The following is a 57,671-nucleotide window of genomic DNA, read 5'->3' on the forward strand; positions in this document are numbered from 1 at the left end:
CACCGCAAGCATCGCTTCCTCGATGGCGGCAAACAGCTGCTCGCCATCGCCGCGTTCTTCCACCATGTGGTTCCACCAGGCTTCGCCGTCGGCATACCCGGCAGCGCGTGCCAGCCAGTCCAGCGGGTCGCCGCGGCGTTGAGCGTCGGAGGCATGGGGGGGCGCCTCGGGGTTCGTGTCCACCTCGGTCTGCAAGGCCAGGCCATGCGACACCGGCAGATCGATGAACCGCACAACGGCGCCGGCCGCCACCGCCCAGCGCAGCGCTTGCCATTCCGGCGAGAACTCGGCAAACGGGTGGTACACCGCCCGCCCAGGTTCATCGACGCCATGGGTCAGAAGCGCCACTGGCGGCCGCATGTCCTCGGCCTGCACATCGGCCACGAGACCATCGGCCTCGGGCGGCCCCTCAATCAGCACACAGTCCGGCTGCAGACGGCCCAGCGCCTGCAGCAGGCTGCGGGCGCAGCCCGGACCATGGTGTCGGACGCCAAAGAAATGCAAGGCCGATTCCTGGGCCGGCCGGCGGCGCAGGGAGGCAGCCGCGCCAGCGCTCACAACCGCCCCGGTCGTGTCCTGCAGTGCCTCAGGATCTTCGGGTTGGTCGCTCTGCACGTTGCTCTGCATGCTGCTCACCACCATCACACCTGTTCGCGGCAAGCCCGATACAAATCCTTCCAGTCGGCCCGCTCCTTGACCACGGTCTCCAGATATTCGGTCCAGACCACCTGATCCTGCACCGGGTCCTTCACGACCGCACCCAGCAGACCCGCAGCCATGTCACGAGGGCTCAGCACCCCGTCGCCAAAGTGGCCCGCCAACGCCATGCCACTGTTGATGACCGAAATCGCCTCGGCGGTGGACAAGGTGCCACTGGGCGACTTCACCTGGGTCTTGCCGTCTTCGGTACGGCCCTGACGCAGTTCCCGGAAGATCTGCACCACACGGCGGACTTCCTTCAACGCGGGCGGCTCGGCCGGCAGTTGCAGCGCCGCGCCCATCTCGGTGACCCGCTTCATCACGATCGACACTTCCTCGTCCTCGGTGGCGGGCACCGGCAGCACCACCGTGTTGAAGCGCCGCTTCAGCGCGGCGGACAGCTCATTCACGCCCTTGTCCCGATTGTTGGCCGTGGCGATCACGCTGAAGCCGCGCACCGCCTGCACTTCGCTGCCCAGCTCCGGCACCGGCAGCGTCTTCTCGGACAGGACGGTGATCAGGCTGTCCTGCACATCCGCCGGGATACGGGTCAGTTCCTCCACCCGCGCGATCTTGCCGGCGCGCATGGCCTTCATCAGCGGGCTGGACACCAGCGCCGCCTCGGACGGGCCGTTGGCCAGCAGTTGCGCATAGTTCCAGCCATAACGCAGCTGCTCCTCGCCGGTACCCGCCGTCCCCTGGATCAGCAAGGTGGAATCGCCGCTCACCGCCGCAGCCAGATGCTCGGACACCCAGGACTTGGCCGTGCCCGGCACCCCATACAGCAGCAGCGCCCGATCCGTGGCCAGCGTGGCCACAGCAATCTCCATCAGCCGTTCGTTGCCGATGTATTTGGGGCTGATCTGGAAACCGTTGTCCAGGGTGCCCCCCATCAGGTAACACAGCACCGCCCAGGGCGACAGCAGCCAGTTCTCCGGGCGTGGGCGCTGGTCCTGGCGCTGCAGCTCGTGCAGCTCTTCGGCGAACTGCTGCTCGGCATGTCGGCGCAGCACGTGGGCGTTGGAAGTCGTCATGGGGTCCTCGATGTCAACCGGGGCAGATGAAGAAACGCGCGACGCAGGGCCACCACCTGGGTCACGGCGGTCATGGCGTCGGCATGGGAAGCCGTCTCGCCGTCCCGATGGAACTGGGTCAGGCCCTCGAATGCATCCAGGCAGTCCGCATGCAGGACGGCGCAGCACTCGGCCAGCAAGGGGCGGACGCCATAGTCGTCCTTGAGCTTGCCGTCGCGCGCATGGGCCAGCACCAGACGGGTGACGGCTTGCGAGAGTGGCAGGCCCAGCGTATGACCGTCCAGACAGGCGGACAGCAGCACCACCAGCGGCAACCGCGCCTCCTCGACGTGGCGCTGCCAGTGGCGTTCACGTCGGTCCTGCGGCAACCACTGCAGCAGTTGCGCCGAGCGCAGGGACTGGGGCTGGATCAGGAGCGCCTCGCACCAGTCCGGTTCCCGGGTGGCCGCCAGCGCATCCAGCCAGCCACGTGTCAGGGCTTCGGCCCAGTCGGTCCGGGCCGCCCATGCAATGAGTTGCTCCGGCGTCTGGCCGGTATGGGCCTTCCACCAGGCCACCGGGACCTGGCGCACCAGTTGGTACAGCCACCACGCCCGCTCGCCGAGGGTTTCCTGCTGAGGGCGGGTCGGGATGATCTGGTCTGCTTCCCAGTCCGGGGCCACCGCCGTGGGAGGCTCCAACGTCCAGGCTCGGCCCCACAGGCCCTTCGGCGCGTGGAGCAAGGCCGCCAGACGCGCTTGGGCACGGCGGGTATGGGCTGCCCCCGCAATCTGCATCAGCAGACGCACGGAAAGATCGCGCACCTCGCGGCTACGGTCGGTGCGGCAGCGCTCCAGCAGGGGTTCATCGTCCGGCCCGATGCCGATCTCCAGCACGGGCAACAACTCCAGCCGCTCTTTGGCCGGCAGGCCAGGCAGGGCCTGGGCCAGCCGCTCGCGGGCGGCTGCCGGCGCCGCCCGACGTTCGTGCTGGAGAAAGGCGCGCCGTTGTTCCAGCGTGCCTTCGGTCCAGTGGCTGTCCTGCGGCGCTTCACCGCTCACACCGGCGGCATACCGCCATTCATCACGTTGAGCCGCCAGCCACAGGCCGCGCTCGCCCAGCACGGGCAGCAGGTCCGGACGCAGCGCGGTGGCGCGTCGGCCGAGTTCCAAGGCTTGCGGCAGCAGGTGCGCGGGCAGGCGATAACCGGCATCGCCCAAGGTGCTGAAGACAAACGAATGCAGTCGGGCCGGCCCGTCCTGCAAGGCCCATTGCAGCAGCGGCTGCAGGGGTGCGGGTGCGCAGGGGCGATGGTCGGCTGCAGCAGGCGCGGGGGGAGGAACCATGGCGGCGGTGGGGCGGGCGCCGGCCAACTGGCAAGGGGCCAGGACGGCGGCCGCGCGAAGCACAGCGTCCGCCGGACTGCGCGTTGCCGCGCCGGTCTGAGCGATCAGCTCACCCATCTCGCCGGGCCATGCCGGCAGCGGCCCACTCTGGCGCTCGGTGCCCACCATCAGCGTGGGCAGCAAAGGAGTCCATGCACTCATGCCTGGCTCCTGATCCAGATCGGCCGGGGGTCGGCACCCGACCAGGCCGTCAACGGCAACAGGCGCTCGCCGTCCCATTCACCGGCCACGGTCATCGGATGCCCGCCCGAGGCGGCCATCAACAGCCAGCGTTCCTGCTCGCCCATGGACAGCGGCAAGGACTGGCCCCCGGCCTGAAGCTGCGCGCCGGCTTCGGTCACCACCGCCACGGCATCGGTGAGCACCATCGGATGCAGCAGCACGAAAGGGTGGGCGGCGATACGTTCGGCCACACGTTGCCATTCGGCGGCCCAGGGATCGGTGGGGAGGTCAATGGTGAGATCGGTGTTGAGGTCAGTGGTGGGATCGCTGGTGGAGGCGAGGCTGATACCGCTTGCGGAATCACGGCCCTTATCACTCGTGGATTCGCGGCGGGTGTTGCTGTTGATGGGCGTTGCGACGCCCACAGCCTTGCCGGCAGGTGCAGGCACGCGGGTCGGAAGGTGGGCCGACAGTTGCGGGGGCGCCACCGTCATGGGCTGCAGGTTCAAGGCATCCCCCTCCTCCTGCCGCTGCACGACCAGCGCTCGCATCGGGCTGGCCCCCGGAAACGTGGCCAGCGTGGCCGCGACGGCGGTGCCCGGCACCCATAGGCCGTTGAATCCCTTGCCGCCATGGGCATGTTCCAGCAGCCACGCCCGGCGCCCGGTCTGCTCGCCCTGCAGCCACACCCGTCGCTCCATCAGACGGCCTTCACGTTCTTCGATCACGGCAGCCAGCACCGCCCAGCGGTCGTCCACCCGTTCGCCGCTGGCCAGTACGTCGGCCTGGTCCACCGGCCAGCCGCACAGCGTACGCAAGTCCGCCTGGACCGGCGCTGGCAACTGCTCCCGACGGGTCAACGCCTCCGTCGCCAGTTGCAACAGGCCCAGCTGGACGATCATGCGCTCCGGCCAGTCCGCGCCCTGGCGCCATACGTCGGCGGCGGCCTGCAGCCGTTGGCCCAGGCCCGGTGCCTGCGCATCCACCATGCGGGCAGCCATGGTGCGCCAGCCCTGGATCGATGCCGCATCCAAGGCACCCAGGCCACGGGCGATCTGGTCGCCCAGCCAGCGCTGGAGTTCCTGGGCGGCGGCCTCGATGCGCTGCCAGCGCTGGGCCTCCCGCTTCAGCGAGGCATCGTCCGTCGCTCCATCCGCGTCGCCGGTCTCGCGCTGGGCCGCACGCGCCTCGGCGCGGTGGGTGGTGTCGCGGTCGCGTTCTTCCTTTTTCTCCGCACGTTCATGGCGGGACAACAGCCATTCGGCCACCCAGGCCGGCGGCTCGGTGGCGCTCAAGCTGGCGGCGGTCTGCACCCGCATCAACAGCAGGGCCAGGCCATGCTTGCAGGGAAACTTGCGGCTGGGACAGGAGCATTTGAAGGCGGGCCCACTCAGGTCCACCTGGGTTTGATACGGCTTGGAGCCGCTGCCTTGGCATTCACCCCAGAGCGCCGATTCATTGGCCCCCAGCAGCGGCCATTTGGCGGGTGAGGTCAGGCCCCTGGCCGCCTTCGCCGATGCATCGTCCGGCGCCAGCGCCAGGACGCCCTCCATGGTCAGCGACATGCTGGCCCGCTCCCGATTGGATTTTTGATGGTCGGCAGTCTAGCCACATTCGATGACGGCCACGAAACGTCCAAAGTCACATGCCACGTCCCGTTCGTTCGCGAGACACTGCATGGAGGCGACCCCCGATTCACGGGGGAAGCGTCTCGAACCCCGATCGCTTCGATGCATTCGGGCTTCCGGCTGTGGGGAAGTGTTGCTTGAATGCCCCTCGTCAACGTGGAGGGCCTCGCTGATCAAAGGCCACTTGCCGATACTTCGGGCAGTCGTCCTCGACAGCGACATGAATCGGGCCCCGCGCCGGAGCGCCCCCCTTCTCTATCGGACAGCCATGCGATATCAGAATCCCCTCGCCGCTTCTCCTGCTGTGGCCTCGACCGCTGTTGGTCAGGCCCCTCGGTTCAAACATCGTTCTGGCAGCGTCCTTGCGGGCGTGCTGGCCGCAGCTTCCACATTGTTAAGCGCCTGCGGCGGTGACAGCGACTCCAGCACTGACAGTGGCGTGACCGTCACGTATGCCACGCTGGTGCGTGTGGCCGCCGAGGCGGTGGGCAGTCATTGCACGGCAGGTGGCGCGCGAATTGAATCAGGCATGGACCTCGATTCGAATGGCGTGCTGGCCGACAGTGAAGTCACTTCGACGCAATATGTCTGCAATGGTACGCAGGGATCCACGGGGTCCACCGGCGCCGATGGCAGCTCGGGCAGCAATGGCTTGTCGACCCTGGTGCGTGTGCAGGCCGAAGCGGTGGGCAGCAACTGCGCGCAGGGCGGCTCGGCCGTGCTGGCCGGACTGGATACCAATGCCAATGGCGTGCTGGACAACAGCGAGGTCACCAGCACCAGCTACGTTTGCAGCGGAGCTACCGGCGCCACGGGCCCTACCGGCAGCACGGGCAGCGCCGGTAGCGATGGCTACAACAGCCTGGTGCTGCTCACCACCGAAGCGGCGGGGGCCAATTGCACTTACGGTGGGCAGCGTGTGCAGTCCGGGCTGGACACCAACCGCAATGGCGTTCTGGACAGCGGCGAAGTCACCACCACCACCTACCTCTGTAGCGCCGCCCCGGCCGATACGCAATGGGTCAACGTGACTGGCGGCAGTGTGCAGGCCGCCTCCAACACCGGCTACCTGGCCAACGCCAGCACATTGGTCACCATCACCCTGCCCGCCTCGCCCGCCATTGGCGACTGGATCAAGATCACCGGCGTCGGCACGGGTGGCTGGACGGTGGCGCAGAACGCGGGCCAGCGCATCAGCACCCGGGGCCTGCCCGGTGGCATGGCGCTGACCTGGGCATCCGAATCTCTTCCGGGCAGTTGGTCCGGCGTGGCCATGTCCAGCGATGCGACCCGGCAAGTGGCTGTATCCTCGGCCGGCAACGTGTATGTGTCCACCGACTCCGGGGGCAGCTGGATACTGCGAAAGACCGGACCGGCCCTGTCGGCCGTGGCCAGTTCCTCCGACGGCCTGAAGCTTGCGGCCTGTTCCAACGGCGGCCCCATCTACCTCTCGACGGACGGCGGCGTGAACTGGGTGGATGACGGCAGCGCCAGGGCCTGGGCCGCCATTGCGAGTTCGGCCGATGGCACGCGGCTGGTCGCCGCTGCGTATCTGGACGGCATCTATACCTCCTCGGACAGCGGCGCCAGCTGGACACTGCGCGAGAGTAGCCGCCCCTTCCGCGCGGTCAGCTCGTCCTCCGACGGTCGGGTGCTGGTGGCCGGTACCAATGGCGACCAGCTCTACGTCTCCACCGACTACGGCGTCACCTGGACCGCCCGGGCCACCAATGAGTATTGGTGGGGCGTGACGTCTTCGGCGGATGGCACCCGCCTCTATGCAAGCGTCGACACCGGCTATATCTGGACCTCGACCGACTACGGCACCACCTGGGAACGCCAAGACAGCACCCGCAACTGGCGAGGCATCACCACCTCCCAGGACGGCCGTTATGTCGTGGCGGTGACGGATGGCAGCCTCATCTATCAATCCACGGACTTCGGCAGCAGTTGGCAACCCACGGCCGACGCAGGCGCCTGGACCACCGTGGCCAGCAGCAGTGACGGGCTGACCCTGCTGGCAGGGAAAGTCAATGTCGATCTTTATGGCGGGGTGCGGCGTTCCTACACCACGCTCGGCGTCACCGGCTACATCTCGGGCGGGCAGGACGACGCGCTGCAGCTTCAGTATGTCGGTGGGGGGACCTTCATTCCCATCAGCTATGTATCGGCCAACCTGACCTTCACGGTGAATTAAAGCCAGCCGACACCTTTTCGTCTTGATTGTGTCCAACGGTGAAGAAATCCACTTTAGGACCAATTGCAGCGGCCCCCTGCGATCCCTGGGTTGAGCCCAGGGACTGAGAGGGCCCAGACGCTAGTCCTCATTACGGTTTTTCACGAAACCGTGGACGCTGACGCTGCCGCGTCAACGAACATGCAGCCGGCTCTCAACGCCCGCGCTCCCTCACCAGAACAACGCCATCGCCCCCGACGGGAAGCCAGGCGAAGCGACCGCTGACCTCGATCGCCCCACCGCACCTGACGTGCGGGCGGCGCATCCGGGCGGCGCTTATGCACCGGGGCGCGAGCGACCGAAGAGTCGTGTTCAACAGCGGAGGACGCATGTTCAAAAAGAAATCCCTGGTCGCCTGCCTGGGGCTGGCCGGCCTGTGTGCCAGTGCTGCCCATGCGGCATTGCCGGCCACCCTGAGTTACGCGGTCAACAACCGGTGGAGCGGCGGCTACTGCGCCACCGTGAAAGTGACCAATCCCAACACCACCTCGATGACCTGGAGCGGCACGCTGCGGATCGAGGGCTCGGTCAGCAATGTCTGGAATGCCGAATGGAAGGCCAGCGGCAACCTGCTGACGCTGCAGGGCATTGCCTGGAATCGCATCCTGGCGCCGCTGGGCAAGAACGAAACGGTGCGCTTCTGCGCGACCACCACGGCTGCGGCGCCGGCGCCCTCTCCGGCACCCGCTCCTTCTCCAGCTCCGGCACCGGCGCCCACCCCTGCACCTGCGCCGACGCCTGCACCGGCGCCCGCCCCTGCACCTGCGCCGACGCCTGCACCGGCGCCCGCCCCTGCAGCGCCCGTCGTGGACGCCGGCACCACCCTGACCAACTGGTACACCGGCACACCAACGGCCCCCACCGTCACGCCCGGCACCTGGCGCGCGGGTGGCCCCAATCCGGAACAAGCCGCTTTCAAGCTGGTGAAGGAAAGCGCGCACTTTGCGTTCTATTCGGACGAAGCCATTTCCGACGCCGACCTGACCCTGGCCGTCAACACACTGGAAACCACGGTGTGGAGTTCGCTGTTCGGGTCGGGGCTGTACATGCCGGAGCCCTTCTACAACAAGGCCGACAAGATCAAGCCGGCGATTCACATCCATTCCGGCTGGGGCCTGACCGGTGGCGCCTGGGTGGACAGCGCTCGCAATCTGCACATGGGCATGTGGATTGCGCCAGATGCCCTTCGCGACCACTGGGGTCTGACGCATGAGTTCACTCACGGATGGCAATCGTGGGCGGCGAACAACGGCGGCCTCGTCTGCAACGCGTCCAATACCTGCGGCTGGGTCTTCGAAAGCCATGCCAACTTCACCCCGCATCAATTGCCGGAATACAAGAGCGACGTGCATTGCTCCGAGATGCTGCCCAACGCGCCGCATCTCTACCTGGGGTCCACCCGCGACCGCTATTGCAACTGGCAGTTCATGGAATACCTCAAGGACCGTTATGGGCCCGAGGCGGTGACGCAGATCTGGACCACCTCCGGGGCGGATCCGTTCACCAACATCCAGAAGGCGCGGGGCTGGACGGTGTCGCAGCTGAATGACTTCTTCGGCGAATGGGCCATGCACAACGTGACCTGGGACTACAAGGCCACGCCGGATGCCTTCCGCAACAGCTACGGCAACATCGCGCTGACCGACAAGGCCGAGCGGATGCGCCGCCTGATGCCGCTGGAAGCGCTGGACACCAGTTGGGCCGCCAACCGCCGCTTTGTGTCGCCCTACTACGGCTCGCCGCAGCGCTTCGGCTACAACGTGGTGCGGCTGTATCCGGAAGCCGGTGCCACCACCGTGACGGTGAAGTTCCGCGGCATCGACCAGACCGGTGCCAATGCCGACTTCCGCTGGGGCCTGGTGGCCACCAACTCGCAGTTCACCTCGTCGCGTTACAGCGGCTTGCAGAAGGGGCTGGACGGTGAGCTGACCTTCAAGGTGAACACGGGCGAGCCCCTGTTCCTCGTGGTGACGGCGACGCCGACAGTCTTCAAGAGCATCACCTGGGACCAGGCCTATGGGTCGATCAACCGTTACCGCTACATGGTGGAACTGGCCGGCGCCTGGCCGCAAGGCTTCCAGGGCGGTCAACGGGATCTCTGCCCCACCGGCACCGTCCGCCACAGCAACGGCGGTGGCTGCGCACCGACCACCACACCGACCACGGTGTATGTCGGCCCTTACGCCACCATCCTGCCGAACGGACGCGCCAACGGCAACGCCCGCATCGAAGACCAGGCCATCGTGGTGAACGGAACGGTCTCGGACAGCGCCGTCGTGGGCGGCCTGAGCATCGTGGGCATGAGCGGCAGCCCCTGGGGGAACAACACCTTCAACGTGAGCGGGTCCGCGCAGGTGCGCACCACCTTCTACCCGCTGGGCTTCTTCGAGGCCAGCCAGGGAGCGTCCGGCACGCTCAACCTGCACGGGGATGTGGAATACCGCGGCGTGGGCTTGAACCTGAGCAGTGGTTATCGGTCCGGCTTTGTGGACGCGACCTCCACCGTAGGGCTCTCCACCGACGTGAATCCGAAAACGGCGCCCGTGTGGCGGCCGTGATCCACGGTTGAGCGACTGAAGGGGAGCAACGCTCCCCTTTTTTCATGGCGGCTCTCGCATCGCGGGTCCCAGGAAGCCGCGACAGCCCGGATGCAAGCTGTTTGTCGTGGCTGACACCCGCAGCAATCAAGAAGCAACACACCGTTAACAGCGTGTCGCACCCGCGCTGGAGGCACGGCGCCCCCGCCGATTCATCTCTAGTCGGCTGCGCCGCCCACGCCTCCCTGGAGCGCGGGGCCTTCAGCGCCCTGAACCACCAGCGGATCACCGCTGTTCAAGGGGATGAAACCGCTTTCCTGCGCTTACGAATCTGCAAGTCGTGTTGCACCGTTCTTGGGCGTCCGCTCCGAATAATCGCGCCTCGCCCGGCCATGGCGGCTGCCGCCCCTTGTGTTCGGACACGGCCTCGCCCACGCCTCTGGGGCGACACAACATTGCAAGGACTTTCCATGACTGTGTCTTCCACGCGCGCCTCCGGCGCGACCAGCACGCTGCGGCTGCATCCTCTCTCTCTGTCCCTGGCGGTTGCCGGCCTGCTGGTCGGTTGCGGCGGCGGCAGTGAACCGAATGCGCAGGAAGCCCGCCTGGGTGCTTCCGGCAGCACCGCCTCGGCCACGGCATCGCAGGTCTGCCTGTTCGAGCACGTGAACTATGTGGGCGCCAGCCTCTGCCTGACCAGCAGCTCCAGCTGGATCGGCCGCACCTGGAATGACCGGGCGTCCTCGCTGAAGGTGCCGACGGGCTACAAGGTGGAGCTGTTCTCCGACATCAACTATGGCGGCCGGGTGCTGACCGTGACGGCGAATACGCCGTCGCTGGTGCCGTCTCGTTTCAACGATGTGGTGTCGTCGGTCCGCATCACCGCACCGACCGCGCCCCCGCCCGCTCCGGCGCCTGCCCCGGCCCCCGCTCCTTCTCCGGCCCCTGCGCCTGCCCCGACCCCCAGCAACCTGACGCTGGCCTCGGTGCAGTTTGCCCAGTCCATGCTGTATGGCAGCAATGACGACCAGCTGGTCCTGGTGGCCGGCAAACCGGCGCTGCTGAAGGTGAATGTGACGACGCCGGCATCGCCCGCCACCATGCCCACCGCCACGGTGAAGGTGGAGAACACCGTGGACGGCACCAGCCGCGACCTGACGCTGGCCGCCCCGCGCCGGGGTCTGCCAACGACCGTCTCGGCCGTTCCGTCCTTTGACGATGCCTACACCGTGACGGTGCCGGCCGAGCTGGTCAAGGCCGGCCTGAAGGTGACGGTGAATGTGGCCGGTGTGGCGGCGCAAAGTTTCACGCCGCGTGTGGGCGGCGGCACCGCCATGCGCTTCATCCCGATCGCGGTGAAGATCGCCAGCACCACCGGCCAACTCCCGGCGGACCAGAGCGCTCACCTGCGCGCGCTGTTCCCGGTATCAACGGTCACGGCGCAGACGCATCCGACCTATGTGTCCACCCGTGTGACGACCCTGCCGACCACGGACGACCAATGGAGCGACGCCTTCGGCAAGATCCTGGGTGAACTCTCCGACCTGCATGCGCTGGAACGCGCAGCCCGCCAGGACTACTACTTCGGCTTCATCCCCAAACGCACCTGGGGCCTGGCCGGCCTGGGCTACATGCCGGGCAACTCGGCGGTGAGTTTTGACATGCCGAGTGCGCCGGACACGGTGCGCGACGTGGTGGCGCACGAGCTGGGCCACAACTTCTCGCTGCCGCATGCGGCCTGCGGCGGCGCTGGTGAACCGGACCCCAACTATCCGTACCCGGACGCCAACCTGGGCAAGCCGGGACGCTACATCTGGAGCTTCCTGTCCGACACCAACACCTTCTATGACCCGCGCCCGACGGACCGTCACGACATCATGAGCTACTGCGGTGGTGTGGTCTTCTCGGACTACAACTACCGCCTGATGCAGACCTTCCTGACGCCGGCCGACGGCCCCACCACCAAGGCGGCCTCGGTGAATGCAGCGCCGGACCAGGACGTGCTGCTGATCAGCGGCAGCATCCGCGGCAAGCAGATCGAGATCAATCCGGTGAAGACGCTGGTGTCCAAGCCTGAAACCAGCAGCGGCCCGTATGTGCTGCGCCTGCAGACCTCGGCCGGCCAGATCGTGGATTACGCCTTCACGCCGCAAGCGCTGGACCATGAGGGTGAACTGCTGCACTTCCGCGTGCTGGTGCCGAAGCTGGACAACATCGCCAGCATCAGTGTGCTGCGTGATGGCAGCACGCTCACGCAAGTGGCGGCCCGCGCCACCAATGCCCGTCAGCGCTCTCTGGCGGCAGGCACCAGCAAGGCGCTGGTGCAGGTGCAGGAGACCCGTGGCCAGGCGGTGTTCCGCTGGGATGCCGAAGCCACGCCTTTCCTGAGCGTGACCTGGACAGACGGCACCCGCCGGCTGAACCTGGCGCAGGACCTGAAGAATGGTCAGGCGACGCTGGACACGAGCGCCCTGCCGGCCGGCGGGAAGTTCGAGCTGGTGGTGTCGGACGGCCTGAATGCGCAGCGTGTGGAGCAGGCGCGTTGATGCGCGGCGGCTGAGCGCGCAAGCCGCCGGCTGAACGCTGGCGGCTGATGTGGCAACCGGAAGAAAGCCATCCCCAAGCAGCTCCGATCAGGGGCTGCGGGGATGGCTTCGGTGTTTTGGGGCCCGCCGGGGAATGACGGCGGCTGTGCGGATCAGTGGCCGGCCATCACCTTTTGGGACGGACGCCGGCGACGGATGCACAAGCCCAGAAGACCCAGGCCGGAGGCCATCATGGCGTAGGAGGCGGGTTCCGGTACAACACTGGCCGAGAACTGGGTGATGACACCTGAGTAGTCGACGGAGTGCGAGACGGCACCCGTGCTGGTCACCCACTGCAGGCTGACCGTATTCGTGCAGGCGGCACACCAAAAGTCGTCCCTCAGCAAGGCGGTAAACGACTGGGCGGACATGAGTGGGTTCTGATCGAGAGTGTTTGCCGCCACCTGTTCCGAGCGGGAGATGAGGAGCGATGCCCAATACTGTGAGCCGCCTTCCACCCAGCTCAGGCTCTGCTGAATCGAGAGCTGGCGGTAGCCTTGGCCCTGGCTGTCTGGGGCCGACCACCAAATGCCCCGATCCACGGTGGCGCCGACGGACCCGCTGACCGCAGCATCCACAGGTACCGTGATTCCGAACGGCTGAAGCATGCCCATGGCCTTCGTGAGATCGGCAGGGTGGCTCAGCGGCTGCGAGGCCATGGTCTGCAGCGTCCCCTGGTAACGCGACTGGTCGGCACCGCTGAAGTCGAATGCGAAGAGGTCCGGGCTCCCTCCGACGCCAAGGTCCACGGACAGAGACTGGCCCCATTGCTGCGGCGTCAAAGCCACGGTGGAGGTGGAAGGCACACACCCCGGCGCCTCCCACAGGCAACTCACCGTGTTGGTGGTCCCCGTCAGGGTCGCTGAAACATTCAGATCGAGTTGTTGTGCTTGCGCGCTCAGGCTCAAGCTTGCAATGAGCGCGCCAATCGCGGCGGCGCGGTGGTGGTCGGTCAAGCTCCGCTCCCGATGGAGGATATTCGCCGGGCACACCGGGCTGTTCTCGAAAACAGTCCGGCGTGTCGGCAATATTTCGTTTTGTTAAGGGCGCGGATGTTAACGGAGCCGACGGGGTGGAGACGCCGCAGGGGACGTCCGGATCGGGGGGATCACGCCATGCTCAGCCCTTGCTGAGCGATTCCACAACGGGGCGCAAGCGCTGGGAGAGGTGCCCACGGTCCCATCCCGCCATCTCTTGCAGGGGCGTCCGTTGGCCCAGTTGCTGCGCGGCCAGTAGGCCGACGTAGTAGCCAACGCGAGGGGGCCAGGCGCCGCGATAACCCGTGTCCAGAAAAGGTATCGATGCCGCCGGGTCCTGGCTCTCCCACACATCGAGCATGGCCCGCGCGGCCCGTTGCAACACGGCAGGAGGTGTGGCGGTTAGTGCCGCGTCGTCCAGCAGCACCTGCGTCAGGGTGGCATTTGGATGGAGTTGCTGGCTTGCGTAGGTGGCCAAGCCCTCGACCCACAAAGCCTCGTGCACACGCGGCGCCGGATCCAGGCTGATCAGCGGTGCGCGCTGCGCGTGATAGCAGTGGAACCACTCGTGGGCAAACAACACGGCAGGGTCCGCATCAACACCGTGAAAGCGCAGGATGCCATCCGGGGCGAAGAACAGCGGCAAGGGTTGACCGGGGCCCTGGGGCTCCAGATGCGCGTCGAACGTGAACAGAGACGGCATCAGCCAGACCGGGGAGACCTTGACTTGAAAGTCAGGCAAGGCCTGTGTGAAATGGGCCTGCTGGGTTTCGTACATGGCCGCAAAGGCACGATGCAAGCGTCGGGCGGCGTCGGCCATGCCGTCGAACTTGGGAAGCCAGGCCCGCACCCGCGGCGAGGTCACAGTGAGGCCTGCCAGCCGGTATGCGGCAGCGTTGGGCTCGAAAAACTCGGCCATCAGTCGTTCGACACGCCGGAGCGGGTCGAACGCCCGGCCTTGGTCATAAGGCTTCCAGAATGCTGGCATCAGATCCGTGAACCCCGCTGGCGGGCGCGTCGCCAGAGCCGCTGCGGGGCCCGCGAGACTGCTTGTGGGACCCAGCGTCCAGGCCGCAGTGAGCTGGAGCATGAATCGGCGGTGCATGGGGAGTGGTCGCATCGGGTGGATTGTGCAGTGGCACGAGGCAAGGAGAGGTATCCGCAAGAGCACGTTTGCCACGGGTGGGCGCTTGCCTCCGTAGTTGCGCCCCCCTAGCGCGTCGGCCTGGACAGAACCGAGAGATACCGCGAGGGGAGCGAGTCGAAGTCCACGGGACGGTGCCGTCCAGTCGCGCCCTGAAGAAGTCGTCCGTGGCCATCAACTCGCCTCCCAAAACTCCCAGCAATCGCTGCGGATTGAATAGCTTCCTAGGAGTTCTGACCATCGACATTCACCCCAAAAACCTAGTGTTCATGAGGGTTGGCGGGGTTCTGCAGGGCCGACCAATGAAGATCTTTGGAGTGAACAACAGCACTTCGCGCGGTAGCAGGCCTTGCTGCCGGGCAAGCCCGGGCGTGGCTCGGAGAACAAATCGCCGTTCGTGGCGGCCGTGTCGCTCAACGACAAGGGGCGTCCGCAATTCCTCAAGCTCAACCGCATCAGCGGCTTCACGGCCGAGGCGATCAAGGCCTGGCGCCAGGCTCGCTGATCGTCAGCGACGGGCTGGGCTGCTTCGCGGCAGTGACGACGGCGGGTTGCACGCACAAGCCCGTCGTCGTGGGCGACCGCAAGCCGCGCGACCTGCCGCAGTTCCAGTGGGTCAACACGATCCTGGGCAACCTTAAAACCACGCTGCACGGCGCATTCCACTCGTTGAGCTGGCCCCAGCACGCCGACAGCCATCTCGCCGCATTCGCCTATCGCTTCAATCACCGTTTCGATCTGCGCGACTTGCTCGCACGGCTGATCGTGGACGTCGCTCGCTGTCCGGCTCGCCCTATCCTGGCTATCAGAGGCGGGTCTGAGGCACATTACTAATCAGGTCGCGCTATGTGTGGTGAAGCCTCTGCGGCAAGGATTGAATCAGCCCCATGAGTTATCAATTTGAACTGCTTCCGCCGCCGCCTCGCAAAGAGCGCGGTTTGCGTACCTTGACGCTGTACTACCCGTGGTCGCAGACGACCGTGCTCTATAAGCTAGACGAGTTGGGCCTGCGCGCGTTACGCATCCTCGGGCCTGTCGATTACAGGATGCCCATCAAGCCGCGATCCCGCTGCGCCGCGCTGCAGCCCCAGGACCAAGCTAGTGCGGGAAACAAGGGCAAGGTGGGCTGAATCCTTGCCCGACCAAGCTATCCCGACAACTGGGCTGAGCGACTTCATCGCAGCCTCGGCCGCGGAACATGGTGCGGTCTACGAGCCCACGGGTCTCTAAGGCTCATCGTCAGCGTCAACGTCTGTTCGCGTTCTCCGGCGAAACGGACGCGACGACTTCGCGGAACGCGCCGCCGTTCACGCTCTCGTAGAACGACGCAATCCACCGCTGGCTATCAGGCGCCCATTCCAGCAGGTTGTACGAAAGAGGCGAGCCCTCAGCGCCGAGCGAGCTCCCTCTTCCCTGAACCGAGGACTGACCCGGCTCACAGCGCGTGAAAGGGATGGCTGGAGCAGATCAGTGATCTCCCAATTTTCAAGTGATGGTTGGAACGCGATAGCATGAACTTTTCGAACGTTACGGAACTCCTGGGCACCTTTTATCCTGAAACGCAACTAAAGCAGTTTTTGGATGCGTTGGGGTTCCATGGAAAGCCCCGGCTGCCAAGAGACTCAACCAACGCACACTTGCTGCGGCACGATCTTGGGATCGAAATCATCTTCACCGGCGAGCGCTATTTGGATCAGCCCATGCGAGAGTATCCGGAAGGCGCACTTGTGTTTGAGTGCATCAGCTTCTATGGTGCAAAGGACTCAGATTTTTCGCGATTTGACGGGCCATTGCCGCATGCGCTTGAATTTGGCTTGACATTGAAGCAGCTGTCATCCGTATTCGGACAGCCAGCCTTCTTTGACGAGGAATTGGCGCTGGCTCGCTGGGACCTCCCGCAGCACGCCGTCTTCGCAAACTTCGATCGTGAGGGATGCTCGGACGTCTACAGCTTCCAGACGCCAGTGACCGACGCCTAAGTGGCAGCGCCAACCGACGTCCGCATCCTCTCGCCTCACTTGAACACAATCTAAGCGTGCATTTCCACGATAGATGGGTTCGGCGTAAGCTAGCTTAAATCAGCTAAGGACATATCCCACAAGACATGCCATCAAGTTCGGTTCTACATTGACTCCAGCGAAAAGGCCTGGTCGCTTCCGTTTTTAAAACAGGAGGAACTAAGTGACCCATGATGCAGAAAGCATGACCGAATTGACTGTTGAGCAATGTGAACTCGTTTGCGGCGGACTAAAAATCGAAGGGTCGCGCCTCAGCGAGAACTTGGTTGATATGCGCTCATGCACTCCATTTGACGTGTATATCAATCCAGGAAGCGGAATTCCTGGTTCCTGCGACAACCCACGGTTTAGAAACTAAGGAGCATCGATGGCCAACTTCCCTCCCATTCGCAGATGGCTGCGCCAGTTGGCCATTTCCGTTTTAAGTGCTGCCGTTGTTCCAGCAATCGCGGCAGCGCTCCCGCAAGCGCCCTCTCTGCCTGAGCCCCTGCTGCACGCTCGCTTCTACGCCTGGGGCTGGGTGGGCACCCCCGCCGAGCAATCACCCGAAGAACGCGCAGCACGCAAACTGGCAAAGGCCTGGCCCGCCCAGCAACTCGTCCAGGCCCTTCCGCAGGCCAATGCCGAAGGCAAGCTCTACATCCTGTGCATCATCCGGCGCCTGCACCCTTCGCAGTATTCGAGCGCCTTGCGTGAGGCCGGCTTGGCACCGGATGCCACCGTGTCCGTGTTTGCAGGCTCGGTCCTGCAGACCCTGCCCGCCCGCCAGTTGGTCGATCAACTGGAGCGCAGTCGGTGCGAGCCCCTGACATGGCCGGACTCCGGCCCGCCATCAGCCTCAGCGGCTCGACCCTCCCGCTGAGATTCACGCCGGGGTCCGCCCCCGCACTCAGCCCAAGAAGTTGTCTTTCCAGGCATCAAACGGGGCTTGCCACCGCTCCTGTGCGGCCTTCACCACCAGATCCGGATCCTTGACGGCCTCCAGTCCAAACGTGGTGTGCAGCCATTTCCGATAGACATGGAGAGCGTCGCTGCCGTCGTCCTGGTCTTCGTCATCATCGTCGTCTCCGACGTAGAAGTGTGAGCGTCCAGCCACCCCATCTTGAACCCCGGGCCGAAGCCTAGGAGCCTCGTGTCCACCATAACTCTTGGTGGACACGTGACTACTATTCTTAACAATCAGGCCGGTCCACGCCGGCGGCGGCGTGTGCATAGCGACGAATTCAAGGCGCGCGCGGTGGCCAGTTGCATGCAACCCGGCATGTCGGTGGCGGCCGTGGCGATGGCGCACGGCGTCAACGCCAATCTGCTGCGTCGCTGGGTGCGCGAGGCCGAGATGAAGCCGCCGGCGCGCGACCTCGCCCAGGTTGCTGAACAACCGGTGCAGGCGACTCGGCGCGAGACTCTGTTCGTGCCGGTGAACCTGCCGCCGCCCGCCGCTCCCACTGCGCAAGTCGACATCCGCATTGAGCTGCAGCGCGGCGCGGCGGCCGTCACGGTGACGTGGCCGGTCAGTGCGGCGGCTGAGTGCGCGACCTGGATGCGCGAGCTGCTTCGATGATCCGCATTGATGCCATGTGGCTATCGGCCGAGCCCATCGACATGCGTGCAGGCACCGAGCGGCTGCTCGCTCGCGTGGTCCAGGTGTTCGGCGTCGCCCAGGCCCACCACGGCTACCTCTTCGCCAACGCGCGTGGCACGCGCATCAAGTTGCTCGTGCACGACGGCTTCGGCGTGTGGTGCGCCGCCCGACGGCTGAACGTCGGGCGCTTTGTCTGGGCGGCGGGCTCCACGCCATCCCTGGCGCTCACCGCTGCGCAGTTCGACGCGCTGGTGTTGGGCCTGCCGTGGCAGCGCCTGCCCGAGCACAGCAGCATCACGCGGGCTTGAGCGTGGCGGGCGCGTCCCGTGAATCGGTTGACAGTGCATCTGCCGATAGGCCTCATGGGCCAGCCCTGGCACGATGCCACGCATGCTTGGCATACCTGGTCTTCCCCCCGTTGAACCACAGGGCCTCTCGCCCGAGGTCGCTGCGCTGATCGCCCAACTGCGCCAACAGGTGCAGGAGCAGACGCAGCAGCTCGCCCAGCGTGACCAAGCGCTGGCCGAGCGCGACGCGCAGCTGCAGCGCAAGGACCGCGAGATCGCCTTGCGCGAGGCCAAGATCGAGAAGATCAACTTCGAGCTCGCGCGCCTGAAGCGCTGGACGTACGGGTCCAAGTCCGAGGCCATGAACGCCGACCAGCGGCGCCTGTTCGAGGAGACGCTGGCCGAGGACGAGGCCGCGCTGCAGGCTCAGCTGGAGCGGCTGCGCCGCGAAGCCGAGGCAGCCGCAGCGGCCGCCGGCACCAAGCCCAAGGCGGCGCCGCGCAAGCCCCGTCGCAACGCCTTGCCCGAGCACCTGCGCCGCGTGGAGCATCGCCATGAGCCCGACAGCACCGACTGCCAGGAGCCTGGCTGCGGACGCGCCATGAAGCGCATCGGCGAAGACGTCACCGAGCGGCTGGACATCGTGCCGGCGGAGTTCTTCGTGCATCGCCACATCTACGGCAAGTGGGCATGCCGGCACTGCCAGGTGCTCAAGCAGGCGCCCAGCGTGCCGGAGATCGTCGAGGGCGGCATCGCCGCCAGCGGGTTCCTCGCGCACACCGCCATCAGCCGCTTCGTGGACCACCTGCCGTACTACCGGCAGGAGAGCATCAACGCCCGTTCACGCGTGCACACCCCGCGCTCGACCTTGGCGGCCGGCGCGGGCCAGGTCGGCGCAGCGCTGGAACCGTTGTACGAGCTGCACAAGCACTTCGTCCTGGACTGCCCGGTGCTGCATGCGGACGAGACGTCGGTGGCCCTGCTGGACCCCGGAGCGGGCAAGACCCGCAAGGCCTACATGTGGGCCTACGCGCGAAGTTGGCACGACGCGATGCCGGGTGTCGTCTACGAATTCTGCCGAGGCCGCGGGGCGCAGTACCCCGTGGCATTCCTGGGCGGCGACGACAGGCTCGGCTTGCGACGATGGACCGGGACACTGCTCACCGACCGCTACGGCGCCTACGACACCGTGGTCGACCCGCAGCGTTACCCCGGTCGCATCAGCGCTGCCTGCGCGGCGCATGCACGCCGCAACTTCGAAGAACTGACCAAGGTCGGCACCAGTCCCGTCGGGCTGGATGCGCTGCGGCGCTTCGCTCGCATCTACGAAGTCGAGGGTGAACTCAAGGGCCTCGATGACGAACAACGAAGAGCTCAGCGGCAACGACTGGCCAAGCCGCTGTGGGAGGAGCTACATCATTGGCTGAGTCTGGAGCGGCGCCTCGTTGCCGATGGCGGCGCCACGGCCAAGGCCATCGACTACAGCCTCCACCGCTGGGCAGCGCTCACGCGCTACCTGGACGACCCGGCTCTGCCCATCGGTAGAGTAGAGATGTGGCGCGGTGGCAGTAGGTCAAGGCATCGCTGTTTCCGCCCCTTTCGGTTGGCGGTGCCCTATGAGCCCGACCGTAACTCCGTCTCCACATCCCCCTCGTCGAACCGGACGTGCGGATTTCCCGCATCCGGCTCTCTTCCGACGCATCAAGCCTTCGCGTTCGAGCGGCCGCGCTTAATCGGCAGCAGGCATATCAGCCCCAACTTTTGGTAGAGGTACTGGTCGGAGTATTGGCGGTACCCCGTCCCCCGCTTGCCGCTTCGTCTTCGCAGCCAGATCCTCAGACGCCTCGCGGTGTAGTCGTCAACGGACTTGTAAATATCTTTAACAGGCCCTTGATCGAAGTAGTTCGCCCAGCCGCGCAAGATGGGGTTGAGTTCTTCAACCCGGTCCGCCGGCGTCGTGGCGTTCCACCGGTTGGTCGTCTCGTCGTGTATGCGTCCCCGCAGGCGCTTGATCGATTTCTTCGACGGCGCCGTGCCCCAGTAGGGTCGGCCCCGGAACCCGTAGAACTTGCCCACGGTGTAGCCCAGGAAGTCGAATCGCTCGTCGGGCAGCTTGACCAGTCGAGTCTTCGTTTCGTTGACCGTCAGGCCGAGCTTGGACATCAGTCGCCGCATCGTTGCCATCGCCTCCTCCCCCATGCCGTCACGACACAGGATGACGAAGTCGTCGGCATAGTTGACCACCTCGGCTTGCAGCCGCCGCGCGTACCCACCGTGATACCACGCCAGCATGAAGCGACGGAAGTACAGGTTGGCCAGCAACGGCGAGATCACTCCCCCTTGGGGCGTGCCACGGTTTGTGTCGCGCGCGACCGTCGTGCGGATTTCGCCGCCGCCGGCCACGCGCTCAACCACCGGCGCGTCAAGCCACTGGCGTATCGTCGCCAGCACCGTCCCATCTGAGACCCGACGTGCGGCGCAGCGCAGCAGGTCTCCATGCGGAATTGTGTTGAAGTAGTCAGCCAGATCGGCGTCTACCACCTCGCGCGCCCCACGATCGGCAATGCCGAAGTGAATGCGGCGAAGCGCCATCTTGGCATCCAGGCCTTCGCGGAAGCCGTACTGCCAGGGGAACAAATCTTCGTTGAAGATCGGTCCAAGAACCAACAGCACCGCCATTTGCGCGACCCGGTCGCGGATGGTTGGAATGCCCAGGGGGCGTTGCCCACCATTTGCCTTGGGGATCCATACACGCAGCAGGGGCGCGCACCGGTACTGCTTGGTGCGCAGCTCCTGCCTCAGTCTTTGCAGCCAGTCTTTCAGCCCTCGGTCTTCGATGATCGAGAAGCTCTCGCCATCCACGCCCGGCGCACCGCGATTGGCGCGGCACCTCCGGTACGCCTCGTGCAAGACATCTTCCCGGCACACCTTGTCCCACAGGCTGTAGAACTTTGCAGCTGCTTCGCTCTTGGCTTTCGCCTGTAACGTGCTCTGCAGGGTTCGAACCGAATCGAGCGGGGTTGCTAGCCACGCAATTGCTGTAACGCCATCTGCTTTCGCGGCCATCTTTTCAAAGGCGACGGCAGCATTCTTTACAGCTAGAAGGGCAAGTTCCGGTTGCCCTAGCTTTAGATGCCAGAGCCTCAGCATCTCTGCCGCGTCGGTTGCCCAGTGCGGGTCGTATTCGCGTGGATTGGCTTCGTCGGAATGCCGCCTGAGGGCTTCGTTTAGCCACCCAAGGAGTTCATCGGTTTGCGCTTGCGAGAGGCTCAACCCCTTAACCCCCCACACCATTCCATGAAGGTTCCACCAGTGACTGGCCTTGGGCAGCCTTGCTTCTTTGCGGGCGAAGACAAAGGCTGCTTCAAGTGCGGTCGCAATTCGCGTGGAATCTTTGACGAGGATGGCAAGTTCAAGGGCACGATCAAGTTGCCGCCATGCATGGTGATCATCGGCGCACAGACCCAACTCAACCGAAGAGATGTAGGCATCGACGGCCTGCTCAACCAGGGCTTTTGATCGGGGAATTCGTTCGTTCGGGTGCTTCTTGTTCCAAAGGTTGCCAATCTCCAGCGCTAGCCCGGATATTTCATGAGCATCAGGTCGGCAGCCTCGTGCCGAGGCGCGTTTTCATAGGTATCTCACCCCCTATGGAAACCGAGGACTGCCGATGCCAAAGTGTACCGATGCGACCGTTGAATTCGGACGGGTTGGAAGGCGTGTAGTCCAGGCCGCCTTCGATGGTGGTGACATCGTCAGTGACGGCGGCGTGCTGTTGCTCAAGCGGGTCGATGAGCGCCTTGGTCTGACCCGCGCGGCTGCCCTGGCGCTGGGCGACGGGCGTCGCCTCGCCAGTGTCCAGCACGACCTGCGCAGCCTGCTGGCGCAGCGCATCTACGGTCTGTGTCTGGGCTGGTCGGACGTGTGCGACCACAACGTGTTGCGCAGCGATCTGGTGATGCAAACGGCCGTGGGTCGTGCCGAGCCGCTGGCCAGCGCGCCCACGCTCAGCCGCCTGGAGACGGCGGCCACGGCCGAACATGCGGCGGTGCTGCACGACGTGCTGATGCAGCAGTTCATCGCCAGCCACGCCAAGGCGCCCAAGGAGCTGGTGCTCGATGTCGATGCCACCCATGTGCCGCTGCACGGCCAGCAAGAGCGCGGCCACTTCCACGCCTACTACGACAACTACTGCTACTTGCCGCTGTACGTCTTCGCCGGGCAGGACCTGCTGGCCTGCGTGCTGCGCCCCAGCGACCGGGACCCGGCCAGCGTTGTCAGTGCGCTGATCAAGCGCTTGCTGGTGCCGCTGCGCCGCGCGTGGCCGAAGACCAAGATCATCGTGCGGGCGGACTCGGGGTTTTGCCGCCCGCGCGTGCTGCAGCGCCTGGAGCGCTGGCGCGTGAGCTACATCATCGGGCTGCAGAAGAACTCGCGTCTGAACGATCAGGTAGCACTGGCAGAACTGGCGCTGGCCGAGCAGTTCTCTGCCAGGCGCAGCAAGCAACGGATGTTCGGCGAGTTCCAGTACGCGGCCCACACCTGGGACAAGGAGCGTCGCGTCATCGCGCGGCTGGAGCATGGCGAGCAAGGTGTCAACCCACGCTTCATCGTCACCGACCTGCCGGGATCGCCCAAGGCTCTGTACGAGCGCCGGTACTGCGCCCGTGGCGAAGCCGAGAACCGCATCAAGGAAGCGCAACTCGATCTGTTTGGCCGGCGTGCGAGTTGCCACCGCTTCCGGGCCAACCAGCTGCGGCTGCTGCTGGCGGCGCTGGCGTACACCTTGATGATCAACCTGCGCCGACTGGCGCTGCAAGGCACCGAGCTGGCCCAGGCCTGCACCGCCACCATCCGCACCAGGCTGCTGAAGATTGGCGCGGCCGTGCTGCGCAACACCCGCCGCGTGCGGGTCCTGCTGGCATCGGCTCACCCGATGAAGCATGTCTTCCTGGCCGCTGCTGGCGCCCTCAGCCCCTAGCAACTCATCCAGTGCCTGGCCCGCGCGTTGACACCAAACCGGCCCGCAACCCAAGCCGGGGAAGGGGTAATCGCGCCTGGGTGTGTGTCATCAACCAAGCTCAACGCAGCAAACGGCCACGACGCGCCTCAAATCGTCGTTCGGACAAGCAAATCAGCGCCGCGAACCCATCCAGTACGCTACTCGTGAAAGATCCGGGCTAGGTCGCTGAAGCGGGCCTTTATCAAAGGGTGTTTACTGTCTAGAGCTCTAGCCGTCCAGTGCTCAATGACAGACTTTGGGATAGCTTCTGCATCCGGGTTGTGAAACTGCTGGCCATCAGCGGTCGTGCCCGAAAAGATTGGCCCGAAATAGATGTCCCACGGGTCTCGCCGATTCGCTCGTATTGGCACGAAGCGCCACGCAACTACTTCGGCAAAGCAACCAAGCTTCTCGCTCTCAGAAAGTTGTGAGACATCCGGCACAAGCTGGTCAAGCTCTGTGGCAAGACTCATGTCTTGAAACGACTGCTGGCAGCTCTCTAGGTGAGCAAGCCGTGACCCCAATGCTGTGTGTACAGGCAAGGTCATCGCGTCCCCCTCTGTGGCTTCGGCCCCTTTGGCCGAAAGTGTGGCACAAGTGGCTGGTCGAGCGTGCCCGTGTTCTCTTGGTACCTGAACCGCCCCGGCTTCCGCGGAGGCCATTTGGTTTAAGTCAGGCGGTCGCGGCCCGACCAGCGCGTTGTCGATGATAGTTGGCCTCGAATTCGGCCGGTGGTAGGTAGTCGGCCCTGAAAAACTTCGCCAACCCGCATGAATGCTGGGGTTTCGGGGTGAATGCCGATGGTGTGATTTGCAGGATTCAGGTCGAATCGATATCAATTCCTTGCAAACTGCATTGAGGTGTTGATGGGTCCCAAGCCTGCCGACGAACGCGCCGATCACGATTTGTTCCGCACTGAGCTGTTGAACCTGATCAATCAGCGTCACGAGCTGGTTCGCTTGGCCGGCCTGATCGACTGGCAGGCCTTCGAAGCCGAGTGGAGCCCCCAATTCGCTTCAACCACGGGGCGGCCTGCTCTTCCCACGCGGCTGATGGCAGCGCTGCTGTACCTCAAGCACGTGTATGCGCTCAGCGACGAGGACGTGTGTGAGGGCTGGCGCGAGAACCCGTATTGGCAGCACTTCAGCGGCGAGCGGTACTTCCAGCATGAGTTGCCGTGCGATCCGTCCAGCTTGGTGCGCTGGCGCCAGCGCATCGGGGAAGCCGGCTGCGAGTGGTTGCTGGCGCATTCCATCGAAGCTGCGCGCAAGGGCGGTTTGATCAAGCGCCAAAGCCTGGATCATGTGGTGCTGGACACCACGGTACAGCCCAAGGCCATTGCGCATCCAACCGACAGCCGGCTGCTCAACCGGGCGCGGGAACAGCTTGTGGATGCTGCGCAACGCGAGGGGATCGAATTGCGCCAGAGCTACGCCCGAGTCGGCCAGGCTGCCGAGCATCAGGCGGGTCGATACGCCCATGCCAAGCAATACCGGCGAATGCATCGCGAGATCAGGAAGCTCAGAACCTGGCTGGGCCGGGTCATCCGAGACGTGCAGCGCAAGGCCAACGGGGTCGGGCCCGAACTCAAAGCCAAGTTGGACATCGCCACTCGGCTTCACGCGCAAAAGCGTGGCGACAAAAACAAGCTGTATGCGCTGCATGCGCCCGAGGCGGAGTGCATTGCCAAAGGCAAGGCCAGAACGCCCTACGAGTTCGGTGTGAAGGTGTCCATCGCTGTGACGGCCAAGGAAGGCCTGGTCGTTGGCATGCGATCCATGCCGGGCAATCCGTATGACGGGCACACCGTGGGCAGTCAGTTGGAACAGGTGGCAATCCTCACGGGGCAGGTGCCCAAGATCGTGCTGGCGGACCGGGGCTATCGCGGCGCACAAACCCCAGAAGGCACGCGGCTGCTGATCAGCCACACGCGGCGGCTGCCCAATCGGCTCAAGAAGCTGCTCAAGCGCAGACAGGTCGTGGAACCCATGATCGGGCACATGAAATCAGACGGGTTGCTGGCCAAGAACTGGCTCAAGGGCGCGACCGGAGATGCGTTGCACGCGATTCTGTGCGGCGCAGGACACAACCTGAGGATGATCCTGGCGCACCTGAGGGTGCTTTATTGCGCCGTGTGGGGACTGATGGCCCTGGCCGCCTCGCTGGAATGGCCAATGAAGGCGCAAACGTCAGCGCTCCCATCCTTGATGGCGCGCCGCGTCCTGCTCGCTCGGGACTGAAAACGAGTTGTTCAGGGGCGACTAGGTAACCCAGTGGCTCCATCAATCGGTGGTGATTGAACCAAGCCACCCATTCCAGTGTCGCCAGTTCCACTGCCTGCTTGGTCTTCCAAGGCCCGCGCCGGTGGATCACCTCGGCCTTGTAGAGCCCGTTAATGGTCTCGGCCAGGGCATTGTCATAGCTGTCGCCCTTGGAGCCCACGGACGGCTCGATGCCCGCCTCGGCCAGCCGCTCGCTGTAGCGAATGGACAGGTATTGCGAACCCCTGTCGGAGTGGTGGGTCAGGCTACCATCGTCAGATGGTTTGCGGTCATACAGGGCCTGCTCCAGCGCATCGAGCACGAACTCGGTGTGCATCGAACTGCTCTGGCGCCAGCCCACGATGCGCCGGCTGAACACGTCCACGACGAACGCCACGTAGACCCACCCCTGCCAGGTCGAGACGTACGTGAAGTCCGAGACCCACAGCTGGTTGGGCCCCTCAGCGCGGAACTGCCGGTTGACCCGGTCCAGCGGGCACGGCGCCTTGGGGTCCAGGGACCGTGGTGCGCACCGCCTTGCCTCGGCGCACGCCCTGCAGCCCCTCCTGGCGCATCAACCGCTCGACGGTGCAGCGCGCCACCACCACGCCTTCGCGGTTGAGCTGACGCCAGACCTTGTCGGCGCCATAGACCTGGAGGTTGGCTTGCCACACGCGTTGGACCTGGGGCACCAGGCTGGCATCGCGCTTCGCGCGACGCGAGCACAGCGCCGGGTTGCGCTGGCGAGCAGCATGCCGCCAATACGCCGACGGGGCGATCTGCAAGACGCGGCAGAGCGACTCGACCCCGAACTGCTGGCGATGCTGGTCGGCGAAGTCCTTCAGGACTTGAAGCGGCGGTCGAGCTCCGCCTGGGCGAAAAACGCGCTGGCCAGCTTCAGGATCTCGTTGGCCTTGCGCAGCTCGCGCACCTCGCGTTCGAGTTCCTTCACGCGCTGGGCCTCGCTGGTCGTCACGCCCTCGCGCACGCCGGTATCGACCTCTGCGCGCTTAACCCATTCGTTCAGCGTCTGCGGCACGCAGCCGATCTTGGGCGCGATGGACTCGATGGCCGCCCACAGCGACGGATACTCCCCTCGGTGCTCCTGCACCATCCTCACCGCGCGCTCACGCACCTCGGGCGAGAACTTTTTCGATTTGCTCATGGCTCAATCCTCTCAGAGTGTTGGGCCTCCTCAAAATCCGGGGCGGTTCAACCCGACGAGGCCGACTATCGCACGTCTCTAATCGGGGCGTTGGTTACTCAATTGGCATCAACTCCGTCACATTGATGACCAAATGACCAAGGTCAGAATTGAACAAGACACAGTAATAAGAGCGAGACAAGAACATGTAAGGCTTAACAGTTGCCCTTCGCTTTCGGACATATTATTAGCACTTCGGAAATTCCGAAATTGCGTGCCGAATAAAAAGAAAACTTGCAGAAGATACACGGCAACATAATGACCGTCACAGAGCTGAAAGCAATCCGACGTTCGTGAAAAAGAATTCTGCCTTTGCATTGATCGGCATTACCCTTGCCGTCGCTGGCGCCTATTTAATTTGGGAAAGAGCGCCAAGCGAGGTCTCCGTTGCGAGTGCCTCGGGCAAGTCCTCATTTGGACCGGTGCAACAAGTGGCGTCCGAACCGCGCGAAGCCATTACTTCCACGAGTGCACCAACGCCTTTGCTCAAGGATCGCGTTGAGGCGCTCCTGAAGGAAGGTACACCGACCTCCAAGCTCGATGCTCACAACATCGTCGCCAATTGCGCCAGAAAAATCTATATCGCTCGCCGGTTCTCCGGGCAGGCGGCCGATCAGGAATGCGTCGAGCTAGCGGGCATTTACGGCAGCCAATACATGCATTGGCTTCAGGCAGCCATCGACGCCAAAGTGCCCGGCGCAGCTCATGCGTTCCTCAGCGCAGGCCCATTCGGAGATTTGACCAATCTGGACACTAGGTTCCACGATCCCCTGGTGGAGGAATGGAAGCAACAGGTCATTTCCCTCCTTGAAGGAGATGCCAAAGCTGGGGACCTCCAGGCTTTACAGGCCCTCAACGACCAATACCGGGACGGTGCTTTGGTTGATGTCGATATCCCAAAAGCCTTCGGCGCTTTGGTGGTCGCGCGCGAAAAATTACTCGCATCCGGCGAAACCAAGCTCAGCGCTGCGTCCTTAAAGGAGTTGAACGCTCTGAGTAAAAGGTTAAATCAGGAGCAGATGAACCAAGCATATAGCTACGCAGATTATCTGAAAGGAAAAGGGAGTAACCGATGATGTCAAAGAAAATCTTTAGCAAGAAAGGCAAGCTCGCGATAGGAGCACTGTTGGCAATATCAACAGCAGTCGCCGTAGCGGTTAGCTACGGAAAGTGGAAGTGCGACGACTGCACGATCTACAAGAACACCACCGATAAAACGCTGGCCAGCCAGATAGCCGATGTCTATAGCTTCCTCAAATCGGAGGTGAACTCGAAGGTCAAACAGTGGAAGCCCGCCGACACCGTCTCCATCTGCGATGGAAGCCTGTGTCTGCTCTTAACCTATAACGCCAGCGGTCAGCATTACGTTACTGGTGGCCCCACTACGGACACGGGAGGCCCCTACAAGAACAGCGACTCCTATGCCGAGGCCTCCGAGATCGACACCACCGGCTCAGAAAGCGGGACTGGGGCGTGCTACGCCATCACCGAAACGACGTGGATCAACTGGAGCGCATGCTCCGCTGGCAGCGAATGCGAATCTGGTTCGACCTACGTTGGAACCGAAATCGTAGGCACCGAAGGCGACTGCTGAACAAGGGACTTGATCGCGGCAGGCGATCCGTGCACCAGCGGGCCTGCGCCACGCTTGCATACTTTGTGGACATCGAAGAGCGCCGCCTCCTCTTCAGCGCAGAAGGGCAGCGGCGGGTCCAGTTGCTCCGTGACATCATGCAGCAGAGCGCTCCGACGGCAGACTGTGATGTCTATCGATCTCGAAAGCAGGAAAACGTCGGCGGCGCGACGGTGACGCAAGAGAAGTAGCGAGTTTCGAGAGATGGCGTGACGCCCGCGCGGTCGGTCGACGATCCGAACGGCGCTCACCACTTCCCCCTCCGAGCGTCACCCCCACCGAGCCACCAAAGGACGCGGACCGTGTTGGCGGAGGTGGGTGCCCCCACTGGTGCCACCCCCTCATCGGGATCGCCTCAACGCCGCCGTTCCCACAGACTGAGCACCCACCTCACAAGGCCTCGGTGCTCCCCATGTCCCTCTCCGTCACCCACAGCCGCTCCCTCACCGGCCTTACGGCCGCTGCGGTGGACGTTGAAGTCCATCTCGCCAACGGCCTTCCCAGCTTCACCCTGGTTGGCCTTGCCGACACGGAAGTGAAGGAATCCCGCGAACGCGTCCGCGCCGCGCTGCACAGCAGTGGGCTCGAGTTCCCCTCCAACAAGCGCATCACCGTCAATCTCTCGCCTGCGGATCTCCCCAAGGAAGGCGCTCGATTCGATCTGCCGATTGCACTGGGTCTTCTCGCCGCCAGTGGCCAGGTGGATGCCCAGCGCCTGCCAGGGATCGAATGTGCGGGAGAACTGGCCCTCTCCGGCGAACTTCGCCCGGTGCGTGGCGCCCTCGCCATGGCACTGGCCTTACGCGCCAGCGGGCTGGCGCGCGAGTTGCTGCTGCCTCGCGGCAGTGCCGCCGAAGCTGCTTTGATGCAGGGCCTTGTCGTGCGCGAGGCCGGCCACCTGCTGGACATCGTCCAGGCCCTGCAAGCTCATGGCGACTCACCCTTGGTGCGCGTGCAAGGCATGCCCCCCAAGAGTCCCGAAGAGCCCCATGACCTTCGCGACGTCAAAGGCCAGACCGGCCCCAAACGTGCATTGGAAGTGGCAGCCGCTGGCGGCCTGGGTCTGCTGTTGGTCGGCCCACCCGGCACCGGCAAATCCATGCTGGCCCGTCGTCTCCCCAGTCTGCTCCCGCCGTTGCAAGAGGCCGAGGCGCTAGCGTCTGCTTCACTGCTCAGCGTCAATGGGCAATTCAAGCCAGAGCATTGGGGCCAGCGACCGTTTCGCTCCCCTCACCACAGCGCATCCGCAGCCGCGCTGATTGGCGGCGGCTCCCCCCCACGCCCCGGCGAAATCACACTCGCGCATCATGGCGTTCTTTTCCTCGATGAATTGCCGGAATTCAGCCGCCCAGCACTGGAAGCCCTGCGCGAGCCCTTGGAGACCGGCCGTGTTCACATCGCCCGGTCCTGCCATCAGGCGGAGTTTCCCGCGCAGTTCCAGTTGATTGCCGCCATGAATCCCTGCCCCTGTGGCCACCTGGGCCATCCCACCAAAGTCTGCCGATGCACACCGGAACAAGTGGCCCGTTATCAGGGGCGCATCTCCGGTCCGCTGCTGGACCGCATCGATCTGATGGTGGAGGTGCCGATGCTGCCCCCACGGGTGTTGGCTGCAGCCGCAGAGGGCGAGCCCAGCCGTGACATCGCCCGGCGCGTGGCGGTGGCACGGCAGCGTGCGCGGGCGCGGCAGGGTTGCATCAATGCGCTACTGCCTTCCACGCAACTGGAAGCGCATTTGAGCCTGACGGCCGAGGCCGATGGATTGCTGCACAAGGCCGCAACACGCCTATCTTGGTCGGGACGCAGTTATCACCGGGTGCTCCGCATTGCCAGAACCGTCGCGGATCTGGCTGGCAGCCACGAGATCCTTCCGCTGCATGTGTCGGAATCCATTCAATGGTGCAGAGCGTTGCCGGGAAGCAATTGAAGCTGCAGCTCAATGGCCGCACGCATGGGTCGTTTCAGAACAACGCATTCAGCATCGCCTTCCCAGGCGACCTGGACTGCACGGAAATCGGCGGCATCTGGCGCGGCACTTCTTGCCCCACCCCGATCGGCCCATCCACCGGGGACACCTCCAGCGCCATCTCCAGCCCGTGCCCGGTATTGCGCGGAGTCAGCCGCCAACGGTGCGCCGTCGCAATCTCGCTGCAAATGGACAAGCCCAGCCCCGCGCCGTCTTCACGCCGGTCCGGCCCCCGCCAGAACCGATCGAACAAGCGCGGCAGGTGCTCGTCCGGCACACCCGGCCCCTGGTCCCGCACCACCAGCCCGCCCGGCTGCACCGCCAGCACCACCACCGCCCCTGCCGGGCTGTGCTGGATGGCGTTCTCCAGCAGGTTCTTCAGCAGCGTGAACAAGGCCCCACGGTCGGCTTGCCATTGCCGCAGATCGTCCGCCATCCGCAGGCCCAGCAGCACACCATGCCGTTCCGCCACGCGCCCCATGTAGTCAAAGACTTCCTGCACCGTTCCCCGCGGGTCGATCGATTCGATCCGGTAGTTCTGCGGTTCACTCACCTCCGCCAGCATCAGCAGTTGCTGCACCTGTCGCGCCATGCGGTCCACATCTTCCAGCAGGAACCGTCGCCGTTCATCGTCCGGCCCCAGCTCCACCTGCGCACGGATCAGCGCCAGGGGCGTCTTCAGCTCATGCGCCGCACTGGAGAGAAATTCCTGTTGCGTGCGGAACCCGTTCTGCAAACGGTCCAGCGTCTGGTTAAACGCCTGCACCAGCGGTTGGATCTCCCGAGGGTGCGTATCCGCCGACAAGCGTTGATCCAGTGTCCTCGGTGTGATGCGCCGCGCTTCGGCGGACGCTTCCCGCAACGGCTCCAAGGCTTTGCGCAAGGTCAGTTGCACCGTCACGAAGAACAGCAGCAGGAACGCGGCGCAAGTGCCCATCACCCCCTTCATCAGGGCCGGCATGCCAAAGGTGGAGCGCATGCGCAGCACGATGCGGTCGCTGATCCCCAGCTGAAACCACCAATCGCCGCTTGCATGCTCCACCTTGGTGGTGGCGCCATGCATGGCAACGCCGTCCCGCACGAAGGTGAACACCTTGCGCGATGGATCAAAGGCCGCGCCCTCCGGCACCAGCGCCTGATTGCCCACCCCGGGCTCCGAACTGAAAACGACCTGGCCCTGCCCGTCCACAATGCGCAGCGTCGCTTCCTCCGAGAGGCTTCTGAAAAGCCACGGTTCGATGTGCTGGTCGTCCATGCCGACCGGACGGCCCTGCGCATCCAGCTTCACATGCTCGGTGATCTCCGAGGCCCAGTGCTGAATGCCTGCATTCAGCAGATGCTGGCTGAACGGCCGGGCCAACAGCGCCATCACCAGCGCCAACAGAGCCACGCTGACCAGCATGCCGCCGGCAAACATGGCCATCAGCCGGGCCCTCAAGCTACAGGGTCGGACCATCTTCTCGGAGCGCATATCCCTGGTTCCTGATGTTCACGATCTGCAGGCGTGACCCCACACCCAGCAGCTTGCGCCGCAGGCGATGCAGCGCCACATCCAGCGCATTGGGCGTCACGGCTTCGGACAAGCCCCAGGCCGCCGCCTCCAGCGTGCCACGGCGCACGGTGCGTCCCTCCTGCCGCACCAGGGACAACAGAATCTGCTGCTCGCTGGGCGAGAGCGTGATGGACTCGTCCCCACACCCCAGCCGCCCTTCTTCCATCAGCAGATGGATGTCGCCAAAGGCCGGCAGGGCCGACCGCAATGTGGCCGGCCGACGCAGCAGCGCCCGCACTCGCGCCACCAGCTCTTCCATCGGGAAAGGCTTGGTCAGATAGTCGTCGGCCCCCGATTCAAGGCCCTCCACCCGGTCATGCAAGGCATCCCGGGCAGTGAGCATGAGGCAAGGCGTGGCCGTGCCCGCCGCCCGCAGGCGCTTGACCAGGGTCAGGCCGTCACCATCCGGCAAGCCCCGGTCCACCACCAGGGCACCGTAGTCGATCGACTGCACGCCCCGCCAGGCAGCCTCCAGCGACGGAAACACGTCGGTGGGGATGCCAGCGGCCTGCAGCGCCTGTCGCACCAGATCCGCCAGGCGGGCATGGTCTTCGACAAGAGCGATACGGTTCATGCCCTCAGTCTCAGAAGCGGTAGAGGTAACCCACCGCCGCGCGCGGCAGATTGCTGCGATCCACGATGGGGCTGTTGGTGGCTTCCTTGGGCAGATGGGTCACGCCCAGATCCAGAAAGATCACATGCTGCTTCTGGATGGCGTAATCCACACGGACACCCGCTTCCAGGGCCACCCCCGCGTCAGCCTGATAGGCCGCACGGTTGACGGTCGCTTCTGAAGCACGGACGCCGTAGTAGTAGTCCACCCATTTGCGGTCCATCCATTGCGCCCCCAGGCGCGGCGTGATGCTGGCAACACCGAATTGGAAACGGCGGTCCGCCTGCACCTGCAGTCGCTGGCCCTTGCTGTGGTCGGACAGGTCGGTGGTCCATTCCATGCTGAGCTTCGCAATCGGGTTGTGCCAGGTCAGCCCAGCACCGCCCATCAGCCCGCCCTTGCGCTCGGCCATGCCGGCGAGGGCCGACGAATCACTCGCTTTGTAGCCGTCCCCCACGTATTTCAGCAGCAGCCCGCCGGTGACACGCTGGTTGGAGGTGAACGCATGATTCAGCAGCTTGGCTTCTGCGGTGGTGCCGGCCACACGGACCCAGGTGTTCTCATAGAAGATCAGTGGCAAGCCACTGACTTTGCGGTCCGCGCCGAGATAGGCCCGCTCGCTGACGCCGACACCGACCCCCAGACCCCATTGGGACGAGGAGGACGAGGCGCTGCCCTGTCCTTCCTGTGCGGCGGATGCCGTCGCCGACTGGGCCTGGGCCCAGGCAGAAGGCGCTGCCACCGCCAGCACGCCGGCCGCCAGAGCGCCAGCCACGGTGGCCAGGGTCGCAGGAAGGGGGGCGCGGCGGTGCGCGCGCAGGGAATGCGGCGGCGCCCCATGGGCGGGCCCCGATGCTGCTTGAGCGCTGGCCGTGGGGCCAGTCTGGTGGTGGGTCGTGAGGAGGGGTGCAGTCACGGTGGGGGGCTCGGAGTCAAAGGAGGTCAAATGTTCGTCGCCGCCGTCTTACCAACGACTTACCAACGACCGAGGAACAAGCCGGCAACAATCGCTCAACGCCGCAATCAAGTCTCGAAGACCCCCGCCATCGCGGCGAATCCCTTCACCTCGATGGGGTTGCCCGACGGATCGAGGAAGAACATGGTCGCCTGCTCGCCGGGTTGTCCGGCAAAGCGGATCTGCGGTTTCAGCACAAAGGCCTGCCCCTGCGATTCCAGCCGGTCGGCCAGGGTGCGCCAGGCCGGCATCGGCAGCACGAGGCCCAAATGAGGCATGGGCACCAGGTGGTCACCCACCTTGCCGGTGTTGGTGGTCTTGAACGGTTCGCCCAGATGCAGCGAGATCTGGTGGCCAAAGAAGTCGAAGTCCACCCAGGTGTCGGTGCTGCGGCCTTCGGCGCACCCCAGCACACCCGCGTAGAACGCCCGTGCGGCGTCCAGATCATGGACGTGATAGGCCAGATGAAAAAGCGCGGGAACTTGCATGGGAACTCCTGGGGCCGGGGGTGGTCGCTGTCCTGATGGTAGCGAATGCCGCCCGGCCGCGATGGGCGCCAGGCCCGCAGCGTGGCCAGCGGTGGTTACCATGGGCCTGTCGCGACGCCCTGACCCACCATGACCCTGCCCACCTCCAGTCGCGCCCAGGCGGCGCTGAAAAAAGCGTCCAGTGCCTTCCAGCGCCAGCAATGGGCGGCCGCCGTCCAGGGGTTCCAGGAGGTGTTGCGGTCCGATCCGAACTATGCCGAGGCCTACCCCTTGCTGGCGTCTGCGCTGGAGCGATCCGGCCAGCCCCAGCAGGCGGCCGACCTGTTGCTGTCCGCCACCCAGCGCTTCCCGCAGGACGCGACGCTTTATCTGCGGCTGGGCAACCTGGTGGCGGGGGCTGGCAACTGGGCCGGTGCCAGCAGTTGTTTCCAGGCGGCCAGCCAGTTGGCGCCGCAGGATGCGAAGGCGGCCTACAACTGGGGTGTCTCCCTGCAGGAACTCGGCCGCCCGGCGGAAGCCATTGCAGCGTTCGAACGCGCCATCACTGCGGACGCGACCTACACCGCCGCCTATGTGGCGTTGGGCCTGGCCTACCGCGCCAGCGGCGCTGCGGATGCCGCCCTGATGGCCTTCAGCTGCGCCATGGACACCGCCCCCACCGAACCTCGCGCCCCCATCGAGCACGCCCGTTTGCTGCTCGCACTGGGCCGTCTGCCTGAAGTGCTGGAGGCCACGACCGCCCTGGCCACACGTTTTCCCAAAGAAGCGGAAATCCACAACCTGCGCGGCATCGCCTTGAAGCAATCCGGCCGGCCTGACGAAGCGCTGGCCGCCTTCAACACCGCCCTGCAAAAGCAACCGCAGGCCGTTGAACCCCTGCACAACCGGGCCAACCTGCAACTGCTGGCCCGGCACTTCTCGGCCGCCCTGGCGGACTTTGACCGACTCGCCACCCTCAAGCCGGATCTGGACTGGCTACCCGGCCTCCATCTCTACACGGCGATGCATCTCTACGACTGGCGCCACTTCGATCAACGCCTGGCGGCGCTGCTGCAAGGCCTGGCGCAACAGCAGAAGGTGGTGCAGCCGCTGATCCTGCAAAACCTGGTGGACGACCCCGCCGCTCACCAGCAGGCCGCGCGGCTGTGGATGCAGGCCTCGGTGCCAACACCGTCCGCGCCTCTACCGCTGATCACCGCCCATCAAGGCCCAGGCCACGGCGGCCACAAACTGCGCGTGGCCTACATCTCCCGCGACTTCCGGACCCATCCGGTGGCCTTCCTGATCGCCGAGGTGCTGGAGCTTCATGACCGGGAGCGTTTCGAGATTCTCGCCATCAACTACGGCCCGTCGCGCGACGACCCGATGCAGCAGCGGCTGCGTGCGGCGGTGGATGGTTTCGTGGATGTCGCCCATCTCTCCGACGCGCAGATTGCCGACGCCTGCCGCGAACTGCGCGTGGATGTGGCGGTGGATCTGACCGGCTTCACCGATGGCGCCCGCAGCGGCATCTTTGCCCAACGTGCAGCGCCGGTACAGGTGCTGTACCTGGGCTATATCGGCACCTCCGGCACCACCCTGTATGACTACCTGCTGGCCGACCCGGTACTGGTGACGCCGGACACCCGAGCCCATCACGATGAGCACCTGATGGTGCTGCCGTCCTACCAGGCCAACGACCGCCAACGCCCGCGCCCGCCCCTGCACACCAGCCGTTCCCAGCTGGGTCTGCCGGACGATGCCTTTGTCTTCTGCTGCTTCAACAACCCCAGCAAGATCACCCCGGCCATGTTCCAGCGGTGGGCCGGCATCCTGGCGCGGGTGCCGGGGGCGGTGCTGTGGCTGCTGGAGGAAGATCCCGACGCTGCGGCCCACCTGCGCCGCCAGGCGGATGCCTGCGGCATTGGCGCGCATCGACTGGTGTTTGCAGGCCGTGTGGCCCGGGAGCGCTATCTGGAGCGCCTGCAGATGGCCGACCTTTTCCTGGACACCCTGCCCTACAACGCCGGCACCACCGCCAGCGATGCCTTGTGGATGGGGCTGCCAGTGCTGACCCAGAAGGGGCAGTCGTTCTGCAGCCGCATGGCTGCCAGCTTGCTCACCGCCGCCGGGCTGCCAGAACTGATTGCCGGTGATGCCCAGACCTATGTGGACACCGCCGTGCGTCTGGCCCTGGAGCCGTCCGCCCTGGCCGCGCTACGCCAGCAACTGGAGGCGAAACGGCTGACGATGCCGCTGTTTGACTCGCCCCGCTTCACCCGCCACCTGGAACGGGCGTTTGGGGAAGCTCACCGGCTGCGCAGCAGCGGCGAGCCCTTGCGGGACATCCACATCACGGACGCCCCATAAGCAGACCCGCGTGCGGGCTTACTGGCGAACCAGCTGGCCGTTGCTGACCTTCACCACGTCGCCGTTCTGCACGGCCGGATCGTGGCTGAATTCCATGGTGCGGACGGTCTGATCCGCATTGCGCATCTTCACCACCCACACGGTCGAGGCGCGGGTGCGCTTCTCGATTTCGTTACCCGCAAAACCACCGGCCACAGCGCCACCCACCGTGGCCACCTTCTTGCCGGTACCGCCGCCCAGCTGGTTGCCCAGCAGGCCGCCGACCACGGCACCCCCCACGGCGCCGATGCCGGTGCCCTTGCCTTCACGGTTTTCTGAACGCACCGACAGCACGGTGGCGCATTCCGAGCACAGGCGGGGCTGTTCCTGGGCGACGGCATTGTTGTTGCCATTGCCAGCGTAGCCGCCGTTGTCCCCGCTGTTGGAGCGCTGGTTGTTCTTGGGGGCCACGGTCTCATTGGCCGCCGTCTTCGCGGCACGAGCCTCATCGGCAGCGTTGGCACCGGAGGTCACGGCGGGCGTGTCCGGTTGCTGCGGGGCGGCGGCCCGATGGCTGCCGGCCACGTAGGCGGCGGCCACCAGCACTGCGGCACCGGCAGCGCCGGCGATCATCTTCATGTTGCTACTCATCGCCATGATTACCTCTTATGGTTGTTGCCCGGGAAGCGCTCGCTTCCGTTTTTGGGTATGTGCGAAGGATGCCACGCTGTTACAGATGGGGCTGATTCCAGATCGGCGGCTTTGTAAAGGCCTGAAACCGCTCCGGACGCCTCCGCTGCGGACCCCCCGGCAACTTTCGCTCCCGGCTTGCGACTGGCATCTTTCACAAACAGGAAACGTGACAGGCCACCGCCCGGTGGACGGCCGTCACGCCCTGAAACAACGCTTGCAAGCTGGAGCGACTGGCGCACCCCGCGCCACCCGTCCGATGGAGGCGGCGTTCAGCCCAGCAGTGGCGCCAGGGCGCGTTGCGCGTCCTGATGGTCCAGCGCCATGCGCGCGGCCCAATCCTCCAGTTGGTCCTCGCCGATGCGGCCGACGTTGAAATAGCTGGCCTGCGGATGCGAGAAATAAAAGCCGCTCACGCTGGCCGCCGGGGTCATGGCCATGGCGTCGGTCAGGCCCATACCGATGTCTTCGGGCTGCAGCACGCGGAACACATCGCGCTTGACCAGGTGGTCCGGGCAGGCGGGGTATCCCGGCGCCGGCCGGATGCCGCGATAGTTCTCCTGGATCATGGCCTCGTTGCTCAGCGCCTCGTCCGGGGCATAGGCCCAGAACTCCTGGCGCACCCGCTGGTGCAGGCGTTCGGCGAAGGCTTCCGCCAGACGGTCGGCCAGGGCCTTGAGCATGATGGCGGAATAGTCGTCCAGGTCGGCCAGGAACTGCGCTTCCTTCTTGTCCACGCCCAGGCCGGCGGTGACGGCAAACAGCCCGATGTAATCCGGCACCGTGCCCTTGGCAGCGATGTAATCCGCCAGCGCCCGGTTGGGCCGGCGCTCACCGTCCACCACCGGCCGCTCGGACTGCATGCGCAGCCCGCGCCAGGTCATCAGCACCTCGCTGCGGGATTCATCGGTGTAGATCTCGATGTCGTCGTCATTCACCTGCGCCGCCGGGTACAGGCCCATGACGCCATTGGCGGTCAGCCAGCGGCCTTCGATGATCCGTTGCAGCATGCGCTTGCCGTCGCTGAACACCCGCTGGGCTTCACTGCCAACGATCTCGTCCTTCAGGATGGCCGGGAACGATCCCGCCAGGTCCCAGGTCTGGAAGAACGGCGCCCAGTCGATGCATTGCGCCAGGTCGGCGAGGTCGTAATTGCGGAAATGCCGCTTGCCGATGAAGCGTGGCACGGGCGGACGATAGCTGTCGAAATCCAGCTTGAGCTTGTTGGCACGCGCCTGCGCCAGCGTCACCAGCGGGGCCTGCTTCTTGTTGGCATGCAGGTTGCGGACCTTGTCGTAGTCAGCCTTGAGCTCATCGATGAAGCGGGTGGCCCGCTCGTCGGAGAGCAGGTCCGAGCAGACGCCCACCGAGCGCGAGGCATCCGGCACATACACCACCGGACCTTCGTAATGCGGAGAGATCTTCACCGCCGTATGCACCCGGCTGGTGGTGGCCCCGCCGATCAGCAACGGGATCTTCTTCACGCGGAAGTAGTCGTCGCGCTGCATTTCTGCGGCCACATGCTGCATCTCTTCCAGGCTGGGCGTGATCAGGCCGGACAGGCCGATGATGTCCGCACCTTCCACCTTGGCCTTGGCGAGGATGTCCTGGCAGGGGACCATCACCCCCATGTTGACCACCTCGAAGTTGTTGCATTGCAGCACCACGGTGACGATGTTCTTGCCGATGTCGTGCACATCGCCCTTCACCGTGGCAATGACGATCTTGCCGCGCGGCTTCACGTCGCCCCCGGCGGCAGCCAGCTGGCGTTTTTCTTCTTCGATGTAGGGCACCAGATGGGCCACGGCGGACTTCATCACCCGCGCGCTTTTCACCACCTGCGGCAGGAACATCTTGCCGGCACCGAAGAGGTCGCCCACGACATTCATGCCGGCCATCAGCGGGCCTTCGATCACATGCAGCGGACGGCCACCGCGTGCGCGGATGGCCTGCCAGGCCTCTTCCGTGTCTTCCACGATGAAATCGGTAATGCCATGGATCAAGGCATGCGAGAGCCGCGCATCCACATCACCGGAACGCCAGGCCAGCTTGGCGCTGTCGTCCTTGGCCGCGCCCTTGACCGACTCGGCCACCTCCAGCAGCCGCTCGGTCGAGTCGTCCCGGCGGTTCAGCACCACATCCTCGACGCGCTCGCGCAAGTCGGCGGGGATCTCGTCATACACACCGACCATGCCGGCGTTGACGATGCCCATGTCCATGCCCGCCTGGATGGCGTGGTAGAGAAACACGGTGTGGATGGCTTCGCGCACCGGCTCATTGCCACGGAAGCTGAAGGAGACGTTGGACACCCCGCCGCTCACCTTGGCGCCAGGCAGGTGCTGCTTGATCCAGCGCGTGGCGTTGATGAAGTCGACCGCGTAGTTGTTGTGCTCTTCGATGCCGGTGGCAATGGCGAAGATGTTGGGGTCGAAGATGATGTCTTCGGGCGGGAAGCCGATCTCGTCCACCAGGATGCGGTAGGCGCGCGCGCAGATGTCAGTCTTGCGGGCGAAGGTGTCGGCCTGGCCGGTCTCGTCAAAGGCCATCACCACGGCGGCGGCGCCATACCGGCGGATCAGCCGGGCCTGGCGGCGGAATTCGGCTTCGCCTTCCTTGAGCGAGATGGAATTGACGATGCCCTTGCCCTGGATGCACTTGAGCCCGGCCTCGATCACCTCCCACTTGGAAGAGTCGATCATGATCGGCACCCGCGCGATTTCCGGCTCGGAAGCGATCAGGTTGAGGAAGCGCACCATGGCGGCCTTGCTGTCCAGCATGGCCTCGTCCATGTTGATGTCGATGATCTGGGCGCCGTTTTCCACCTGCTGGCGCGCCACACTCAAGGCCTCTTCGAACTGGCCGTTGAGGATCATGCGGGCGAAGGCCTTGGAGCCGGTGACGTTGGTGCGTTCGCCGATGTTGACAAACAGCGTGCCGGCGCCGATCTGCACGGGTTCCAGACCGGAGAGTTTCATCGGCACCACCGGGACCTTGGAAGCCACCGGGGCGTTGGAAGCCGCCGGGAGGGAAGGAGACGCAGACGATGGGGTGGTGGCAGACATGGCGGCCTCAGAAAACTAGGACAACACCTGGGGCCGCGCAACTCACCGCCACCCCTGGAAAGACATGGGTCGGTGAGCGTCGTTGTTGCACGGCCGGGAGTGAAGCCGGGCCGCCCGTCCGAGCCTGGTGAGCCCCTCGGGTCTGGGCCCATCGCAACGCTCCTCGGAACGGCGTGCATTCTACCGGTCCGGGGCCTGTTTCAGGGGGGTTGGGGCCTTCCCGGGCTTCAGGGTCGGCGTATGCTGGCCGACAACTTCACCATAACGACAACTTTGGCACGAAGGTGACACCTCCGGGCAGAGGGAGCCCGACGGAGCGTCACCGGCATGTGCCCGCACCGCCTTGGAACTCATCCAACTACCTCCTCACAGCTTGCGAGTGGGGCAGATGCTGTCCTTCTCCTTGCGAGACGCGTCCGGCCAGTTGCTCTTTGCCGCCGGCCAACCGTTGCCTGACACGCCGCAGGTGCGGGATCTGATCGCGCGCGGCCCGTTTGTGCAGGCGCATGAGACCCGTGAATATCAGCGAGCCCTGGCTCACAAGCTGGACACGATGATGCTGCAGGGGGCGCCGATTGCCGCCCTGGCCAAGGCCCAGACCGATTTCCATGCCGACCTGCGGCCGGAGCGGCCGGCCCGCACCGGCCCGGTCAGCGAGACTGCGGCCTGGAGCGACCTCCAGTCCCAGACGCAGCAGTTGCTGCGCGACCCGGAACGCGCGGACTTCCTGGTGCGCCTGTCTCAATTGCTGGACCGGGTGCTGGCCCGGCTGCATCCGCAGCCCGACCCGTCGCTGGCCCTGCTGATCCATGACGCCGGGCAGGAGCCGCTGGATTACAGCGCCCGCCATGCCCTGCTGACCCTGGTGATGGCCGAGATGACCGCCCGGCAACTCGGCTGGGGCGAAGCCCGCCGCCGTGTGCTGACGCTGGCCGCCTTGACCATGAACCTGAGCATCAGCCGGGACCAGGACCAATGGGCGCTGCGGACCAGCGTGCTGGCCACCAGCGAGCGGGAGGCCCTGGCGGGTCATGGGGACCAGTCCGCCGCGCTGCTGCAGGCCATGGGTGTGGATGATGACGCCTGGCTGGCGGCGGTGCGGCTGCATCATGATGCCGGTCCAGGCCCGCTGTCAGGCCGGTCGGACGGTGAGCTGATGGCGCGGCTGCTGCGCCGCATCGATGTCTACGGCGCCCGCATCAGCCCGCGCCGCAGCCGCCGTCCGCTGTCGGCGGCGCAGGCGGCTCGGGCGGTTTATCTGGACGAGCACCAGGCGCCCGACGAGGCCGGCGCAGCCCTGATCAAGGCCATCGGCCTCTATCCGCCCGGGTCGCTGGTGCGGCTGGCCAGTGGTGAAGAGGCGATGGTGCTCAAGCGCGGCCACTCCGCCAATGAGCCGACCGTCGCCGCCCTGGTGGGCCGCAGCGGTTCGCCGCTGACGTCACCCGTGATCCGGGACACCCGGTTGCCGGCCAACGCGATCAGCGCCAGTCTGGCGCCGCATGAGATGCGCTTGCGCGTCAACATGGACGCGCTGCAAAAGCTTTACTGACGAGGGCGGCGTGGGCCGCTCATTCCTCGTTGACCAGATCGGTGCCCAGATCGGTGAACAGCTTGGAACCCCAGGGGCGCGGCTGATAGGCCGACACCTTCTGCGCAATCGCCCGGATGTGGTCCGGCGTGGTGCCGCAGCACCCTCCTGCGATGTTCAGGAAGCCCGCGCTGGCAAATTCCCCCACCAGCCGGCCGGTGACCTCCGGCGTTTCGTCGAAGCCGGTGTCGCTCATCGGATTGGGCAGGCCGGCGTTGGGGTAGCAGGAGATCGGCGTGTCGTTCGCAGCCTTGGACAGCTCTTCGATGTAAGGCCGCATCAGCGCGGCGCCCAGCGCGCAGTTCAGCCCGATCGCCAGGGGGCGGGCATGCCGCACCGAGTGCCAGAACGCCGTCACCGTCTGGCCGGAGAGGATGCGGCCCGAGGCATCCGTCACCGTGCCGGAGATGATCACCGGCAGACGTTCGCCGGTGTCTTCCATCAGCTCGTCCAGCGCGAAGATGGCGGCCTTGGCATTGAGCGTGTCGAAGATGGTTTCGACCAGGAACAGGTCCACGCCGCCCTCCAGCAAGCCCTTGGCCTGCTCATAGTAGGCGGCACGCAGGGTGTCGAAGTTGACGTTGCGGGCGCCGGGATCATTCACGTCCGGGCTGATGGACGCGGTGCGCGGCGTGGGGCCCAGGGCCCCTGCGGCGAAGCGGGGTTTGTCCGGCGTGCTGAAGGCATCACAGGCTTCACGCGCCAATCGGGCGGCGGCCACGTTCATCTCGTAGGCCAGATGCTCCAGGCCGTAGTCTTCCTGCGCCACCGAGGTGGTGCCGAAGGTATTGGTCTCGATGATGTCGGCACCGGCCTCCAGATATTGCCGGTGGATCTCGGAGATGACCTCGGGCTTGGTGAGCACCAGCAGGTCGTTGTTGCCCTTGAGGTCCTTGGGATGGTCCACCAGCCGGGTGCCCCGGAAGTCGGCTTCCGTCAGCTTGTAGCGCTGGATCATCGTGCCCATGGCGCCATCCAGCACGGCAATGCGCTGTTGGAGGATGGCGGGCAAGGCCGCGCCGCGGGTGTAGCAAACGGAAGGGGCAGTCATGGGCCTATTGTAGAAAGGCCGGCACGTCCTGGGCAGTGACGGGGCTTGCGCGGCCTTCGCCAGCACCCGGGCCAGCCTTCGTCAGGTTCAGCTCAGCCGAACACCTTCTTGAGAATGGCACTGCCGGTGCCGATCGGGTCCTGGCGGATCTTTTTCTCTTCCTGGCCGATCATGTAATAAAGACCATCCAGCGCCTTGTCGGTGACATAGGACTGCAGATTGGCGTCTTCCTTGCGGACCAGGCCGAAAGCCGCCGCCTTGCCTGCCACGGCGTTGTACTTGTCGGCCAGCGACTGGCGTTCGGTTGCCTTGGTGACGATGGGCAGGAAGCGGTCCATCAGGGGATTTCGGGTCTTCTCTTCGAAGAAGCTGGTGACGGCGTTGTCGCCCCCACGCACGATGCGCACGGCATCTTCCACCGAGATATTGCGCACGGTGCTCACCAGCAGCTGGCGGGCCTCCGGCATGGCCTGCTCGGCCGCGCGGTTCATGGCGGTCACCAGGTCGTCCAGGCGCTTGCCTTGGCCCGTGCTGCGGAGCAGCCGGGCGGCATCTTTCAGGTTGCCGGGCAGCTCGATGCGGACTTGCGGGTTGCCCAGAAAGCCGTCGGTACGGCCCAGATTGGTCAGGGCCGCCTGCGCGCCACGTTCCAGCGCCGCCCGTACACCGGAGGCCGCATCCCCTTCAGTCAGGTTGAAGGCCCAGGCGGGGGTGGACAGGGCCGCCGTCAGCGGGGCCAGCACGCCGGTGCCCAGCCAGGCACACAGTTCACGTCGTTGCATCAGGGTCTCCTTCATCGGCGTCGGAAGCGGCTTCCGGGGCGGCCGGGTCACTGCGGGTTGAGGGGCCTTCGGTGGGGGCGGGGTCCGTGGGTTCGGTCCGCTCCTCGTCATCGGTGTTGATCGGCGCGGATTGGGGTTCTGCCAGGTCCATGTCGATCGGGCCGAACGGGCTGCCGCCATCGGCCAGCTTGAAGTCGATGCGCAGGCTGTCTCCCTCCTTCAGGGCCAGCACCGCACCCCCCCCGGGCATGCCGGCCCCCACCACGGTGCCAGCCCGCAGCGGGCGGCGCCGAGCGGCTTCCGACACCAGATCCCCAAAACTCCAGGTCATGCCTTCCTTCGCATCCAGCAGCGGCTGCTTGCGGCCATTGCGCTGCATCAGCAGTTGCAAGGCCGCGCGGCCGAGGTACCAGGTACCGGGCAGTTCGTCCGGCGTGATGGCCACCGGCGCAAACTGCAAGGCCGGCCGGCTGTGCAACGGCGGCCAGCCCTGCGCCAGTTCCTCCTGCTGAACGGGCCGCAGCACCCAGGCGTTGACCACCATCAGCAGGCGCACCGCTTCCAGGGCCTGCGACGGCACGGCGTCAGCCCCCAGATCACCGACCACCACCGCCAGTTGCGGCTCGGGCTCCAGCCCCGCAGCGCCACGGAGGGCCGGGGTTTCATGCGGCCCCAGCAGCGCCTCGGCACCGCCCACGCGGATCAGCGGACCACTCAGCCGCTCCGGCCAGTGAAGCCCGCGCTCCCGCAGCGCCGCCCCATGGGCCAGATAGGCCTCTCCCGCCAGCCAGGCCGTCGGCCGTGGCAAGGGCGCCAGGCACTGCTTGCTGTCAAACGCAAAGGCATGGCGCGCCCGCCCTTGGTTGAGGGATTGATACAGCGCTTCCAGCTGAGGCGCCATGAAATTCCAGTCGTCCAGCACCTGCTGCAGCCGGGTGGCAATGCCGGTGGCGAAGCAGGCGTGGCTCAGATCACGCGAGACGACCACCAGTTGGCCATCTCTCGACCCATCGCGGTAGGTGGCGAGTTTCATCGGGAGGGAGTTGTTGTGCAGTCGCAATCCACCGGGCATTGTCACCCGGGATCATGGCCGCCTTCGGCCTTGGCACGCGCCGCTGCGTGCGCTGCTGCCTGGACTGCCCACACGCTGCCCACGCACTGCCCACGCGCCACCGTCGGGGCTGCCCCCCGCTTTCCGCGCTTGCCCCTGTTTCCCCGCAATGCAACAACCGGAAACACTCTCCTTGTGGGCGCTCCGCTTGCTAGCAGCACTGAGATCACCCATTCCACGGATGAAGCGTGAACTTTCCCCCTTGATGTACGGTTGGCATCACAAATGCTTGGGATGGGAAGCAGAAGTTCTGCGACCATGGGTCATGGCCTGGTTGGGAGCGACGGGGTCTTGAAACCGGCGCGTCGGGCCATAACTCCTACAACGAAGGAGTACTTATGCACATGCTCTACGACTCACCCAGCTACATCGTGGTTCAGTTCGATGTACCGGTCTCGCTGTCGCTGAGCGACAAGCCGCATCCCGATCACCCGCCGCTGCAGCGCGACGGCTTCGAGATCGTCGACAAGTTCACCCGCAAGGAAATCTTCATTGAGGGTGCGCTGGCGCAACAATTCCAGGAGGGCGTGGAAGCCCTGATCGAGCAAGGTCCCGATGTGGACGACCTCGACGCCTTCATTTCCCAATATGCCAACCTGGGTCAGCAGCCGGTGGTCATGCATTGACCCTGCACTGAGGCACTGACCGCCCCCTCGGTTCCGCGTCCTCCAACAGGGGGACGTGGGGCCTGCGCCCCTGCGGAGCCCCTCCCGCGCGGGGCTTGCCTCTGTGTCCGGCCTGGGCCAATATCCAGCGGCGCCCGGGTCACGGGGCAGTTCAAAGGGGCCGTCTGGTCTGCTGCTGATGGGTAAGCGCGCGTCAACACCGCTGGTCTCGCCTGGCTTTCACAGCAGCCCGGTGCTGGACCGCATGTGCGCCCATCTGGTGCTCACGCTCACCGTCCGCCATGCCAGCCGCTTCAATGCGCGGCGGGACCTCTCCGGCCTGTTCTCGCTCACCGCCCGTCATCTGGCGTGGCCTCCCCCGGTCCTGGCGCGGCTGCGCGCCTACCTGGCGCGTCGATGCCAGGGGCATGCGCCCTGGGCGGGGCATGAAGCGCTGGCGGACACCGCCTTCCTGGCTCGGCATGGTGTCTGGCGAGGTCCGTTTGCTGAAGCCACGCTGTTTTTCTACCTCGATGAATACATCAAGGACGCCCCCAAAGACCTGCTGACGCTCCTGGCCTGCACCTGCGACGCACTGGAGCAGCAGTTGCGCAGCGAATCCACGCTGGTGCAGCGGAACATCGCCGCGCTGGGGCATCTGCTGCAGCTCAACGCGGCCGAGCGGGCGCTGCTGCTGTATGGCACGCTCGCAAGATATCAACGCGAACTGCGCGGCGCCTTGGTGGAGTTCAAGGTCAACACCGCGCAGGAGGCGTTCTCCGCCATTGCCGATGTCGCCGGTGTGGATGCGCGCGAAGTGGCCGAGGCCTTGCGGGTGGGATCGCGCCTGGAACGGGTGGGCATGGTGGAGAACCTGATCGCCGAGCACAACATCACCGACCTTTCCGACCTGATGAAGGTCAGCGATCAATTGCCGCCGGTGTTGATGCGCGAATACCGCGACCCGCAGGACCTGATGGCCGTTTTCACCCGGCCGGTGACCCACAGCCCCTTGCAGCGGCACGATTTCGATTTCATCGCGGAAGAGCTGGAGGTGTTGGGCACCCTGCTGCGCAATGCGGTGGCCCAGCGGCAGGCGGGCGTGAACATCCTGATCTACGGCCCGCCAGGCACCGGCAAAACCGAACTGGCCAAGGTGGCCGCGCGTGAGGCCGGCCTGAGCCTGTATGAGGTGGAATACGCCGACCGCGACGGCAATGCGCTGGGCGGGAGAGACCGCTACCGCTCATTGCAGATCAGCCAGGTCTTCCTCAAGGCCAGCAGCGATGTGGCCCTGCTGTTCGACGAAGTGGAGGACGTCTTTCCGCACCTCAGCGGCGACACCGCCCACCTGATGGCACGGCTGGATGCCGCGCTGGACACGCCGCCGCCGATGGCAGTGAATGGCAAGGCTTGGGTGAACCAGATCCTGGAGAGCAACCCGGTACCGGTGCTCTGGATCACCAACCGCATCGAACACATCGACCCCGCCTTTCGTCGTCGTTTTCAATATCACCTGGAACTCAAGAGCCCACCGCCCGGCGCGCGGCTGGGCCTGGTGCGCAAGGCGCTGGCCGAACTGCCGGTGTCGGAGGGCTTTGCCGAGCGGCTGTCCGAACGCAACGGGCTGACCCCGGCGCAGGTGCGTACCGCCGTCCGCTTTGCGCGGCTGGCGGGCAGCGGGACGTCGGCCGACCGCAACGAGGCGCTCATCCAGCGCCAGCTGGCCCATGCGGACAAGGCGCTGGGCCATGGTGAGCCGTCGCATCTGCAACGCCCGCGCCCGGCCCATTACGCGCTGGACCTGATCCACTATGAAGCCCGTTTCGAGCTGCAACGTCTGGTGGAAGCGCTGCGACGTCGTGGCATGGGCAGTCTGTGCTTCTTCGGCCCGCCGGGCAGTGGCAAAACGGCCCTGGCCGAGCATCTGGCCGCTGAATTGCAGCGGCCGCTGATGGTGCGCCTGGCCAGTGACCTGATGAGCAAATACGTGGGCGAGACCGAGCAGAACATGGCCCGCATGTTTGAAGCCGCCGCCCAGGAGAATGCGGTGCTGCTGCTGGATGAGGCCGACAGCTTTCTGCGCAGCCGGCGCCGCGCCGAGCGTCACTATGAGGTGAGCGAAGTGAATGAAATGCTGGCGGGCATGGAGCGCCATGCCGGCATCTTCATCTGCACGACCAATGCGTTTGATGACCTGGACGAAGCGGCCTTGCGCCGGTTCAGCTTCAAGATCCGGTTCCTGCCACTGCGGCCGGAGCAGCGCCTGCGGCTGTTCGAGCTGGAGGCCGGGCACACGGCGCAGGCCGATCAGCGGGAGCGGCTGGCCGCGTTGGATCAACTGACACTGGGCGACTTTGCAGCGGTCCGGCAGCAGGCCGAGATTCTGGGCACGCCGCTGCTGCCCGATGAGCTGCTGCAACTGCTGGAGGCGGAGCACCGGGTCAAACCGGATGTGCGGCAGCGCCGCGCGATGGGGTTCCGGTCGGCGCAGGGCTGAGGCGCGGCGAGGTAGATTGAGGCTTGGAGAGAGGGGCCAAGCCTTGCAGGTGGTTGGTGGTTGGCCCAGGCCGCGGGCGACGGGCTGCGGCAAGCGGCAGGCGGCAGGCGGCAGGCGGCAGGCGGCAGGCGGCAGGCGGTTTGTAGCCGATTGGATTCAGGCTGAACGGGCGCAGATTCTGTGGCATCGTCCAGGCCCATGCCGCTCGCGAAACTCCCAACCACCCTTGCCGATCCGCCCCTTCTGCGCCAGCCCGTGCGCCAGCGCAGGCGGCTCCTGTGCTCGGCTGTTCGCCCCGCTCTCCCACATCCCTCACCGTGGCGAAGTTCAGGAGTCGCCAGAATCGCCGGATTCGCCCGAATAGTGCCCGTGCTGCTGAGCAGCCTGATGGCCGCCACGACGTGGGCCGCCGCCCCGTTCTCCCCATCCTCCCCGTCCGCCGCGCCCACCACGCTGACGACACCAGCCACATCTGCCCAGGCCACCACCTCCGCGTCTGCCACTCGATCCACGCCCGATCAAGCGCCCGCAGCGGGGCCAGCAGCCGGTCCAGCAATGGCGCCCGCAGCAGCGTCGGGAAAGACGCCCGCAAAGCCGCCCGCCACATCAGCCGCCACGGCCCAGGCGGCAGCGTCGGCCACAGCCCCCGCCGCCTGCCCGACCGAACCGGCCCCCATACCGCAGGATCAGGCCGAGGCCCAAGCCAAGGATCGCGGCATCCTCTGGACCCTGACCCGCGACGGCCACACCTCCTACCTGCACGCCAGCCTGCACCTGGGCCGTCCTGCGTGGACCGCCCCCGGTCCGAAGCTGAGGCAGGCCCTCAACCAGGTGGACGCGGTTGCCCTGGAGCTGGACCCGCTGGACGCCGCCTCCTGGGTGATGCCGACCATCCCTGAACTCACCATCGACCCGGCGCTCCAGAAACGGCTGGCCGCCCAGGCCCGCAGCGTCTGCCTGCCGGCCCAGGCCGTGGCCGCCATGCATCCGCTGCTGCAGCTCAGCACCATCACCTTGATGCAGGCGCGCGGGCTGGGCCTCGATGTGCGGTATGGGCAGGAGATGCTGCTCAGCCGATGGGCACGAGACCGGCATCTGCCGGTGATTGCGCTGGAAACGCTGCAGGGGCAGCTGTCCGCGCTGCTGCCCGAGGACGCCGACCAGGCCCGGCATGAGCTGCGCTCCGGCCTGCAGCAGCTGGAGCGGCCAGCCGCCCTGCAGCGCATGCTCAAGGACCTGGTCGGCACCTGGGAACGCGGCGACCTGCGCCGCCTGGCCCGCTACGAGGATTGGTGTGACTGCATCCGCGACGCCCGTGACCGCGAGGCCCTCGCCCGCGAGAACGATGGCCGCAATCCCAACCTGGCCGACCGCATTTCGGAACTGCATCAACGGGGTCAGTCCTTGCTGGTGGCGGTGGGCGCCTTGCACATGACCGGGCCCCAGGCCCTGCCAACTTTGTTGCGGGAGAAGGGATTCGAGGTGACCCAGGTCCATCCCGGAGCCGCCAAGTGAACGACTTGCGGCACACTGGCTGGCTGTCTGCCTTCATTGATCTTTTCTGATTCCGGAGCTCCGCTTGGCCTCCCTGCCCTCGATTCTTCAGGCCCTTTTTCTGGTGCCGCTGACCCTGTTGCCCATCATCAACCCGGTGGGCGTGGCGCCCATCGTCATCGACGCCGCAGGTGGCGACGACCGGGTACTCAAGCGCCTGTCCCGCCAGGTGGCCATCAACGGCTGGGTGGTGATCATGGCGTCCATGCTGGTGGGCACCTATGTGCTGGACCTGTTCGGCATCTCCCTGCCGGTGGTGCGGGTGGCCGGCGGCATGCTGGTGGCCTACAGCGCCTGGGTGATGCTCACCCGGCATGAAGAGGCCGACGAGGTGCACACCGCCATTGCCGAAGATGCCAGTGCGGACCTGTCGGAAGCGGAAATCGTGCGCCGCAGCTTCTTCCCCATCACCTTTCCGCTGACCACCGGGCCCGGTTGCATCGCCGCCGCGATTGCCCTGGGCGCGCAGTTCCCCCGCCAGCCGCTGCCCTATGTGATGGGCGCCGGCATCGCCGCCATTGGCGCGGCCATCACCGCCGCCATCATCTACCTGACCTTCCGCAACGGCGGGCGTCTGCTGATGCGCCTGGGCGAAGTGGGCACCACGGTGATGATGCGGCTGATGGCCTTCGTGCTGCTGTGCATCGGCATCCAGATTCTCTGGACCGGCTGGGCCGACCTGAACCGCATGGCGGTCTGATGGGCGGCGGCGGCGCGCCGTCCCCAGCCCCACCTCCGGGAGGACGTAGGATGGGCCACGCACCAGCAGAACGAGGTCAAGCATGTCTGACAGCAGCTTCGGGGCCTTTGTGCCCGGTTTCGACTTTCTCCAGGGCCTGGTCAAGAACGCCGGCGCCGCCATCCCAGGCTTCAACCAATGGGTGGCCCCCACACTGAATCCGCAGGAACTGGAGAAACGCATCCAGGAGCTGCGGGCGGTGCAGTTCTGGCTGGAACAGAACGCCCGCATGCTGGCCACCACCGTGCAGGCGCTGGAGGTCCAGAAGATGACGCTCTCCACCCTGAGCGCCATGAATGTGCCGATGGCTGACCTCAAACAGGCGCTGAAGATGCCGCCGATGCCGGACTTCGGCGCCGCCATGAATGCCATGCGCCAGGCCGCCGCCGGCACTGGCGGGGCCAGCGGGAGCGGCACCGACACAGGCGCAGGAACATCACCAGGCGCAACGTTCTCGGCGTCGGCGGGCCGTTCGGCCGGATCATCAGCGGCGTCCTCATCGGCGTGGTCGGCGGCACCTGGGCCATCGGGGTCGGCGGGGTCGGCATCCCCCTCCTCTTCATCGGCGGGTGCCTCGTGGCCTGTCAACTTTCCCTTCAACACCAGCCGCAGCGCGACACCGCCACCGGACTCGTCCGCCGCGCATCGCGTCTCCGGAGGGCAGTCCGACGACGGCGACCCGCAGGATGCCGATGACCCAAGGGATGCCCCTGACCCGCAGGACGCCGACGACCCGATGGACGCCGCTGACAGCGAGGCATTGGACACTGCTGAGCTGGACGGAGACGGTCAGGGCCAAGACACCGCCAAGGGCCCCGGTGGCAGCGATCCTTCCACCGGCAAGGCGCCCAAGGCGGCCCCCTTGGGCGTGGACCCGATGCAGTGGTGGAATGCGCTCACACAGCAATTCACCCAAATCGCCACCCAGGCGATGAAGGACACCCACCTGGTCAAACAGGGGCTGGATGCGGCGGGTGAAAGCCTGCGCAAGGCCGCCGCCATGCCGGGAGAAATGATGAGCCAGGCGGCCACGGTGGCGAAGGCCGCCACGGCCGCCGCTGCTGCCACGGTAGGCCAGACGGGGAAGGCGGGCAAGGGCTTGGCCGGGTCGAGGCCGTCGGCCGCTACCCAAGGCGGCGGGGCGGGTGCAGTTGCTGGAACAAGGTCCCCCCGGGCTTTGAAGGGCCGTGACCAGGGCGGCAAGCAGGGTGCTCACGCCGGTCAGGACGCCCCCGCTTCAACTACATCCCGGGGCCGAACCGCCTCGGGCCGAGCGCCATCTGCGCCATCTGCACCGTCCGGGTCATCCAAGTCATCCAACTCATCCGAGTCGTCCAAGCAGTCCAAGCGGTCCAAGTCATCCCAGCAGTCCCAACCCTCTGGCGTGCCAGGCAGCAAGACCACCGCCAAAGCCAAGGCGCTGCCCGGCCCCCTGGCTTCCGGCGCCCGACCCCGTGCGCCAGGGTCCGCAACGTCCGCCCGCCAGTCCAGCGCGGGGCCGGTCGGCGTTCGAGCGTCAGGCGCCAAGGCTCCCGCCAATCCTCCGGCCCAAACGCCCACCACCGCATCTGCCAAAGCAAATGCGAAGGCACCTGCCAATGCGCCCGCTGCAGCCTCCACCAGAGCGCCTGCCATCGCTTCAACCACAGCCTCCACAAAAGCACCTGCACAAGCACCTGCAAAAGCACCCGCAAAAGCATCTGCCAAAGCCCCCACCAAAGCACCCGTCACATCGCCCACCAAGACCCCTGCCGCAGCCCGGTCACCCGGGACCGGACGCCGCAGCCCCTGACCGTGCTCGGCGTACAGTTGTAGACCGCCTACCCCGAGGGCCGTACATGCCTCGTTTTTTCCAGGCCCATGCCACCCACCCCGACGCGCACATGGCCATGGCGCTTGCCGCCGCCCAGATCGACGGGCAGCGCGGCGACCTGACGCCAACGCTCGGTTTTCTCTATTTCACCGAGGACTATCTCCCCCAGGCCGAAGCGCTGCTGGAGGATGCCCGTCAGCGCTGGCCCGGGTGCGGATGGGTCGGTGCCTCCGCCCTGGCCGTCTGCGCGGGCGGTGCCGAATATTTCGCCGAACCCGCCCTGGCGCTGATGATGTGCGACCTGCCGCCGGACCAGTGGCAGATCTTCTCTGGCCGCCACCCCCTGCCGCAGGACTGCAAGGCCCGCAGCCTATTGCTGCATGCCGACAGCAACACCCCGGACCTGCAGGAGCTGATTGCCGAACTCGCCGAGCGATGTAGCAGCGGTTATGTGTTTGGCGGCGTGGTGAGTGCGCGCCGGCAGGCCCTCCAGATCGCCGACGGCGTCGTGGAGGGGGGGCTGTCCGGCCTGGCCCTGCGCTCCGGCGTGCGCTGGATTTCCCGGGTCAGCCAGGGTTGCCAGCCACTGGGGCGCGAGCGCCGGGTGACCGGCAGCGACGGCACCCTGGCCACCGAGCTGGACGGCCGCCCGGCCCTGGATGCCCTGCTGGAAGACCTGAAACTGCCCGCCTTCACCGGCGAGACCACCCCCCTTCGCCAGGCCATGCCATTGTTCCGCCGCACCCTGGTGGGGCTGAGCGATGCGCCCGGGGCCCGCAAGGACTACGGCCCGGAGGTGCGGGTGCGCCATCTGATCGGCCTGGACCCGGCACGCCGGGGTGTCGCGGTGGCCGAACAGCTGCGGGAAGGCGAACTGCTGAGCTTTTGCGAACGCAATCCGGAAGCCGCCCGGCGGGATCTGGTGCGCATCTGCACCGAAATCCGCGCGGATGCCGAGGAAATGGGCGCCGGCATGGCCGGCGCGCTCTACATCAGCTGCACCGGTCGGGGCGGTCCCCATTTCGGGGCGCCATCGGCCGAGCTGCAATGGGTGCAGCATGCGCTGGGGGACGTCCCGCTGGTGGGCTGCTTTGCCAACGGTGAGATCGCCCATGCGCGTCTGCATGGCTACACCGGAGTGCTGACGGTATTTCTGGATGGCTGAGGCGTCGGCAGCGTGGTTGGCGCAAGCCGACGCCTCACCGCGTTTTCCTTGCACCCGGGCGGTGCGCCGCCCGGTACAGTTCCACCCATGAATGCGCCTTTGCCTGTGACCATTGCCGAGCGCGCCGCACGCCAGGCCGAGGTGGTGCGGGCGTTGTCGGCCGTGCTGCCCGCCCATGCCCTGCTGTGGAACGACGAACAGACCCAGCCGTATGAATGCGACGGCCTCACCGCCTACCGGGAGCGACCGCTGGTGGTGGCCCTGCCGGAAGACGAGGTTCAGGTGGCGGCGGTCCTGCGCGTGTGCCATGCGCTGAAGGTGCCAGTGGTGGCCCGGGGAGCCGGTACCGGCCTGTCGGGCGGTGCCATGCCGCATCCGCTGGGCATCACACTGGGCCTGGCCCGCTTCAACCGCATCCTGGCGGTGGACCCGCTGGCGCGGACCGCGCGCGTGCAGTGTGGTGTGCGCAATCTGGCGATCTCCGAGGCGGCCGCGCCCCACGGCCTTTATTACGCACCGGACCCCAGCAGCCAGATCGCCTGCACCATTGGCGGCAATGTGGCCGAGAACTCGGGCGGTGTGCACTGCCTCAAATACGGGCTCACGCTCCACAACGTGCTGCACGTGCGTGGCTTCACCGTGGAGGGCGAGCCTGTGGCCTTTGGCTCCGAGGCGCTCGACGTGCCCGGCCTGGACCTGCTGGCCGTGCTGGTGGGCAGTGAAGGCATGTTGGCGGTGGTGACCGAGGTCACCGTGCGCCTCACGCCAAAGCCGCAACTGGCCCGCTGCATCATGGCCAGCTTTGACGACCTGCGCCGCGCCGGAGATGCCGTGGCGGCCCTGATCGCCGGCGGCATCATCCCGGCGGGGCTGGAGATGATGGACAAGCCGATGACCGCTGCGGTCGAGGACTTTGTCCATGCCGGTTATGACCTTCAGGCCGAGGCCATCCTGCTGTGTGAAAGCGACGGCACGCCGGAAGAGGTGGCCGAAGAGATCGACCGGATGATCGCCGTGCTGCGCGCGAGTGGCGCGACTGGCATTGAAGTCAGCGAGACCGAAGCCCAGCGGCTGCGCTTCTGGAGCGGGCGCAAGAATGCATTCCCGGCGTCCGGGCGCATCAGCCCTGACTACATGTGCATGGACTCCACCATTCCACGCAAGCGCCTGGCCGATGTGCTGCTGGCCATCCAGGCGATGGAGCAGAAATACGGGCTGCGCTGCGCCAACGTCTTTCATGCGGGCGACGGCAATCTGCACCCGCTGATCCTGTTTGATGCCAACGACCCGGACCAGCTCGCCCGCTGTGAGCAGTTCGGCGCCGACATCCTGGAAACCAGCGTGGCCATGGGGGGCACGGTGACGGGCGAGCACGGCGTGGGCGTGGAAAAACTCAACAGCATGTGCGTGCAGTTCTCCCCGGAGGAGCGTGAACAGATGCTGGCCCTCAAACGGGCCTTTGACCCCCAGGGCTTGCTCAACCCTGGCAAGGTGATTCCCACGCTGCAGCGCTGTGCCGAATATGGCCGCATGCATGTGAAGCGGGGTTTGCTGTCCTTCCCCGAGCTGGAGCGATTTTGATGAGCGCATCCGTGGACCTGGACCTTCCCGCCACTGCCGCCCCCACACCCGCCGTGCTGACCGAGGCCGTGCAGGCGCTGCAGGCCCGCATCCGCCAGGGCGGGCCGCTGCGCATCGAAGGCCATGGCAGCAAGCATTTTTATGGCGGGGAATTGCGCGGCGACGTGCTGTCCACCCGGGCGCTCAACGGTGTGCTGGCCTACGAGCCCAGCGAGCTGTATGTGACGGCAGCCGCCGGCACCCCACTGACGGATCTGGAAGCCCGCCTGGCGGCGCAAGGCCAGCATCTGGCCTTTGAACCGCCGCGCTTCTCGGATGGGGGCCTGGGGACTGGCACCGTGGGTGGCATGGTCGCGGCCGGTCTCTCCGGCCCGGCGCGCAGCAGCGCAGGTGCCGTGCGGGACCATGTCCTGGGGCTGACGCTGATCAACGGGCGCGGCGAGCTGCTGCACTTCGGCGGCACCGTCATGAAGAATGTGGCCGGTTACGACGTGTCTCGCCTGATGGCCGGCGCGCTGGGCGTGCTGGGCCTCATCGCCCAGGTGACGCTGAAAGTGCTGCCCGTGCCGGTGGCCAGCGCCACGCTGCGCTTTGAATTGCCGCAGGACCAGGCGCTGCTGCAAATGAACCGCTGGGGCGGGCAACCCCTGCCGATCAGCGCCACCGCCTGGTGGGATGGCGCCCTGGTGGTGCGGCTGTCGGGTGCGGAAGCGGCCGTACGTGCCGCCATGCAGCGGCTGGGCGGCGATGTGATCCCGCCCGCCATGGCCGAGCCGTTCTGGCGCGGCCTGCGGGACCATGACGACGAGTTCTTCATCGGCGCCCGACGTGCGGTGCAGGGCGGTGCGGCTTTGTGGCGCATCAGCGTGCCTGCAACGGCCCCGGCCATGGCGCTGCATGGGGAGCAGCTGATCGAATGGGGGGGTGCGCAGCGCTGGGTGGTCACGCCAATGGCGCCCTCCCAGCTCCGGGAGACGATTGCAGCGGTGGGTGGCCATGCGGTGCTGTTCCGCGCGCGGGACAAATCCGTCGGCGCATTGACCCCGCTGTCGGCGCCGCTGGCGCGCATTCATCGGCAGCTGAAAGCCGAGTTCGATCCCCACGGGTGCTTCAACCCGGGGCGGCTTTATCCGGATTTCTGAGCCGTGTCCCTGGCCCCTCCCCCTCCCTGAGACCTCGCCCTGAGCTCCAGCACTTAGACCTCGGACCCTTCGTCGATGCAGACTCATCTCGCCCCCGAATTCCAGGACACCCCGGAAGGGCAGGCCGCCGAGGCCATCCTGCGGCGGTGCGTGCACTGCGGTTTTTGCACCGCCACCTGCCCCACTTACCAACTGCTGGGCGATGAGCTGGACGGCCCGCGCGGCCGCATCTACCTGATCAAGCAGGTCCTGGAAGGCGGCACTCCCACGGTGACCACCCAGCAGCATCTGGACCGCTGCCTGACCTGCCGAAACTGCGAAAGCACCTGCCCCTCCGGCGTCCAATACGGCCAGCTGGTGGAGATCGGCCGACGGGTGGTGGATGCCAAGGTGGGGCGCCCCCGCCAGGAGCGGCTGCGGCGCTGGCTGCTGAAGGAAGGGCTGACCTCCTCGCTGTTCAAGCCAGCGTTGCGCTTGGGCCAGGCCTTCCGGCCGTTTGTGCCGGCGTCCCTGCGGGACAAGGTGCCGGCCCGCGCCCCCGCCCGTGCGCATCACTGGCCGCAACGCAGCCATCCGCGCAAGGTGCTGATGCTGCTGGGCTGCGTGCAGCCGGCCATGCATCCCAATATCAATGCCGCAACCGCCCGGGTGCTGGATGCGGCGGGCATCCAGACGCTGGTGGCCGACGAAGCCGGCTGTTGCGGCGCCTTGCGCGCGCACCTGGATGACCATCACGGCGGGCTCGACGACGCGCGCCGCAACATCGACGCCTGGTGGCCGATGGTGGAGGGGCACAACCAGCCGGTGGAGGCGATTGTGATGAACGCCTCCGGCTGCGGCGTTCAGGTGAAGGACTACGGGCGACTGCTGGCCCATGACGCGGCCTATGCGGAGCGTGCCGCCAAGGTGTCCGCCATGACCCGGGACCTGTGCGAGCTGCTGCCTTCGCTGGCCCCGGCGATCGCCCGGCGTCTGCGCCCGGGTGGCAAGCGGCCCCGGCTGGCCTACCACCCGCCCTGCACGCTGCAACACGGGCAGCAGATACGCGGCAGTGTGGAGAGTCTGCTGCGAGAGCTGGGTTTCGAGATTTCCGTGGCGCCGATGGACAGCCACCTGTGCTGCGGCTCGGCGGGCACCTATTCCGTGCTGCAACCCCTGCTGTCCAAGCAATTGCGGGAGCGCAAGCTGCAAGCCCTGGCCCCCTTGGCGGCGGACACCATCGTCTCCAGCAACGTCGGCTGCATCCAGCATCTGCAGTCGGGCACTGACACCCCGGTCCGCCACTGGATCGAGGTGTTGGATGATGCGTTGATACCCTGAGCGCGCCCCCCGGGAGCTGCGGAACCAGCATCATTCGTCGCTTTCTCGCCGCATCTCGACCGCAATCCACGTCAATTCGAGAAAGAAGTCGCAAGCCGCATGCGGACCTGCGGGCAAACCCGGGCATAGCCCTTGCCCGGCGCCCGCACAATCTTGGTTAATAACAGGAGGGGAGCGCGCAAGCGATCCAATCAGAAAACGGAACGGGCCGGTCACCCTATATGGGGACCGGCCCTTTTCCTTTCCGGGCTGGCGGTTCAAGCAGCGCCCGTCCGAACGGGCGGGGGCGCGGCACCGGGGCCCGATCGGGCCATACTTCGGCCATGACTCACACCCGCCGAACCTGGCTGCTGCGGCCCCTGCTGGCCGCCCTGGCCACCCTGGCCGCCTGCAGCGGCCCGTCTGCCCCGGACACCTCCCGCGCAGCCGCTGCCACGCCCTCGTCGGCCAGCAACAGCGCCAGCACACGCCCCTCTGCCGGTAGCCCCCGGCCGCCCAGACTGGTGGTGTTCATGGCGGTGGACGGCCTGCCCCTGCGTCAGGTGCTGGGCTACCGGGACCAGCTCCAGCCGGACGGCTTCCGGCGGTTTCTGGACCAGGGCGCCTGGTTCTCAAACGCCTATTACGGCCACGGCTACACCGTGACGGCGGCGGGCCACTCCATCATGCTCAGCGGAGCCTATCCGCAG

General features: G+C 65.9%; 43 protein-coding genes, 2 pseudogenes, 1 riboswitch and 1 other annotated feature (2 of these 47 running past the window's edge). Of the genes and pseudogenes, 27 read left to right on the top strand and 18 right to left on the bottom strand.

The window, feature by feature from the left end; all coding sequences use genetic code 11:
- The 4 genes in view from OU995_RS03440 to OU995_RS03455 are tightly spaced (at most 14 nt apart) and all read right to left on the bottom strand, a layout consistent with a single transcriptional unit that may run on beyond the window.
- Positions 1–627: the start of a DUF5682 family protein gene (locus OU995_RS03440; RefSeq protein ID WP_267833985.1), read on the bottom strand. Its footprint begins 1,755 nt before the window's first position; 627 of the gene's 2,382 nt are visible here — the first part of the coding sequence; its start codon is at positions 625–627; the stop codon falls past the left edge of the window.
- A 14-nt stretch (positions 628–641) separates the two neighbouring features.
- Complete coding sequence (locus tag OU995_RS03445; RefSeq protein ID WP_267833987.1) at positions 642–1,733, bottom strand: ATP-binding protein; 1,092 nt, start codon at positions 1,731–1,733, stop codon at positions 642–644.
- Positions 1,730–3,259, bottom strand: a complete 1,530-nt coding sequence (locus OU995_RS03450; RefSeq protein WP_267833989.1) for a DUF5691 domain-containing protein — start codon at positions 3,257–3,259, stop codon at positions 1,730–1,732. Before OU995_RS03450 ends, OU995_RS03445 begins: the two co-directional genes overlap by 4 nt.
- Entirely contained in the window at positions 3,256–4,845 is a 1,590-nt protein-coding gene (locus OU995_RS03455) for an SWIM zinc finger family protein (RefSeq protein ID WP_267833991.1), read from the bottom strand. Before OU995_RS03455 ends, OU995_RS03450 begins: the two co-directional genes overlap by 4 nt.
- A gap of 502 nt (positions 4,846–5,347) precedes the next feature.
- Here OU995_RS03455 and OU995_RS03460 point away from each other — a divergent pair.
- The 3 genes from OU995_RS03460 to OU995_RS03470 all read left to right on the top strand — a co-directional run bounded on the left by OU995_RS03460 (position 5,348) and on the right by OU995_RS03470 (position 12,227).
- Entirely contained in the window at positions 5,348–7,105 is a 1,758-nt protein-coding gene (locus OU995_RS03460; RefSeq protein ID WP_267833992.1) for a DUF7151 family protein, read from the top strand.
- Positions 7,106–7,473: 368 nt separating this feature from the next.
- Positions 7,474–9,702, top strand: coding sequence for a DUF6055 domain-containing protein (locus tag OU995_RS03465; protein ID WP_267833993.1), 2,229 nt, complete (start codon positions 7,474–7,476; stop codon positions 9,700–9,702).
- 449 nt (positions 9,703–10,151) lie between these two features.
- A complete protein-coding gene (locus OU995_RS03470) occupies positions 10,152–12,227 on the top strand; it encodes a peptidase inhibitor family I36 protein (protein ID WP_267833995.1) in 2,076 nt (691 codons plus the stop codon).
- 152 nt (positions 12,228–12,379) lie between these two features.
- Here the strand turns inward: OU995_RS03470 and OU995_RS03475 are convergent, their stop codons facing one another.
- Positions 12,380–13,222 carry a PEP-CTERM sorting domain-containing protein gene (locus OU995_RS03475; RefSeq protein WP_267833997.1) on the bottom strand — a complete coding sequence of 281 codons (843 nt, stop codon included), beginning with the start codon at positions 13,220–13,222 and terminating at the stop codon, positions 12,380–12,382.
- Between the two features lie 163 nt (positions 13,223–13,385).
- Positions 13,386–14,162: a hypothetical protein gene (locus tag OU995_RS03480; RefSeq protein WP_267833999.1), complete on the bottom strand. Its 777-nt coding sequence runs from the start codon at positions 14,160–14,162 to the stop codon at positions 13,386–13,388.
- Positions 14,163–14,745: 583 nt separating this feature from the next.
- Here OU995_RS03480 and OU995_RS03485 point away from each other — a divergent pair.
- From OU995_RS03485 to OU995_RS03500, 4 genes and pseudogenes are all read left to right on the top strand, one after another.
- A pseudogene (locus tag OU995_RS03485) lies at positions 14,746–15,221 on the top strand (IS1595 family transposase); the annotation flags it as partial.
- 53 nt (positions 15,222–15,274) lie between these two features.
- Positions 15,275–15,517, top strand: coding sequence for a hypothetical protein (locus OU995_RS03490; protein WP_267834001.1), 243 nt, complete (start codon positions 15,275–15,277; stop codon positions 15,515–15,517).
- Positions 15,518–15,898: 381 nt separating this feature from the next.
- Positions 15,899–16,366 (top strand): hypothetical protein, encoded by a 468-nt coding sequence (locus OU995_RS03495; protein ID WP_267834002.1) that lies wholly within the window; start codon positions 15,899–15,901, stop codon positions 16,364–16,366.
- Positions 16,367–16,772: 406 nt separating this feature from the next.
- Positions 16,773–17,267 carry a hypothetical protein gene (locus OU995_RS03500; protein ID WP_267834003.1) on the top strand — a complete coding sequence of 165 codons (495 nt, stop codon included), beginning with the start codon at positions 16,773–16,775 and terminating at the stop codon, positions 17,265–17,267.
- A gap of 27 nt (positions 17,268–17,294) precedes the next feature.
- On the opposite strand, the gene OU995_RS03505 is transcribed toward OU995_RS03500, so the two are convergent.
- Positions 17,295–17,501: a hypothetical protein gene (locus OU995_RS03505; protein WP_267834004.1), complete on the bottom strand. Its 207-nt coding sequence runs from the start codon at positions 17,499–17,501 to the stop codon at positions 17,295–17,297.
- A 63-nt stretch (positions 17,502–17,564) separates the two neighbouring features.
- On the opposite strand from OU995_RS03505, the gene tnpA reads away from it, so the two are divergent.
- From tnpA to tnpC, 3 genes are all read left to right on the top strand, one after another.
- Positions 17,565–17,966 carry an IS66-like element accessory protein TnpA gene (tnpA, locus tag OU995_RS03510; RefSeq protein WP_267834006.1) on the top strand — a complete coding sequence of 134 codons (402 nt, stop codon included), beginning with the start codon at positions 17,565–17,567 and terminating at the stop codon, positions 17,964–17,966.
- Entirely contained in the window at positions 17,963–18,295 is a 333-nt protein-coding gene (tnpB, locus tag OU995_RS03515; RefSeq protein ID WP_267834008.1) for an IS66 family insertion sequence element accessory protein TnpB, read from the top strand. The genes tnpA and tnpB overlap by 4 nt, the downstream gene beginning before the upstream one ends.
- Positions 18,296–18,377: 82 nt before the next feature.
- The gene (tnpC, locus tag OU995_RS03520; RefSeq protein WP_267834009.1) at positions 18,378–20,042 is read left to right on the top strand and encodes an IS66 family transposase; all 1,665 of its coding nucleotides are present in this window, start codon (positions 18,378–18,380) and stop codon (positions 20,040–20,042) included.
- Here the strand turns inward: tnpC and ltrA are convergent.
- Positions 19,976–21,742, bottom strand: coding sequence for a group II intron reverse transcriptase/maturase (gene ltrA, locus OU995_RS03525; RefSeq protein ID WP_267834012.1), 1,767 nt, complete (start codon positions 21,740–21,742; stop codon positions 19,976–19,978). The genes tnpC and ltrA overlap by 67 nt on opposite strands.
- A gap of 202 nt (positions 21,743–21,944) precedes the next feature.
- On the opposite strand from ltrA, the gene OU995_RS03530 reads away from it, so the two are divergent.
- Both OU995_RS03530 and OU995_RS03535 read left to right on the top strand, forming a co-directional pair.
- The gene (locus tag OU995_RS03530) at positions 21,945–23,255 is read left to right on the top strand and encodes an IS1380 family transposase (RefSeq protein WP_267831251.1); all 1,311 of its coding nucleotides are present in this window, start codon (positions 21,945–21,947) and stop codon (positions 23,253–23,255) included.
- Positions 23,256–24,142: 887 nt separating this feature from the next.
- Complete coding sequence (locus OU995_RS03535) at positions 24,143–25,516, top strand: IS5 family transposase (RefSeq protein ID WP_267834015.1); 1,374 nt, start codon at positions 24,143–24,145, stop codon at positions 25,514–25,516.
- Positions 25,517–25,526: 10 nt separating this feature from the next.
- On the opposite strand, the pseudogene OU995_RS03540 reads toward OU995_RS03535, so the two are convergent.
- Positions 25,527–26,702: pseudogene (locus tag OU995_RS03540) on the bottom strand (IS3 family transposase); the annotation flags it as partial.
- Positions 26,308–26,424: a sequence feature (AL1L pseudoknot), on the bottom strand. It overlaps the preceding pseudogene by 117 nt.
- A gap of 332 nt (positions 26,703–27,034) precedes the next feature.
- Here OU995_RS03540 and OU995_RS03545 point away from each other — a divergent pair.
- From OU995_RS03545 to OU995_RS03555, 3 genes are all read left to right on the top strand, one after another.
- Positions 27,035–27,817 (top strand): hypothetical protein, encoded by a 783-nt coding sequence (locus OU995_RS03545; protein ID WP_267834018.1) that lies wholly within the window; start codon positions 27,035–27,037, stop codon positions 27,815–27,817.
- On the top strand, positions 27,814–28,335 hold the full coding sequence (locus tag OU995_RS03550) for a hypothetical protein (RefSeq protein WP_267834020.1): 522 nt from the start codon (positions 27,814–27,816) through the stop codon (positions 28,333–28,335). Before OU995_RS03545 ends, OU995_RS03550 begins: the two co-directional genes overlap by 4 nt.
- A gap of 451 nt (positions 28,336–28,786) precedes the next feature.
- Positions 28,787–30,301: a YifB family Mg chelatase-like AAA ATPase gene (locus OU995_RS03555; protein WP_267834023.1), complete on the top strand. Its 1,515-nt coding sequence runs from the start codon at positions 28,787–28,789 to the stop codon at positions 30,299–30,301.
- 34 nt (positions 30,302–30,335) lie between these two features.
- Here OU995_RS03555 and OU995_RS03560 read toward each other — a convergent pair whose 3' ends face one another.
- From OU995_RS03560 to OU995_RS03575, 4 genes are all read right to left on the bottom strand, one after another.
- Complete coding sequence (locus OU995_RS03560; protein WP_267834026.1) at positions 30,336–31,763, bottom strand: sensor histidine kinase; 1,428 nt, start codon at positions 31,761–31,763, stop codon at positions 30,336–30,338.
- A gap of 16 nt (positions 31,764–31,779) precedes the next feature.
- The gene (locus OU995_RS03565) at positions 31,780–32,466 is read right to left on the bottom strand and encodes a response regulator transcription factor (RefSeq protein WP_267834028.1); all 687 of its coding nucleotides are present in this window, start codon (positions 32,464–32,466) and stop codon (positions 31,780–31,782) included.
- Positions 32,467–32,476: 10 nt separating this feature from the next.
- Entirely contained in the window at positions 32,477–33,421 is a 945-nt protein-coding gene (locus OU995_RS03570; RefSeq protein ID WP_267834031.1) for a MipA/OmpV family protein, read from the bottom strand.
- A 107-nt stretch (positions 33,422–33,528) separates the two neighbouring features.
- Entirely contained in the window at positions 33,529–33,948 is a 420-nt protein-coding gene (locus tag OU995_RS03575) for a VOC family protein (protein ID WP_267834034.1), read from the bottom strand.
- 129 nt (positions 33,949–34,077) lie between these two features.
- On the opposite strand from OU995_RS03575, the gene OU995_RS03580 reads away from it, so the two are divergent.
- Positions 34,078–36,297, top strand: a complete 2,220-nt coding sequence (locus OU995_RS03580; RefSeq protein ID WP_267834036.1) for a tetratricopeptide repeat protein — start codon at positions 34,078–34,080, stop codon at positions 36,295–36,297.
- 18 nt (positions 36,298–36,315) lie between these two features.
- On the opposite strand, the gene OU995_RS27420 is transcribed toward OU995_RS03580, so the two are convergent.
- Both OU995_RS27420 and metH read right to left on the bottom strand, forming a co-directional pair.
- Entirely contained in the window at positions 36,316–36,915 is a 600-nt protein-coding gene (locus tag OU995_RS27420) for a glycine zipper 2TM domain-containing protein (protein WP_324288696.1), read from the bottom strand.
- A gap of 323 nt (positions 36,916–37,238) precedes the next feature.
- On the bottom strand, positions 37,239–39,941 hold the full coding sequence (gene metH, locus OU995_RS03590) for a methionine synthase (RefSeq protein WP_267836165.1): 2,703 nt from the start codon (positions 39,939–39,941) through the stop codon (positions 37,239–37,241).
- Positions 39,942–40,095: 154 nt separating this feature from the next.
- Positions 40,096–40,199: riboswitch (S-adenosyl-L-homocysteine riboswitch) on the bottom strand.
- A gap of 217 nt (positions 40,200–40,416) precedes the next feature.
- Between metH and OU995_RS03595 the strand changes: the two genes are divergently transcribed.
- The gene (locus tag OU995_RS03595) at positions 40,417–41,580 is read left to right on the top strand and encodes an HD-GYP domain-containing protein (RefSeq protein WP_267834039.1); all 1,164 of its coding nucleotides are present in this window, start codon (positions 40,417–40,419) and stop codon (positions 41,578–41,580) included.
- A 19-nt stretch (positions 41,581–41,599) separates the two neighbouring features.
- Here OU995_RS03595 and OU995_RS03600 read toward each other — a convergent pair whose 3' ends face one another.
- The 3 genes from OU995_RS03600 to OU995_RS03610 all read right to left on the bottom strand — a co-directional run bounded on the left by OU995_RS03600 (position 41,600) and on the right by OU995_RS03610 (position 44,485).
- The gene (locus OU995_RS03600) at positions 41,600–42,670 is read right to left on the bottom strand and encodes a homocysteine S-methyltransferase family protein (RefSeq protein ID WP_267834044.1); all 1,071 of its coding nucleotides are present in this window, start codon (positions 42,668–42,670) and stop codon (positions 41,600–41,602) included.
- Between the two features lie 92 nt (positions 42,671–42,762).
- Positions 42,763–43,452, bottom strand: a complete 690-nt coding sequence (locus OU995_RS03605) for a DUF4197 domain-containing protein (protein WP_267834045.1) — start codon at positions 43,450–43,452, stop codon at positions 42,763–42,765.
- Positions 43,439–44,485 carry a fumarylacetoacetate hydrolase family protein gene (locus OU995_RS03610; RefSeq protein WP_267834047.1) on the bottom strand — a complete coding sequence of 349 codons (1,047 nt, stop codon included), beginning with the start codon at positions 44,483–44,485 and terminating at the stop codon, positions 43,439–43,441. Before OU995_RS03610 ends, OU995_RS03605 begins: the two co-directional genes overlap by 14 nt.
- A 416-nt stretch (positions 44,486–44,901) precedes the next feature.
- Between OU995_RS03610 and OU995_RS03615 the strand changes: the two genes are divergently transcribed.
- The 10 genes from OU995_RS03615 to OU995_RS03660 form a co-directional block, all read left to right on the top strand.
- Entirely contained in the window at positions 44,902–45,189 is a 288-nt protein-coding gene (locus OU995_RS03615) for a DUF3567 domain-containing protein (protein ID WP_267834049.1), read from the top strand.
- A gap of 178 nt (positions 45,190–45,367) precedes the next feature.
- Complete coding sequence (locus OU995_RS03620) at positions 45,368–47,668, top strand: ATP-binding protein (RefSeq protein ID WP_267834052.1); 2,301 nt, start codon at positions 45,368–45,370, stop codon at positions 47,666–47,668.
- 369 nt (positions 47,669–48,037) lie between these two features.
- On the top strand, positions 48,038–49,183 hold the full coding sequence (locus tag OU995_RS03625) for a TraB/GumN family protein (RefSeq protein WP_267834054.1): 1,146 nt from the start codon (positions 48,038–48,040) through the stop codon (positions 49,181–49,183).
- A gap of 64 nt (positions 49,184–49,247) precedes the next feature.
- On the top strand, positions 49,248–49,922 hold the full coding sequence (locus OU995_RS03630) for a MarC family protein (RefSeq protein WP_267834055.1): 675 nt from the start codon (positions 49,248–49,250) through the stop codon (positions 49,920–49,922).
- Between the two features lie 82 nt (positions 49,923–50,004).
- Positions 50,005–51,753 carry a PhaM family polyhydroxyalkanoate granule multifunctional regulatory protein gene (locus tag OU995_RS27425; protein ID WP_324288697.1) on the top strand — a complete coding sequence of 583 codons (1,749 nt, stop codon included), beginning with the start codon at positions 50,005–50,007 and terminating at the stop codon, positions 51,751–51,753.
- A 46-nt stretch (positions 51,754–51,799) separates the two neighbouring features.
- Positions 51,800–52,939 (top strand): FIST signal transduction protein, encoded by a 1,140-nt coding sequence (locus OU995_RS03640; protein WP_267834057.1) that lies wholly within the window; start codon positions 51,800–51,802, stop codon positions 52,937–52,939.
- A gap of 87 nt (positions 52,940–53,026) precedes the next feature.
- The gene (locus OU995_RS03645; protein WP_267834059.1) at positions 53,027–54,520 is read left to right on the top strand and encodes an FAD-linked oxidase C-terminal domain-containing protein; all 1,494 of its coding nucleotides are present in this window, start codon (positions 53,027–53,029) and stop codon (positions 54,518–54,520) included.
- Entirely contained in the window at positions 54,520–55,662 is a 1,143-nt protein-coding gene (gene glcE, locus OU995_RS03650) for a glycolate oxidase subunit GlcE (RefSeq protein ID WP_267834060.1), read from the top strand. Before OU995_RS03645 ends, glcE begins: the two co-directional genes overlap by 1 nt.
- Positions 55,663–55,737: 75 nt before the next feature.
- Entirely contained in the window at positions 55,738–56,982 is a 1,245-nt protein-coding gene (gene glcF, locus OU995_RS03655) for a glycolate oxidase subunit GlcF (RefSeq protein ID WP_267834061.1), read from the top strand.
- 323 nt (positions 56,983–57,305) lie between these two features.
- Positions 57,306–57,671: the 5' end (the start) of an alkaline phosphatase family protein gene (locus OU995_RS03660; RefSeq protein ID WP_267834062.1), read on the top strand. The gene runs 1,374 nt beyond the window's last position; 366 of the gene's 1,740 nt are visible here — the first part of the coding sequence; its start codon is at positions 57,306–57,308; its stop codon lies beyond the right edge, outside the window.

It is taken from the genome of Roseateles sp. SL47, from assembly GCF_026625885.1.
Classification (GTDB): Bacteria; Pseudomonadota; Gammaproteobacteria; order Burkholderiales; family Burkholderiaceae_C; genus Roseateles.

Excerpts from the sequence above, each read along its gene's own strand:
- OU995_RS03470 (WP_267833995.1), top strand. The coding sequence starts at position 10,152 with ATGACTGTGTCTTCCACGCGCGCCTCCGGCGCGACCAGCACGCTGCGG.
- OU995_RS27420 (WP_324288696.1), bottom strand. The coding sequence starts at position 36,915 with ATGAAGATGATCGCCGGCGCTGCCGGTGCCGCAGTGCTGGTGGCCGCC.
- OU995_RS03550 (WP_267834020.1), top strand. The coding sequence starts at position 27,814 with ATGATGTCAAAGAAAATCTTTAGCAAGAAAGGCAAGCTCGCGATAGGA.
- OU995_RS03450 (WP_267833989.1), bottom strand. The coding sequence starts at position 3,259 with ATGAGTGCATGGACTCCTTTGCTGCCCACGCTGATGGTGGGCACCGAG.
- glcF (WP_267834061.1), top strand. The coding sequence starts at position 55,738 with ATGCAGACTCATCTCGCCCCCGAATTCCAGGACACCCCGGAAGGGCAG.
- OU995_RS03575 (WP_267834034.1), bottom strand. The coding sequence starts at position 33,948 with ATGCAAGTTCCCGCGCTTTTTCATCTGGCCTATCACGTCCATGATCTG.
- metH (WP_267836165.1), bottom strand. The coding sequence starts at position 39,941 with ATGAAACTCTCCGGTCTGGAACCCGTGCAGATCGGCGCCGGCACGCTG.
- glcE (WP_267834060.1), top strand. The coding sequence starts at position 54,520 with ATGAGCGCATCCGTGGACCTGGACCTTCCCGCCACTGCCGCCCCCACA.
- OU995_RS03530 (WP_267831251.1), top strand. The coding sequence starts at position 21,945 with ATGCCAAAGTGTACCGATGCGACCGTTGAATTCGGACGGGTTGGAAGG.
- OU995_RS03500 (WP_267834003.1), top strand. The coding sequence starts at position 16,773 with ATGGCCAACTTCCCTCCCATTCGCAGATGGCTGCGCCAGTTGGCCATT.
- OU995_RS03565 (WP_267834028.1), bottom strand. The coding sequence starts at position 32,466 with ATGAACCGTATCGCTCTTGTCGAAGACCATGCCCGCCTGGCGGATCTG.
- OU995_RS03495 (WP_267834002.1), top strand. The coding sequence starts at position 15,899 with ATGAACTTTTCGAACGTTACGGAACTCCTGGGCACCTTTTATCCTGAA.
- OU995_RS03490 (WP_267834001.1), top strand. The coding sequence starts at position 15,275 with ATGAGTTATCAATTTGAACTGCTTCCGCCGCCGCCTCGCAAAGAGCGC.
- OU995_RS03465 (WP_267833993.1), top strand. The coding sequence starts at position 7,474 with ATGTTCAAAAAGAAATCCCTGGTCGCCTGCCTGGGGCTGGCCGGCCTG.
- OU995_RS03645 (WP_267834059.1), top strand. The coding sequence starts at position 53,027 with ATGAATGCGCCTTTGCCTGTGACCATTGCCGAGCGCGCCGCACGCCAG.
- OU995_RS03615 (WP_267834049.1), top strand. The coding sequence starts at position 44,902 with ATGCACATGCTCTACGACTCACCCAGCTACATCGTGGTTCAGTTCGAT.
- OU995_RS03445 (WP_267833987.1), bottom strand. The coding sequence starts at position 1,733 with ATGACGACTTCCAACGCCCACGTGCTGCGCCGACATGCCGAGCAGCAG.
- OU995_RS03560 (WP_267834026.1), bottom strand. The coding sequence starts at position 31,763 with ATGGCCATGTTTGCCGGCGGCATGCTGGTCAGCGTGGCTCTGTTGGCG.
- OU995_RS03610 (WP_267834047.1), bottom strand. The coding sequence starts at position 44,485 with ATGAAACTCGCCACCTACCGCGATGGGTCGAGAGATGGCCAACTGGTG.
- tnpB (WP_267834008.1), top strand. The coding sequence starts at position 17,963 with ATGATCCGCATTGATGCCATGTGGCTATCGGCCGAGCCCATCGACATG.
- OU995_RS03480 (WP_267833999.1), bottom strand. The coding sequence starts at position 14,162 with ATGGCCGAGTTTTTCGAGCCCAACGCTGCCGCATACCGGCTGGCAGGC.
- tnpC (WP_267834009.1), top strand. The coding sequence starts at position 18,378 with ATGCTTGGCATACCTGGTCTTCCCCCCGTTGAACCACAGGGCCTCTCG.
- OU995_RS03535 (WP_267834015.1), top strand. The coding sequence starts at position 24,143 with ATGGGTCCCAAGCCTGCCGACGAACGCGCCGATCACGATTTGTTCCGC.
- OU995_RS03605 (WP_267834045.1), bottom strand. The coding sequence starts at position 43,452 with ATGCAACGACGTGAACTGTGTGCCTGGCTGGGCACCGGCGTGCTGGCC.
- OU995_RS03600 (WP_267834044.1), bottom strand. The coding sequence starts at position 42,670 with ATGACTGCCCCTTCCGTTTGCTACACCCGCGGCGCGGCCTTGCCCGCC.
- OU995_RS03595 (WP_267834039.1), top strand. The coding sequence starts at position 40,417 with ATGCTGTCCTTCTCCTTGCGAGACGCGTCCGGCCAGTTGCTCTTTGCC.
- OU995_RS03620 (WP_267834052.1), top strand. The coding sequence starts at position 45,368 with ATGGGTAAGCGCGCGTCAACACCGCTGGTCTCGCCTGGCTTTCACAGC.
- OU995_RS03580 (WP_267834036.1), top strand. The coding sequence starts at position 34,078 with ATGACCCTGCCCACCTCCAGTCGCGCCCAGGCGGCGCTGAAAAAAGCG.
- OU995_RS03640 (WP_267834057.1), top strand. The coding sequence starts at position 51,800 with ATGCCTCGTTTTTTCCAGGCCCATGCCACCCACCCCGACGCGCACATG.
- OU995_RS03455 (WP_267833991.1), bottom strand. The coding sequence starts at position 4,845 with ATGTCGCTGACCATGGAGGGCGTCCTGGCGCTGGCGCCGGACGATGCA.
- OU995_RS27425 (WP_324288697.1), top strand. The coding sequence starts at position 50,005 with ATGTCTGACAGCAGCTTCGGGGCCTTTGTGCCCGGTTTCGACTTTCTC.
- OU995_RS03555 (WP_267834023.1), top strand. The coding sequence starts at position 28,787 with ATGTCCCTCTCCGTCACCCACAGCCGCTCCCTCACCGGCCTTACGGCC.